The organism is Neisseria sp. DTU_2021_1001991_1_SI_NGA_ILE_055 (genome assembly GCF_032342915.1).
Taxonomy (GTDB): Bacteria; Pseudomonadota; Gammaproteobacteria; order Burkholderiales; family Neisseriaceae; genus Neisseria.
Genome location: NZ_CP135440.1, coordinates 1,384,117 through 1,441,295, shown reverse-complemented (window position 1 = coordinate 1,441,295; position 57,179 = coordinate 1,384,117). Strand labels below are relative to the sequence as shown.

Sequence of the window (57,179 nt, the reverse complement as noted above, 5' to 3'; positions counted from 1 at the left end):
GTCGCACCGGTATTGGTGGCGCGAACCATGTAGCGGCCCAGCTCCATTGCGCGTGCTTGGGACTGTTGAAGCTGCTGGTACATGGCATTGGATTTGCCGTACCACGCCATATTGCTGATGTTGGCAAGCAGGGTGGAGCGTTTGGCCGTTGCGATGAGTTCGTCGCCGAAACCGTCTTCATAGCAGATATTGAAGGCGACTTTTTGATCTTTCATTGTCAAAGGCGCTTGGTTGTCGCCGCCTTTTTGAAAGTCGGCCAAAGGCATATCCATCATTTTATAGAGGCGCTCGGTAATGATGGGCAATGGCTTGTATTCGCCAAATGGAACGAGGTGGTTCTTGGCGTAGTAGGGGATGGTATCGGAAGTGCTGTTGTGATAGTCGCTCAAATTGATGACGGCATTTTCGTAGCCGTTGCCGTCGGGCGTATATTGGCTGATGCCGATGGCCAATGCGCTGCCGTTGCTTTGCGCCTGTTCGGCGAATTGTTCCAAGATGCCTTCGGGCAGGTCCTGGCGCATCAGCGGCAGGGCGGTTTCAGGCAGGATGACGATGTCGGCACTGGTTTTGCTGATTTGTTCGTAGTATTTCTGAATGGTCGGAATGATTTGTTCTTCTTTCCATTTCAGATTTTGCTCGATATTGCCTTGAATCAGGGCGACGGTGCTGGTGCTGCCGTCGGGGCGGGTGTATTCGGTTTGTTGGGAAATGTAGCCGACGGAGCAGAGCGCAACGATAAGGAATAAGGGCAGCAGGCGGTGTTTCAGACGGCCGTGGTTGTCAATCAGCAACACCAGCCATGCGCTGAGGAAAGCGGTTGCCAGCGTAACCATATGAATGCCGCCTAACGGTGCGAAACCTGCCAACGGGCTGTCTTTGATGATTTGGGAATAGCCGATTGCGCCCCAGCCGAATCCGGTTAGGAAGCGTTCGCGGGCAAATTCTGCCAGCGTCCACAAAATCGGCAGCAGGAGGCCGGTTTTGGCCCAGCGAGCCAGGTTGCATTTTCTCCACACCCAAAAACAGATGGCCGGATAAAGCGCAAGAAATGCCGGCAGCAGGAAGGTGAGGGGGATGGCGTATGAATCCGGCAGCCCCGAAACATCATGCAGGGCAGTGTGTATCCAATAAAACTGCGCCGTATAACCGATTAATCCGAACAGATAGGCAGTCATGACGGCAAAGCGCGGACGCAATTCAATCAGGCGTATCAGCGCGCCGAACAATAGCGGCATCAGCCAGAAATGATAATACGGGGCGAAAGTGAACGGCGTCGCGGCGGCAATCAAGATGACCAGCGGCCAGTACAGCAGCGGGTGTTGCCAGTATTGTTCGAGTTTACGGAAAATATTCATGCTTTAAATGGTATTGAGGCCGTCTGAAAAGTTTTCAGACGGCAGGGAAACAAAATCAGTCTTTTTGAAATAGTTTCATTGCAGGCAGGACAATGGCGCAGGCCAATGCACCGGCGGCTACTCCGACCACCAGATTGGCGATATGTTCCATCATGCCGCTGTCCCAATGTTGTGCGTGGAGGAAATCGTGCAAAAAACCAAGGTTGTGGGCGATCAGTCCGCCGCCGACCAAGAACATCGCCAGCGTGCCGACAATGCTCAAGCCGCGCATAAACCAAGGCATAAATGAAATCAAACCGCGTCCGATGCCTTGCACGGCGGCACTTTTCTGGCGCATCAGCATCATACCGAGGTCGTCAAGTTTGACGATAATGCCGACCAAACCATAGACCAACACCGTCATGCCGATACCGATGGCGGCCATAACCAAAGAGCGCGTCATCAGGTCATATTTTTCGACAACGCCCAGTGCGATAATGATGATTTCGGCTGAGAGGATGAAATCTGTGCGGACCGCACCTTTAACTTTTGTTTTTTCGTCTGTAACTTCAGGCTCGGCATCGTGTCCGTCTTCGTGTTCATTGCGGTGCAGAAATTTGTGCAGCAGTTTTTCCACGCCTTCAAAACACAAATAAACACCGCCGATCATCAGCAAGGGCGTAATCAGTGCAGGCACGAAAGCGGAAAGCAACAGCGCAAGCGGCACCAGAATCAGCTTATTGACCAGAGAGCCTTTTGCCACCGCCCAAATAATCGGCAATTCGCGCTCGGCAGATACGCCGGTTACCTGATTGGCGTTGAGTGCCAAATCGTCGCCGACCACGCCGGCGGTTTTCTTGACGGCGACTTTGGTCATCATCGCTACATTGTCCAAAACGGCGGTAATGTCGTCCAAAAGCGTAAAGAGAGAGGCGAAGGCCATAATGTTGTCCGGATAAAATCAAATAAACGCGCGATTATATATGAAAATTCAGTTGCTTGAATGGTTTCAGACGGCCTTTGACGGAAATTAACCAAAGGCCGTCTGAAAATGCTATTTCGGCGTATAACGTCCTGCCATGGCTTTGTACACCATATTTTCGTATTTTAAAGCTTCATAGCGTTGGTTCAGCAGGTTTTGCGTCGAGCTGTATTCCGTATTCAAAGCCTCCAGCCAGTCTTTCAGTTCGTTTTTACCGTGTTGGTAGCGAACTTGATAGTAATGGCTGTTTTTCTTGTCCAACTGGTAACGCTGTTCCTGATTGGCAAGGCCGGCCTGCGCGTTTTTGTAGGCAAGGTAGTTGGTGTTGACTTCGTTGAGCGCGGTAGTCAGGGCTTTTTCAAAATTCAGCTTGGCGCTGTCCATCTCCGCTTGTACGGTTTTGTCTTTCCATTTCATGGTCTGCCAATTAAGGAAAGGCAGATTGATGGTGGCCGAACCACCCAACATGGGGATATTGAACGTGCTTTTTGCTTTGTCGGACGACGTACTCAAACTTGCGCCCAAAGTAATCGACGGATACCAACTGCGTTTTTGCGCGTTGACCGATTGTTGCGACGCTTGCAGGCGGTATTCGGCGGCGCGCAGGTCAGGGCGGTTGGCCAAAACGGTAATCGGTACGTCCAAGTTCACGCCTTTGACCGGCAACAGACGGAATTGTGCCGGATCGGCGGCCATGTTTTCAGACGGCCTTAAATTCAACAAATTACGCAAAACCTGTTTTTGCGTATCCAAATTGTTTTGCAAAGACAACAGACTGTTTTCTGCGTTCAACAATGACTGTTTGGCTTGCGTCGGCTGGCTTGAATCGGCTCGGCCGTAGCGGAACTTGGCATTCGCAATGCGGTTGATTTCCTGATATTGCTTCAGTGATTTTTGCGCCAACTCGATGGCTTCGTTCAGGTAGGCGATATTGAAATACGCATCGGCGACATTATTAATCAAAGTCAGGCGTGTGTTGGCCATGTCTTCATGCGTGGCTTGGTATTCCCATACCTGCGCATCGGCAGTGGCACTGAGTTTGCGCCACAAATCCAATTCGTAGCTCAAGCCAAGCTGGCTGCTGAAGGTATTGCCGTGGCTGCCGGTTTTCAGGTTTTTAGAAGCATTCGCACCCAACGAGCCGCTGAACGAAGGCACCAAATCCGCGCCCAAAATATTGGCTTGGTACAAAGCCTTGTTGACGCTGATGGCCGCCTGTTTCAAATCGACATTATTCGCCAACGCCTGCTCCATCAGCGCGTTGAGTTGCGGGCTTTGGTAGATTTCCCACCAGTTGCCGTTGACATCGTAGCGTTCGGCAGTTTCCGCTGCGCTCATGACTTGGCCGGTTGCTTCCAGCGTCAGGTTCGGATTCGCTTTAGGTGCGGCGCATGCACTTAGGGCAAGGGCAACAGCCAAGGATAAGGCAGCTTGGGAAAAAGGTTTCGTTTTCATAAAAAATCTTTCGGGGAACAGCATTTCAGACGGCCTTAAGATAATAGGCCGTCTGAAACATAATCAATCTTGAGCTAAGGCATCAATCGGATTGAGCTTGGAAGCTTTGTTGGCAGGCATAAAGCCGAACGCGACGCCGATGGCGGTGGAGCAGACAACTGCGCCGATGACGGAAGCCATGGAAATGCTCATCGGGAAATCGGTGACAAAATAGTTGAACACCAGGCTGATGCTTGCGGACAACAATACGCCTGACAGGCCGCCGATGATGCAGATTAAGACGGCTTCAATCAGAAACTGCTGCAAAATATTGTTGCGCCGCGCGCCGATTGCCATGCGCACGCCGATTTCTTTGGTGCGCTCGGTAACGGAGACCAACATGATGTTCATCACGCCGATGCCGCCGACCACCAAAGAGATGACCGCGATGGAAGAAATCAGTAGTGTCATGGTGCCGGTCGTGCTTTCAACCATTTCTTTGATGCTGTCGCTGTTGTTCATAAAGAAGTCTTCTGTACCGTGGCGTGCTTTCAGCAGCTCGGTCAGGCTTTTTTCGGCAACCTGTGTGTTGGCATCGTCTTTGATTTTGACAACGATGGAGTTGGTATAGCTCTCGCCGGTAATTTGGTGCATTACCGTTGTATAAGGCGACCAAAGCATCAGCGAGTCGGAATTGCCGAATGAGTTGTCATCCTTTTTCATGATGCCGATGACGGTGAGCGGGCGTTTTTTGAAGAGGATGGTTTTGCCTAAAGGATTGACGCCTTCTCCGAAGAGTTTGGTTTTGGTGTTTTGGTCGATGACGACGACTTGGGCATCGTTTTTTACATCGTCATCATCAAACAGACGGCCTTCTTCCAATTTCAAACCGCGCACGTCGAAATATTGTTCGCCTACGCCGTAAAGCGAGGCGGTCAGGTCGGTGTTGCGGTAGGTTAAGGTGCCGCCGGAGTTGGTTTGAGGGGTGGCAGAGGCGACGTAGCTTTGTTGGCTGATGGCTTTTGCGTCATTAATCGTCAGTGTTTTGATCCGTCCGCTGCGGCGGTCGCCAAAACCACGACCAGGGAAGATACTGATGGTATTTGTGCCCATCGAGTTGATGTCTTCCAAGATTTTTTGTTGCGAGCCATTACCCAAGGCCACTACCGATACCACCGAAGCGATACCGATGATAATCCCCAGCATGGTCAGCAGCGAACGCATTTTGTGCGCCATAATCGCCTGTACCGACATTTTGAATGCTTCCATAAATTGATCGTAATAAAACGACCAGGAAGCTTTTTCTTTAATTCGCTCCACTTTGCTGGGCGGAATATCGGGATTTTTAGACGTATCCGAAATAATCTGACCGTCGCGGATTTCGATGACGCGGTTTGCATTTGCCGCAATGCCCGGGTCGTGGGTAACCATAATCACGGTATGCCCGTCTTCATGCAACTTATGGATGATTTCCATCACATTTTTACCGCTGGCGGTATCCAATGCGCCGGTCGGTTCGTCGGCAAAGATGATTTCGCCGCCGTTCATCAACGCGCGGGCAATCGAAACACGTTGTTGCTGGCCGCCGGAAAGCTCGCTGGGTTTGTTGCCTTCTTTATTTTGCAAACCCAAATTGCCCAATAATTTTTCCGCACGTTCCGCGCGCTCTTTGCTGTCCATGCCCATATACACGGCAGGCAGGGCGACGTTGTCTCGGGCGGTCAGCGAGCTTAACAGGTTGTAACGCTGGAAAATAAAGCCGAAACGCTCACGGCGCAAAGCCGCCAGCTCATCCGGCTGCATTTGCGATGTTTCGATGCCGTCGATTTGATAAGAGCCGGAGGTGGCGGTATCCAGACAGCCCAAGATATTCATCAGCGTCGATTTGCCTGAGCCGGACTGGCCGATAATCGCCACAAAGTCGCCTTTCTCAATAGAAAGGCTGACATCTTTCAATACGTGTACACGGTTTTCACCGCTACCGAAAAAACGGTTGATATTCTTACATTCGATTAAACTCATAATCTTTCCGGGCGAAAAATAGACATACAGAAACCAAGGCCGTCTGAAACACAGCCAAACCTTTCAGACGGCCTTAATCAATCAGCGAGGAGGGCCGCCGCCCATCATCGCGCGTTCGCTGCTCTTATTCTTTTCATCTGCGCTCATTTCAGAAACGATCACTTTTTCGCCTTCTTTCAAGCCGCTTTTGATTTCGGTATTCATGCTGTCTTTCAAACCGACGGTCACTTCGCGTTCTACCGCTTTATTGTCTGCGCCCAAAATGCTGACATAGGATTTGCCGTTATGTTTTTTTACAGTCAGCGTCGGTACCAGTAAGACATTCTTCACGCCGTTGATTTCAATCGTGTTTTGAGTGGTCATGCCGATGGAAAGTTTGCCGTCGGAATTCGGCACTAAGGCGCGGGCATAGTAGTAAATCGCATTGGAAGTCGTGTCCGTGCTGCTGGTGTAGCTGCCCAAAGACATGGTGGTCAGGCCGGGGTCGACGCTGTCCAATTTTGCTTTAATCGGCGTGTCCGGCTCGGACAAAATAGTGAACGAAATATCCTGACCGGCTTTGACTTTCGTAATATCGCCTTCGGCAATCTGCATTTTGTTTAACATGGTTTCCAGATTGGCTAGCTGGATAATGGTGGGCGTAGATTGCGCCGCATTGACGGATTGGCCTTCTTCAACAGGAATGGCGACTACGGTGCCGTCCATGGTGGCGGTAATTCGCGTGTGGCCCAGTTCGGATTCGGCCGTATTGATGGAGATTTTGGATTGTTTGATGGAGGCCTTCAGTTCGGCGACATTGGCTTTGGCTGCGGCTAAAGAGTCTTGTGCAGATTCCAAATCTTCTTTGGAAGTGGCTTGTTCTTTCCATAAGGCAAGTTCGCGCTTATATTTTTTCTCCGCACTGGAAAGCGCGATTTCGGCAGAAACCAATTTTGCTTGATAAGTTTCCAGTTTGGATTTTTCGGTATTTAAGGTATTGAGCTGATTGGTTGAGTTGATTTCTGCAATCAGATCGCCTTTTTTCACTTGTTGGCCCAGTTTCACATACAGTTTTTTAATCTGGCCTGAAGCTTCCGCGCCTACGGATACTAAATTGGAAGGCGAGATTTCGCCGGTTGCCGATACGGTTTGACGGATATCGCCGCGTTTAACCACTTCTGTAATAAAAGAAGACTGAGGCTCAGGCTTCATCAAAGACCAGCCGCCGAAAGCCGCAGCCACGATAACAGCCGTACCGGCCGCCCACTTGAAAACTTTAGACATATAAAAGGAACCAATTCAATAAAATAACGTCGCAGACAAGCAACAAATGTATTGATAGAAACAAAAAAACAACTGGATTTTACTGTAAAGACTAAGGCCAACCAAGAGACAGTCGGCTTAAATTGAAGTTTAACTTATTGAAATAAAAAATAAAAGGATGAAAATATTTTTCAGAACTTGTACCTCGTTTACATAAATTCCCAAACTCCCTCCGAATCTGAACATTTAAGCTGCAAGAAAACGACTATAATATTCATGTCTTATTCCAATTATTAACGACACAAATAAAATGAAACACCAACAAGGCTTCACGCTTATCGAGCTGCTGATAGTCGTTTTGATTGCAGCCATTCTCGCTACCATCGCCTATCCGTCTTATCAAAACTACATCCGCCAAACGCGTCTCGCATCCGTCCGCACACAGATGCTGCATAACGCCCAACAACTCGAACGCTACTACACTCAAAAAAGAACATTTAAGGATTTTCCTCCTAAAAATTTACAGCAGAATGAATATTTCGATATTAATTTTTCCAAAGATACGGCTTCTATGCCTAATCCTTCCGATTCAGGTTATATTTTGAAGGCTGTGCCCAATAAAGAAACCAATGCCGATGAAACTTGTACCGTTTATTACAACGACAGCGGCATCATCTGGGCAAACAGCGATAAACAAAACTGCCCTGGTTATGAAATACCAAAATCGGAATAAATCGAAATATAAAAGGCCGTCTGAATTTCTGACGGCCTTTTTGATGGTTTGGCTGTATAAGCAGATTAGCCTCAACAGGGCAAAGATCAGTAATCCCGGCCCGATGTGAAGTCGATTTTAGCCTTTGCGGCGCGGTTCGTCGGGGCGGATGCGGGAAGCCAGTTGGTCGAGGATGCCGTTGACGAATTTATGGCCGTCGGTGCCGCCGAAAGTTTTGGTGACTTCAATGGCTTCGTTGATGATGACAGGATAGGGGGTTTCAGGCATGGTGCTCAGCTCATGGCAGGCAACCAGCAAAACGGCACGTTCGATAGGGCTGAGGTCTTTCTCGTCGCGGTCGAGCAGGGGGCTGATTTTTTCCATGTATTCTTCGGCATGGGTTTGTGCGCCGAAAAACAGTTTGTTGAACAGCTCTTCATCCATATTGGGCGCTTGGGACAGTTCGCGGATGTTTTTGGCGATTTCGGGAGCGGCAGTTTTGTTGATGCCTGCTTGATAAATAGCTTGTACGGCAAGCTCGCGTGCGCGGCGGCGTGGGCTTTTCATGGGTATTCCTTGTGAAGAGGGCCGAGGGTTGTCGGCTGAATATTGAATGATTCAGACGGCCTCAATGTCATGATTGAGAGGCCGTCTGAAAATATGCGGTATTCAATACGGGGAGAAGCTTATTCTTCGTCGTCTTCGTATTGTTCTGACAAAAGATGGTTGACCAAGTTGGCACATTCTACGGCAACTTTGGCGGCATCGGAGGCTTTTTCTTCGATGCGTGCAACGGCCTGTTCGTCGTTTTCAGTCGTCAGGATGGCGTTGGCGATAGGGATGTTGTAGTCAAGGGCAACGCGGCTGACGCCAGCGCCGGACTCATTGGATACCAATTCAAAGTGGTAGGTTTCGCCGCGAATGACAACGCCGATGGCAATCAGGGCATCGAATTGTTCGGATGAAGCGAGGTTCATCAGCGCGATAGGCACTTCAAGCGCGCCGGGAACAGTGGCAAGCGTGATGTTGTCTTCGGATACGCCCAATTCTTTTAGGGTGCGGCAGCATACTTTGACCATTTCGCTGCCGATTTCGTTGGTAAAGCGGGCTTGAACGATGCCGATGCGCAGGTTGGTGCCATCGAGGCGGGGTTCGATAATGTTCATGATGATTCCTTCAATATTTGTGAAATAGGGATTCTGCTCGGTTTCAGACGGCCTAGTTATAAAGGAGGCCGTCTGAAACGAAATTGGGATGGGTTATTCTTGCGGCTGCCAATCGGCAACGGCTTGGAACTCGCCGTCTTCGTTCAATTCCCACGCGCTGCCTTCTGACTGAGTCAGCAGGGGCGCGATGTCGGGATTGTCTGCGGTAATGGCGGAGAGGCTGACAATGCTGAAGTTGTCGGGATTGTCGGTGTATTCGTCGGTTTCGTCGCCGCTGAAAATACGCCAGCCGCTGTCGTTTTCAAATACGGGGGCTTCGCGGTAGAGGAAGCCGACGGGTTCGCCTTGTTCGGCGACGGTGTTGGTGACGATGCAGCGGTCGAGCGCTGCGGCCAATGCTTGGGCAAATTTGTTCATGGAGTTGGCAAAGAGATGATTTGGCATGATTTTACACGATTCGCCGCTTTTCCGCACGGATGTGTGCAGGGGCGGTTTGGTGGTACAATGTCGGTCGAGCGCCGTCAGGTTTGAACATGACGGCTTTTGATTGTTTATCGGCTTGAGGGACGCAAGAAACAATGAGCCAAAATAAAAAAGTTGCCGGTGTAGCCTTTTTATTTTGTTTCACTGCGGATGAGGCGTATTTTCGGGCTGTTTTTTGAAAGTATGGAATGAAACCTGATTTGCTCAAACAGCAGGCGCATCGAGCGATTCAAAAGCGTCTGGGCTATGAGTTCCGCAATATGGAGCTGCTTCAGCAGGCTTTGACCCACCGCAGCTACAATGCCAAACACAATGAGCGTTTTGAATTTGTCGGCGATTCGATTTTGAACTATTCCGTGGCGCGGATGTTGTTTGACGCGTTTCCGAAATTGTCGGAAGGCGAGTTGTCGCGGATGCGCGCGGCTTTGGTGAATGAAGGCGTGTTGGCTGAAATCGCGTTGGAAATGAATGTCGGCGACGGTTTGTATTTGGGTGCCGGCGAATTGAAGAGCGGCGGTTTCAGACGGCCTTCGATTTTGGCCGACGCGATGGAGGCGATGTTTGCAGCGGTCAGCTTTGACGCTGATTTTTCTGCGGCGGAAAAAGTGGTTCGCCATTTGTTTGCGGAACGCGTGAAACGTGCGGATTTGAATATCGGCAAAAAAGACAGTAAAACCGCTTTGCAGGAAGCCTTGCAGGCACGCCGCTTTGCCCTGCCGAAATATCGAATCGAAGAGCAGGCGGAGCAGACGGCCGATGCGATGTTTGTGATTTCCTGCGATTTGGGCGAACTCGGCTTTATCTGCAATGCACGCGGCAGCAGTCGGAAAGTGGCCGAGCAAAAAGCGGCATGTGAAGCCTTAGAATGGTTGGAACAGAAGTTTCCTTTGAAAAAATCTAAAAAATAATATTTCAGACGGCCTTTGAAAAAATGCAAAGGCCGTCTGAAACAATCAAGAAAGTCATATATAAATGGATGTAGAAACCTTTTTGCAAAACGAGTCGCAACACACGACGGATTATCGTTGCGGCTTTGTGGCCATCGTGGGTCGCCCGAATGTCGGCAAATCCACGCTGATGAACCATTTAATCGGTCAGAAAATCAGTATTACCAGTAAAAAAGCACAAACCACGCGCAACCGTGTAACCGGTATTTACACCGACGACACGGCGCAATTTGTGTTTGTCGATACCCCGGGTTTCCAAACCAATCACCGCAATGCCTTGAATGACCGTCTTAATCAAAACGTAACCGAAGCATTGAGCGGCGTGGATGTGGTGGTTTTTGTGGTGGAAGCCATGCGTTTTACCGATGCCGACCGCGTGGTGTTGAAACAGTTGCCTAAGCATACGCCCGTGGTATTGGTGGTCAATAAAATCGATAAAGATAAAGCCAAAGACAAATTTGCACTTGAAGCGTTTATCAATGAAGTGCGCCAAGAGTTTGAGTTTGCCGCCAGCGAGGCAGTCAGCGCAAAACATGGTTTGCGTATTGCCAATTTGCTGGAACTGCTCAAACCGTATCTGCCGGAAAGTATCCCAATGTATCCGGAAGATATGGTGACGGACAAATCCAGCCGATTCCTGGCGATGGAGATTGTGCGCGAAAAATTGTTCCGCTATTTGGGCGAAGAGTTGCCGTATGCGATGAATGTTGAAGTGGAGCAGTTTGAGGAAGAGGAAAGCGGACTGTTCCGCATTTATATCGCAGTGTTGGTCGATAAAGACAGCCAAAAGGCGATTCTGATTGGCAAGGGTGGGGAGAAATTGAAGAAAATTTCTACTGAAGCACGCCTTGATATGGAGAAATTGTTTGGTACCAAAGTCTTCTTGAAGATTTGGGTGAAAGTGAAATCCGGTTGGGCAGACGATATTCGTTTCCTGCGCGAATTGGGACTGTAATGTAATGTGTGTTTGAACAAAGGCCGTCTGAAAAATTTTCAGACGGCCTTTTGTTTGATTAAGCCAATAATTCAGCCAGGCGTTTGACAATTTCATCTGCAGCTTGGCGTTTGGATGTTTCCGGAAATGAGGTTTCGGCAAGGTCATCAATAATGGTGATTTGATTGGTTGGCTTGCCCATGGAAACGGAAACTTGGTTGGCCACCAGCATCGGTACGTTTTTACGTAAACGTTTTGCTCGTGCAAATTCCAAAACCTGATGGCTTTCGGCAGCAAAGCCGATGCAGAACGGCGGAGAAGGTAGGGCGGCAACGGATGCGAGAATATCCGGATTTTCCGTCAGTTCGATAACCGGAGGCTGATTGCCGTTTTTCTTCAGTTTCTCGTTGCTGCTGTTTTTGACTTTATAGTCTGCAACGGCTGCGACAGAGATAAAGACATCTTGTTCATGGATATGGCGGTGGACTGCCTGATACATGGCTTCTGCGCTGACAGCCTGTTCGGATTGAGCCAAGCCTGCGGGTAAGGCCGTCTGAATTTGACCGTAAATCAGCGTAACCTCCGCTCCGGCAGCACGGCACGCACGCGCTAGAGCCATGCCCATTTGTCCGCTGGAAATATTGGTAATGCCGCGGACAGGATCGATGGCTTCAAATGTTGCGCCGGCTGTAATCAGAACTTTTTTGCCGCTCAGCAGCTTGGGTGTCCATAAATCTTCTAGCAAATCTGCCAGATCGACCGCTTCGACCATTCTGCCCGTACCTGTTTCACCGCAAGCCTGTTCGCCACTGTTTGGGTAAAACACGGTAATGCCGTCTGAAGCCAGTTGCGCAATATTGCGCAGGTTGGCAGGGTTGTTCCACATTTCGACATTCATTGCAGGCGCAACAGCCAAAGGACATTTTCTGGCTGCGGCCAAAGTAGTCAGCAGGTTGTCGGCCAATCCGTTGGCAATTTTGGCAATCGTATTGGCAGTCGCAGGCGCAATAAGAAATGCGTCGGCTTCGCGCGTCAGATTGATGTGCGCCATGCCATTATTGGAAGCGCCTGAATAGGTATCCGATAACACGGGATTGCCGCTTAATGCTTGGAAAGTCAGCGGAGAGACAAATTCCGTTGCAGAATCCGTCATCACCACTGAAACAGAATGTCCTTGCTTTTTCAGCAATCTGACCAGTTCACACGATTTATATGCTGCAATACCGCCGGTGATACCGAGGAGAATGTGTTTGCTCATGATATTGGATGTTTAGTTAAGCTATTGTTTGAAATCAAATTCTCTCGATATTGATTTTTGCCAATCCTGCTTTAATGGCATTACCGTATCTTCTGGGTAAGGAAGCTGAAACAATTCCGTTTTTTACTTCAGTTACGTAACTGCATACCTTAAATTCAGGAACAACATTAAGCGAGTAATCCCGATTGACTAAAGGGGATACACGCGAATATAAAGTCCATCTCGCCAAGCTGTTATCTTCATAATCGGTTGTTGCGTTGAAGCTGGTTGCACCTTCGCAGAAAGCAATTTGATAATCTGGGTTGAATTCTCCGGGGATGTCATGCGGATCGCGGAAGTTGAACAGTCGGTCATGTGCAAAGAGATTTTGGCGTATATAGGCCCACAATTCTTTTTCTAAGAAATCCTGATCCGCGAAATGCCTTGAAGAATAGCCGCTATCAATAAAGTTTTGAATTCTTTCCTGCATATTAGGAACGGCACCGGCCTTGGCCCCCCACATGCCTGCAAGAATCAAAGCAGTATGCGAGCCCGAATCGCGTATGGTGTGGAATAGGGTGCCACTTTTTATCCATTCCGAAACAGAAGCTGCATCTCGATAACAAATAATAGAATCAGCATCGCGAAATATCACATATTCAGCTTCAGGATCATTTATCGCAAGAAAACGCCACATCGTTCCGGGCCAGTTGCGCAGTTGGGGATCAATATGGATAACCTCCGCACCATTTGCTTTAAACCGTTGGATGGCTTCGGCCGGAACAGAATCATCAACATAGAAACGGCATGTCCAGCCAGGGAAAAGAACAGGAGCAAGCTGGGTATTTAAGACGGCAGGCTCAATATATTTGGAACTATTACCAAATAAAGAAAACGAGATAATCCGTTTTCCATCTTTTGGCGCCGATGCAGGAATAATTTCATGCTGAAGGTCAGGTATGGCTTTATCTTTCAAGACCAAAGCCTGATGGCCATAAAATCCGGTTCTTTCCCAATTTCCCAAACCGCCGTATGCGTGTGCAAGTAAATCCAAAGCAGGGATATAGGCACTATCCAGCTCCAATGTTTTCATTTCGGCCTCAATGGCTTTTTCCCATTTCAATTGCTTTAGATAGACATAAGCAACTTTGTGATGAAATTCGACAGATTGTGGATTGAGAAGGCAAAGAATCTCCGCACGTTTAAGCGCTTCCTCGTAATTTTCCTCTTCGATAAAAGAGTGGTATGCCTGTTCAAATTTTTGTTGGATTTGTTGGTTGCTCATAATAGGACAGTTTTAAATTTATGATTGTTTTATTGAAGAAAGTGTAGATTGTAAGAGTAGATAGGACCAAAGCGCCAGCAATATTAAAGAGAAATAGTATCTGAATGTAGCAAATAAGAGCAAAGTTGTAGGGCTATTATCTTTGAAGATTCTGTACACCTAGTGAATATATAAAATTTGATAAATTTAAAATTATTTAAATACAGGCAGTTGCAGAAATTCTGCAATTTTTTTGAAATTGGGTGTTGACTGGTTTTGTTGGGAGGCGTATAGTTCGGTTCTTCGCTGCTGACGCGGTGAAGAAAACGAAGCAGACAGTATAACACAGTTGGTTGAAATTTTCGATAATTTTAGTTGACTTTTGAAAATTGTACTGTATAATTCGATTCGCTCTTTAAAAAACAGATTACCGATAAGTGTGAGTGCATTAGGCCTCACACTGTTTGAAAGACAGACAAGATGATGTTTTAGACATTGTCCTGTCGGTTTCTTTGAAGCAGACCAGAAGTTATAAGTTAGAGATTGAACATAAGAGTTTGATCCTGGCTCAGATTGAACGCTGGCGGCATGCTTTACACATGCAAGTCGGACGGCAGCACAGAGAAGCTTGCTTCTTGGGTGGCGAGTGGCGAACGGGTGAGTAACATATCGGAACGTACCGAGTAATGGGGGATAACTAATCGAAAGATTAGCTAATACCGCATATTCTCTGAGGAGGAAAGCAGGGGACCTTCGGGCCTTGCGTTATTCGAGCGGCCGATATCTGATTAGCTAGTTGGTGGGGTAAAGGCCTACCAAGGCGACGATCAGTAGCGGGTCTGAGAGGATGATCCGCCACACTGGGACTGAGACACGGCCCAGACTCCTACGGGAGGCAGCAGTGGGGAATTTTGGACAATGGGCGCAAGCCTGATCCAGCCATGCCGCGTGTCTGAAGAAGGCCTTCGGGTTGTAAAGGACTTTTGTCAGGGAAGAAAAGGCTGTTGCTAATACCGACAGCTGATGACGGTACCTGAAGAATAAGCACCGGCTAACTACGTGCCAGCAGCCGCGGTAATACGTAGGGTGCGAGCGTTAATCGGAATTACTGGGCGTAAAGCGAGCGCAGACGGTTACTTAAGCAGGATGTGAAATCCCCGGGCTCAACCTGGGAACTGCGTTCTGAACTGGGTGACTAGAGTGTGTCAGAGGGAGGTAGAATTCCACGTGTAGCAGTGAAATGCGTAGAGATGTGGAGGAATACCGATGGCGAAGGCAGCCTCCTGGGATAACACTGACGTTCATGCTCGAAAGCGTGGGTAGCAAACAGGATTAGATACCCTGGTAGTCCACGCCCTAAACGATGTCAATTAGCTGTTGGGCAACTTGATTGCTTAGTAGCGTAGCTAACGCGTGAAATTGACCGCCTGGGGAGTACGGTCGCAAGATTAAAACTCAAAGGAATTGACGGGGACCCGCACAAGCGGTGGATGATGTGGATTAATTCGATGCAACGCGAAGAACCTTACCTGGTCTTGACATGTACGGAATCCTCCAGAGACGGAGGAGTGCCTTCGGGAGCTGTAACACAGGTGCTGCATGGCTGTCGTCAGCTCGTGTCGTGAGATGTTGGGTTAAGTCCCGCAACGAGCGCAACCCTTGTCATTAGTTGCCATCATTAAGTTGGGCACTCTAATGAGACTGCCGGTGACAAGCCGGAGGAAGGTGGGGATGACGTCAAGTCCTCATGGCCCTTATGACCAGGGCTTCACACGTCATACAATGGTCGGTACAGAGGGTAGCCAAGCCGCGAGGCGGAGCCAATCTCACAAAACCGATCGTAGTCCGGATTGCACTCTGCAACTCGAGTGCATGAAGTCGGAATCGCTAGTAATCGCAGGTCAGCATACTGCGGTGAATACGTTCCCGGGTCTTGTACACACCGCCCGTCACACCATGGGAGTGGGGGATACCAGAAGTAGGTAGGGTAACCGCAAGGAGCCCGCTTACCACGGTATGCTTCATGACTGGGGTGAAGTCGTAACAAGGTAGCCGTAGGGGAACCTGCGGCTGGATCACCTCCTTTCTAGAGAAAGAAGAGGACTGATGCATTCACACTTATCGGTAAACTGTAAAAGATGCGGAAGAGAAAAGCTTGAGTGAAGACAAGATTCGCTTAAGAAGAGAATCCGGGTTTGTAGCTCAGCTGGTTAGAGCACACGCTTGATAAGCGTGGGGTCGGAGGTTCAAGTCCTCCCAGACCCACCAAGAACGGGGGCATAGCTCAGTTGGTAGAGCACCTGCTTTGCAAGCAGGGGGTCATCGGTTCGATCCCGTTTGCCTCCACCAAGCACTTTACAAATCAAAGGAAGCCTGCTATACTTAGCAGCTTATTTTGATTTGCGAAGTGAAATATCGACGCATCGATCTTTAACAAATTGGAAAGCCGAAATCAACAAACAAAGACAATGAGTTTGTTTTGATTTTTTATTCTTTGCAAAGGATAAAAAATCTCTCGCAAGAGAAAAGAAAACAAACACAGTATTTGGGTGATGATTGTATCGACTTAATCCTGAAACACAAAAGGCAGGATTAAGACACAACAAGCAGTAAGCTTTATCAAAGTAGGAATTTCAAGTTTGCTTCCCTAGTCAACGGGTAGGTAAACAAAGTCAGAGAGGTTCTTGAAATGATAGAGTCAAGTGAATAAGTGCATCAGGTGGATGCCTTGGCGATGATAGGCGACGAAGGACGTGTAAGCCTGCGAAAAGCGCGGGGGAGCTGGCAATAAAGCTATGATCCCGCGGTGTCCGAATGGGGAAACCCACCTCTTAGGAGGTATCCTTATCTGAATACATAGGATAAGCGAAGCGAACCCGGAGAACTGAACCATCTAAGTACCCGGAGGAAAAGAAATCAACCGAGATTCCGCAAGTAGTGGCGAGCGAACGCGGAGGAGCCTGTACGTGATAACTGTCGAGATAGAAGAACAAGCTGGGAAGCTTGACCATAGTGGGTGATAGTCCCGTATTCGAAATCTCAACAGTGGTACTAAGCGTACGAAAAGTAGGGCGGGACACGTGAAATCCTGTCTGAATATGGGGGGACCATCCTCCAAGGCTAAATACTCATCATCGACCGATAGTGAACCAGTACCGTGAGGGAAAGGCGAAAAGAACCCCGGGAGGGGAGTGAAATAGAACCTGAAACCTGATGCATACAAACAGTGGGAGCACCCTTGTGGTGTGACTGCGTACCTTTTGTATAATGGGTCAACGACTTACATTCAGTAGCGAGCTTAACCGAATAGGGGAGGCGTAGGGAAACCGAGTCTTAATAGGGCGAACAGTTGCTGGGTGTAGACCCGAAACCGAGTGATCTATCCATGGCCAGGTTGAAGGTGCCGTAACAGGTACTGGAGGACCGAACCCACGCATGTTGCAAAATGCGGGGATGAGCTGTGGATAGGGGTGAAAGGCTAAACAAACTCGGAGATAGCTGGTTCTCCCCGAAAACTATTTAGGTAGTGCCTCGAGCAAGACACTGATGGGGGTAAAGCACTGTTATGGCTAGGGGGTTATTGCAACTTACCAACCCATGGCAAACTAAGAATACCATCAAGTGGTTCCTCGGGAGACAGACAGCGGGTGCTAACGTCCGTTGTCAAGAGGGAAACAACCCAGACCGCCAGCTAAGGTCCCAAATGATAGATTAAGTGGTAAACGAAGTGGGAAGGCCCAGACAGCCAGGATGTTGGCTTAGAAGCAGCCATCATTTAAAGAAAGCGTAATAGCTCACTGGTCGAGTCGTCCTGCGCGGAAGATGTAACGGGGCTCAAATCTATAACCGAAGCTGCGGATGCCAGTTTACTGGCATGGTAGGGGAGCGTTCTGTAGGCCGATGAAGGTGCATTGTAAAGTGTGCTGGAGGTATCAGAAGTGCGAATGTTGACATGAGTAGCGATAAAGCGGGTGAAAAGCCCGCTCGCCGAAAGCCCAAGGTTTCCTACGCAACGTTCATCGGCGTAGGGTGAGTCGGCCCCTAAGGCGAGGCAGAAATGCGTAGTCGATGGGAAACAGGTTAATATTCCTGTACTTGATTCAAATGCGATGTGGGGACGGAGAAGGTTAGGTTAGCAAGCTGTTGGAATAGCTTGTTTAAGCCGGTAGGTGGAAGACTTAGGCAAATCCGGGTCTTCTTAACACCGAGAAGTGACGACGAGTGTCTACGGACATGAAGTAACCGATACCACGCTTCCAGGAAAAGCCACTAAGCTTCAGTTTGAATCGAACCGTACCGCAAACCGACACAGGTGGGCAGGATGAGAATTCTAAGGCGCTTGAGAGAACTCGGGAGAAGGAACTCGGCAAATTGATACCGTAACTTCGGGAGAAGGTATGCCCTCTAAGGTTAAGGACTTGCTCCGTAAGCCCTGGAGGGTCGCAGAGAATAGGTGGCTGCGACTGTTTATTAAAAACACAGCACTCTGCTAACACGAAAGTGGACGTATAGGGTGTGACGCCTGCCCGGTGCTGGAAGGTTAATTGAAGATGTGCAAGCATCGGATCGAAGCCCCAGTAAACGGCGGCCGTAACTATAACGGTCCTAAGGTAGCGAAATTCCTTGTCGGGTAAGTTCCGACCCGCACGAATGGCGTAACGATGGCCACACTGTCTCCTCCCGAGACTCAGCGAAGTTGAAGTGGTTGTGAAGATGCAATCTACCCGCTGCTAGACGGAAAGACCCCGTGAACCTTTACTGTAGCTTTGCATTGGACTTTGAAGTCACTTGTGTAGGATAGGTGGGAGGCTTTGAAGCAGAGACGCCAGTCTCTGTGGAGCCGTCCTTGAAATACCACCCTGGTGTCTTTGAGGTTCTAACCCAGACCCGTAATCCGGGTCGGGGACCGTGCATGGTAGGCAGTTTGACTGGGGCGGTCTCCTCCCAAAGAGTAACGGAGGAGTTCGAAGGTTACCTAGGTCCGGTCGGAAATCGGACTGATAGTGCAATGGCAAAAGGTAGCTTAACTGCGAGACCGACAAGTCGAGCAGGTGCGAAAGCAGGACATAGTGATCCGGTGGTTCTGTATGGAAGGGCCATCGCTCAACGGATAAAAGGTACTCCGGGGATAACAGGCTGATTCCGCCCAAGAGTTCATATCGACGGCGGAGTTTGGCACCTCGATGTCGGCTCATCACATCCTGGGGCTGTAGTCGGTCCCAAGGGTATGGCTGTTCGCCATTTAAAGTGGTACGTGAGCTGGGTTTAAAACGTCGTGAGACAGTTTGGTCCCTATCTGCAGTGGGCGTTGGAAGTTTGACGGGGGCTGCTCCTAGTACGAGAGGACCGGAGTGGACGAACCTCTGGTGTACCGGTTGTAACGCCAGTTGCATAGCCGGGTAGCTAAGTTCGGAAGAGATAAGCGCTGAAAGCATCTAAGCGCGAAACTCGCCTGAAGATGAGACTTCCCTTGTGGTTTAACCACACTAAAGAGTCGTTCGAGACCAGGACGTTGATAGGTGGGGTGTGGAAGCGCGGTAACGCGTGAAGCTAACCCATACTAATTGCTCGTGAGGCTTGACTCTATCATTTGAAGAACTTCAAATAATAAAAGCTTACTGACTGATTCAGTCATCACCGAATAATTGATTAAGGCTTTACCGATTTGTAACAGTTTAAGTTTGGCGGCCATAGCGAGTTGGTCCCACGCCTTCCCATCCCGAACAGGACCGTGAAACGACTCAGCGCCGATGATAGTGTGGTTCTTCCATGTGAAAGTAGGTCACCGCCAAACACCCATTCCGAAGCCCCCGACTGATGTCGGGGGCTTTTTATATGCCTGTCGTTTCTATCGGTTTGGCGGCAGAATTGGGATAACAGGTGTTGGGGTCAAACATTGGGATAGTGATGTACCGGTGTTTATGGAGTATTCGTGCATCTTGGCATTTGAATTAGAAATATTTATCCTGTTGTTATTCTTGCACAAAAGTACCGAAAGTTACGGTTAACCGTTTGGAATGTTTGAAATCGAACGGTATTTGCGTTAATATGTCGTATGCATTTATATGGAATGGGGCCGTGTTCTACTGTCGTGTGGCAGTGTCGGCGGGGTGGGGAAAACCGTCCTGCAGACGGCCCGGTTGATTCAATCTGACACGTTATAGGAAAACCCTGATGAAGAAATTTTTATTTGGTGTAGTTGCCGCCGTTTGTACGGCGTTCTCTTTGGCTGCCGTGAACGTCAATACGGCCTCTTCTGCGGAACTGGAGGCATTGCCGGGTATCGGCCCGGCTAAGGCGAAGGCGATTGTGGAATACCGTCAGAAGAACGGTGCGTTCAAATCGGTGGAGGAGCTGAAAAACGTGAAGGGCATCGGTGATGCGGTGCTGAACAAGTTGAAGGCGGAGGCGACGGTTTCTTCTGCCGCGCCTAAGGCCGCCCAACCTGCCGTGAAAAAATAAGCCGGACTCTGCCTGTATGCCGCCCTGCGGCCGAACCGTTTGCCGGTTGGGCCCCGGGGCGGCTTTGTTTGGGGCGGGAATAAAGCTTGAACCAGTGGGGGCTTTACATTGGGTTAAGGGACAAACGGATAGCCTCTTGTTGGATGGGGGATATAAAAGATAAAGGGAATAAAGATATGTACTTAAAAGCATTTGACGGAAAACGGAATGGAGCAACTGTGCAGAGGGGGTATTCTTTGGTACAGCTGTTGGTGGTGATGCTGCTGGTTTCGATCTTGGCGATGACGGCCTTTACGGCCTATCGGGAATCGGTCCGCTCGGCCAACCTGCGTGCGGCGCATGCCGCGCTGCTGGAAAATGCGCGCTTTATGGAGCAGTTCTACGCGAAAAAGGGCAGCTTTAAGCTGACGTCGACGAAGTGGCCGGAGTTGCCGGTGAAGGAGGCGGGCGGTTTCTGTATCAGGATGAGCGGCCAGGCTAAGGGGATTCTGGAGGGTAAGTTTACTTTGAAGGCGGTGGCGCTGGACAGGGAGGCGGAGCCGAGGGTGCTGCGCTTGAACGAGTCGCTGACGGCGGTGGTGTGCGGGAAGATGAAGGGGAAGGGCAGCTGTGCGGACGGCGAGGAGATATTTAGGGGCAATGATGCGGAGTGTAAGCCTTTTATGGGGTGACAATAGGGTGGAAAGGAGATAAGAAAGAAAAAAGGACGTGCTCGGGCACGTCCTTTGGTGAATGAAGAGGGATTATTCGCCCCAGCTAACCCAGCCCAACATCCAAGTAAGGAGAATCAGACCACCAAATACAATACGGTAGTAGGCAAAAGGAACATAGTTTTTACTGGAGACAAATTTCAGCAAAGCTTTTACTGCAAACAAACCGGCGATAAATGCTGCGATAAAACCGATGGCAATTTGTCCGACATCTTGCAAAGTAAAGAGTTTGTAGTTTTTTAAGATGTCGTAACCTGTTGCCGCAATCATCATCGGTACGGCCAGGAAGAAGGAGAATTCAGTAGCTGTTTTACGTTCCAGCCCCCACAACATACCGCCCATGATGGTACTCCCTGAACGTGACGTACCAGGGATAAGGGCACAAATTTGGGCGCATCCTACAACAAACGCGTCGATTGGACGCATATCATCTACATGATTGACTTTGGGTTTGGCTGTTGCTTGGCGTTTTTCAACCCATAAAATGAAGAAGCCACCTAATACCAGCATGGTAGCAACGGTAATCGGGTTGAAAAGATGCAATTTAATTTGTTTACTGAATAAGAGGCCAACAATCGCAGCAGGGATGAACGCGATAAATAAATTCAGCACAAAGCGATTGGCTGTTCGCTCTTTGCCTAGTCCTTTTATGATATGGGTAAATCGTTGGCGATATTCGAATACGACGGCTAATACGGCACCGAGCTGGATGGCGATTTCGAATACTTTTCCGTTGCTTTGGAAATTCATTAAGTCGCCGAATACAATCAAGTGACCGGTACTTGAAATGGGGAGGAACTCGGTTAAACCTTCGATAATACCGAGAATAAGTGCTTTAAATAAAATCAGGATGTCCATAAGTTTTCAGACGGCCTTGAGGCCGTCTTTCTTTTGTTGAATAGTTAAAGTGGTTTTGAGGATTGTTCGCGGCGGACTTTAATGATGAGCTCGTCTATGGTTTTCGTACCGGCTTTCCAGTCGCTACCGCTGAAATTGACTTTGTATTTACCACCGACAATGATAGTTGGTGTGTTTTCAATTCGATAAGTTTCCGTCAATTGCTGCATTTTTGCAGCAGCCGATGCGGCAGCAGGGTTGTTGTAGGCTTGAAGCAGTTTTTTACTGTCAAAACTTGTCTGTTTACCGACCCATGTGCGGAATACATTTGCATCAGCCAAGTTAATCTTCTGTTCGTAAACGGCTGTGAAGATGACTGGATTGGCCTGATATTTTAAACCTGAAAGATTGACGGCAGCGGCTACCTTGGCCAAGCCCAACATTTCAGGCATCCAAACGACGTGTTCTGTCCGTAAGGAAACATCTTTGGCGAAGGTTTTGCTGTGTTGCAACAAAACCGGATCGAGATGGTAACAATGGACGCAGAAGTAGCCGAAAAATTCTAGCACTTCAATTTTTCCGGCTTGCTGCTGCGGGATAGGGCGACTAAGAACGGTATAGTCCACGCCTTCGGTAGCAGCCTGCGCACTCAGGCTGAGCAGGCTCAGGCTGAGTGTGGCAATAGTTTGTTTCATACGCTGCTTCATCAGTGATTCCATTATTTGGTAGAACGAATCAAGCTGTTGATATTATGGCCTTGCAGGTTTTTTTGCAGTTTCACAGCGGCTTCCTGCGGCATGGTGTTACTTTGAACTCGATAAATAGTTTTGTCGCCGTTTTGCGATTCCACCACTTTGGAAGACACACCTAAAATAGCCAATTTTGCACGTTGTGAATCTGCGCTGGAGCGGTCTGCATATGAACCAAGTTGCAGGAAGGCTTTTTTACCGCTGTTGGCAGCTGCTTCGGCTTTTTCTGAAGATTGTTTGCCAGCGGCGTTGCTGCTTTCTTTTGTTGCAGCGGCATTTGCAGCTTTGCGTGCTTTTTCGATGCTGCCGCTGTTGAGGATTTGCTCAGGTGTCGGCTTGTTTTGTTTCTTGGCTTCGGCCGCTTTTTTCTCAGCCAATTTGCGCTCGGCACGCTCTTTTTGTTTGTCGGTCAGTTGGTCGGCCGCTTTTTTGTCTTTTGCAGTTTTATCGGCAGCTTCTTTTTCAGCTTTGGCTTTTTCTGCGCGTTTTTTTTCTAATTCGGCTTTTTTCTCGGCCAGTTTTTTCTTGGCGGCTTCTTTTTCTGCTTCCGCTTTTGAGGCTTTTTCTTTGGCTTCACGTTCGGCTTTGTCGGCGGCAGTTTTGTCTGCTCTTTCTTTGGCTTCACGTTCGGCTTTGTCGGCGGCGGCTTTTTCAGCTTTTTCTTTAGCTTCGCGTTCGGCTTTTTCTGCTTCAGCTTTATCCGCCTTTTCTTTGGCTTCGCGCTCGGCTTTTTCCTGAGCCTCTTTTTCTGCTTGTGCCGCTTTCTCTTCAGCTTCTTTGGCAGCCTTTTCAGCCGCTTCTTTTGCTTTGGCTTCTTTCTCCGCCGCTTCTTTTTCAGCCTTGGCTTTTTCTTCATCTGCTTGGGTAGATGAAGTGTCGGTAGCCGGGCGTTTCTCTGCTTTGTCTTGAGGTTTCAGGATTTCAGGTTCTTCGCTTTGTTTAGGCTGAGTCAGCTCTTTGAAAACGTTTTGGTTGCCTTGGTTCAAGAAGAACAAAATACCGGCAATAATACCTGTTGCCAGCATCAGGCCTAAAAAGAAACCAGCCAAGCCTTTGCCATATTGTGTAGATTTTTTCATGACTTACCTTGTAATAATGCGTTCAGACGGCCTGAAAGGAGACTGTCTGAGTTTGGATTCGATATTTTATCAATAACCGTTATAGACGGCAAAATCCTGATGCTTTGTTTACTCTAGTTTTACTTAAACATAAAGATTCAGGCCGTCTGAAAAGTTAAAGGGCGCGACGGAAGCCGATAGCTTTCATCACATGTGTTTTGCTGACTTCTTCGTCGCCTGCCAAATCGGCCAGCGTACGGGCGACGCGCATAATGCGGTGGAAACTTCGAGCGGAAAGGGACAGTTTTTCAAGCATGGTTCCCAAGGCTTCTTGCGCTTCTTTTTTGATACGGGCTTTGCCATCGAGCTCGCTGACACTCAGTTCGGCATTGACTTTGCCTTGTCGGCTGTATTGGATTTTGCGTGCGGCGGTAACGCGTTCCAATACGGTGGCACTGGATTCGCCTGCTTCTTGTTGCATTAACTCGGCAGCGGAAAGGCTGGGTACTTCGATGGTTAAATCAATACGGTCGAGCAATGGCCCTGAAATTCTGTTGCGGTAGCGGGCAACACTTTCAGGTGTGCAGCGGCAAGGTTTGGACGGATGACCGAGATAGCCGCAAGGGCAGGGGTTCATGGCAGCGACGAGCTGGAACTTGGCCGGATAAACGGCTTGGCGTGCAGCGCGAGAAATATGGATTTCGCCGTTTTCCAAAGGTTCGCGCAACACTTCTAATACTTTACGGTCAAACTCGGGCAATTCGTCTAAAAACAACACACCATGGTGCGCCAATGAAATTTCGCCCGGACGAGGGTCTGAACCGCCACCTACCATGGCGGCCGAGCTGGCACTGTGATGAGGGCTGCGGAAAGGGCGGTTGCTGTCGAGTTGCTGTTGATGGTTAGGCAGGAGCGAACGCAATGCCCAGACTTCGACCAATTCGTCTTCGGTCAAAGGCGGAAGGATACCGGGCAAACGTTGCGAAAGCATGGATTTGCCCGTTCCCGGAGGGCCCATCATCAGTAGGCTGTGTCCGCCTGCCGCGGCGATTTCCAAGGCGAGGCGGGCGGTATGTTGGCCTTTGACATCGGCTAAGTCGGGTATTTTACTTTGTTCAGACGGCCTTCGTGGCAGTTTGCATTCGGTTTGTGTCAACGGTTCGATACCGTTTAAATGGGCGGCCACTTCACCCAAAGAACGCGCGCCATAAACTGCAATGCCGCGCATGACGGCAGCCTGTTCGGCATTTTCTTGCGGCAAGACGAACGAACGGCCGGCCTGCATTCCCTGCCATGCCATGGCCAGTGCGCCGCGTACGGGACGTAGCAGCCCGGACAGCGCCAATTCTCCGGCAAACTCGTATTTCGCGAGCTTTTCAGGGTTGATTTGTCCCGATGCGGCAAGAATGCCTAAGGCAATCGGTAAATCGAAACGGCCGGATTCTTTGGGGAGGTCGGCCGGTGCGAGGTTGACAGTAATTTTCTTGGCGGGGAAGTCGAAGCCGCTTTGGATGATGGCAGCACGCACGCGGTCGCGGCTTTCTTTGACTTCAGTATCGGGCAAACCGACGATATTGAAATGTGGCAAGCCGTTGGCAAGGTGGGCTTCCACTTCGACCAACGGCGCGTTCATACCGCTTAAAGCGCGGCTGTAAATCAAAGCAAGCGACATGTTTCAGACGGCCTTATTCGGCGGCTTCGGTTTGTTGTGTGATTTCGGCAACTGCTTCTTCGGCAGCGGCTTCGGCAGCTTTCAAAGCAGCTTCTTCAGGCTCTTGGGCGGCTTCGAGTTTGGCCAAACGGGCTTCCAATTCGGCCAGCTTGGTACGGGTTTTAATCAAAACCTGTTGTTGGATGTCGAATTCTTCTCGGGTTACCAAATCCATGCGGTTGAACGCGCTGCCGAGCATGGCTTTGACGTTTTTTTCCATGTCTTTGGCAGGGCTGTTGGCGATGGTTTCGCTGATTTTTGAGCTGACTTCTTCAAAAAGTTGTTTGCCGAACATAATCCGTATCCTTTATTCAGAATGTATATAGAAATTCAAGTGGCTATTGTATAAGGAAAAAGGCCGTCTGAAAACGGGAATTTTGAGACGGCCTGTGCTTTCTATCGTAAATATTCCGTGTCTTTTAACGCTCAACACAGGCTTCAAAAACAGGCATCAGCCATGCGCCGCCCGTGAAGCCTTTGCAAGAACCGGTGGTGTATTCCTCACTGCGGACAAACGTTTTACCGTCCCATACCGCCGTATTGCCCGACCAGCAGTCGCCGATCCCTCGGCCTTTGAAGCTGCCGCTAAGGGTGGCTGTTTTCTCATCGAATCCGCCGTGCCCGCCGTATGTCATTGGTGGTAGCACTTGTTCGATTTTGGTTAATTTTTTGTCGGCAATGGCATAGTAGCCGCTGGTTTGATAGGCTCCGCCGATACAGACGGCCTCCACCAAAACTTGTTGTTTATTGAGCGGATAAATATTCAGGCTGCGGTTCCAACCCATTTGCTCTTTATTGTGCAGGGCGTAACAGTAATTATCGTCGCCTTCGGAAACGCGGTTGCTGTTGCGCAGCAGCTTCATGACGGCGCTGTGGCGCGGTGTGTCTTGTTCCAGTATATCGCCTGCTGTTTTCGGCACGGCAACGGCGCGGATGACGGGTTTGGGCTGCGGGCTGAGGACTGCCTGACTGCTGTTGCCTTTGCGTATCAGCGCGGAAGGCGTGTTCAGACGGCCTTGGAATTCGTCCGCTTTCAACATTGCCGCCGCCGCGCCTTTATCGGACAAATGCCATTCATATTTTCCAGAGCGGATGCTGATTTGGCTTTCTTTTTTCAACGCTTCGAGTAAGGCGTTGGTTTGCGCGCTACTCAATTTGCCTTGGCCTTTTTTATTGAACGCTAATTTGCCCAGTGATTTGCCGTTCAGCATCAATTCGCTGCGGGCCGCCACACGGGCGAGCTGACGCTCATCGTCATGAAATGGCAGCAGGGAAACTTCGCCGGCAACGGCGGAGTTCACCCCCGCTTTTCGGGTAAACAAGATGGAAACCGGCGTTTCTGTTTCATCCGCCTGATATCCGGCAAGACGGCAGGTACCGGTATTGTCGCAGGCAATGTCCCAGTCTTGGTAATTTTGATAAAAGCCTTGAGGCGGAGCAGCCAGTGCGGTGGCAGGTAAAACAGCCAGCAGCCATTTTTTCATGAGGTATTCTTTCAAATTTATTTATGTAGATTCACAAAGACAGCATAGCAATCCAAAGTTTGTTACGCTGTTTTGTGAAAATACGATGTGTCGTTCTGAATATTGAGATGTAAAAAAGGCCGTCTGAAACTCCCGTTCAGACGACCTCCATGCTTTTTTATACGCCTGCGGCTGCTTTCAATGCGGCTGCTTTGTCGGTGCGCTCCCAAGTAAATTCAGGCTCTTCACGGCCGAAGTGGCCGTAGGCGGCGGATTTGCTGTAAATCGGGCGCAGCAGGTCGAGCATTTGGACGATGCCTTTTGGACGCAGGTCGAAATGTTCGCGAACCAGGGCAATCAGTTTTTCTTCGCTGATTTTACCGGTGCCGAAAGTATCAATGGAAATCGAAGTTGGTTCGGCAACGCCGATGGCGTAGGAAACTTGGATTTGGCATTGGGTTGCCAAACCGGCGGCGACGATGTTTTTCGCAACATAGCGGCAGGCGTAGGCGGCGGAACGGTCCACTTTGGACGGGTCTTTGCCGGAGAATGCGCCACCGCCGTGCGGAGCCGCGCCGCCGTAGGTATCGACGATGATTTTACGGCCGGTCAGACCGCAGTCGCCTTGAGGGCCGCCGATAACGAAGCGGCCGGTCGGGTTGATCAAGTATTTGGTTTCGTCGGTCAGCAGTTCAGACGGCAGAACCGGTTTGATGATGTGTTCGATCACGGCGTTTTTCAGCTCTTCGTAGCCGATAGACGGGTCGTGCTGGGTGGACAGGACGACGGTGTCGATGCGTTTTACTTTGCCGGTTTCGCTATCGTAAACCACGGTCAGCTGCGCTTTGGCATCAGGACGCAGCCAAGGCAGGCGGCCGTCTTTGCGCAATTCGCTTTGACGCTGCATCAGGCGGTGGCTGTAATAGATGGCAAACGGCATCAGGGTAGGGGTTTCGTCACAGGCATAGCCGAACATCAAACCTTGGTCGCCTGCACCTTGATTCAGGTCGATGCCTTCGCCTTCGTTCACGCCTTGGGCGATGTCGGGAGACTGTTGGTCGTAGTACACGCCGACCGCGCAGCCGTTGGCGTCAAAGCCCAGCTCGGAGGAGTTGTAGCCGATGCGTTTGATGGTTTCGCGTGCGACTTTGATGTAGTCTACTTGGGCGGTGGTAGTGATTTCGCCTGCCAATACGCACAAGCCTGTGTTGACCAAGGTTTCAGCGGCGACACGCGCTTTTGGGTCTTGCGCCAAGATGGCATCCAAAATCGCATCGGACACTTGGTCGGCAACTTTATCCGGATGGCCTTCGGATACCGATTCGGAAGTAAACAGATATTCGCTCATTGCTATTCTTTCATTAAAAACAGGCTGCTGTGTTTTCAGACGGCCTTTTATTTCGGACAGCGGAAATCATAACAAAAACTCCGCTTTTTCTCTATACAAGTGAGAAACATTCGCACTTGCCTACTGTTTCGGAATCCTGTTGCGCGTTTCTTACAGGCAAAAAAATTCCCGCATTAAGCGGGTTTGGATTGCTCTGGCGAGCCACATCGGTTTTTCAACCGTCCACCTTACCTTTCCGTTTGAAAAGCAGGTTGGCATGGAATTCCCAACTCTTAATGCAGCGCGGATAGTAGCAGAAAAGCAGGTGTGCCGCAATATATTTGCCCGAAGTCTGTTTTGTTCAGACGGCCTGTTTCGTTTACAATCTGTCCACTTCATTTTGGTAAAACCTTATGCAAACGCTTGTTACCTTTGTTTTTAAATTTTTGGCCGCGCTGCCTTTGGCTTGGTTGCACAAATTAGGCAATCTGCTGGGCGGTTTGGGTTTCCGCGTGCTGTCGAAAGATCGCCGAAGGGTATTCGAAAACATGACACTTGCCGGTTTGAACCCGACGGACGAGGCGGTGAAAAAAGTTTTCCGTGAAACGGCAAAAGGCGGCTTGGAATTGCCGGTGGCGTTTTTCAGACGGCCTGAAGAAATTGAAAACCTGTTTGTCAGCGTCAACGGTTGGGAACATGTTCAGACGGCCTTGAGCGCGGGCGAAGGTTTGCTGTTTATCACGCCGCACATCGGCAGCTATGATTTGGCGGGCCGCTACATCAGCCAGCAGCTGCCGTTTCCGCTGACGGCGATGTACAAACCGCCGAAAATCAAGTCTTTTGATGCGGTGATGCAGGCAGGGCGCGTGCGCGGCAAGGGCAAGACTGCGCCGACCAGCATTCAGGGCGTCAAACAAATCATCAAGGCCCTGCGCGGCGGCGAAGCGACCATTGTGTTGCCGGACCATGTGCCGTCTCCGGAAGAAGGCGGCGACGGCGTGTGGGTGGACTTTTTCGGCAAACCTGCCTACACCATGACGTTGGCGGGCAAGCTGGCGCAAGTTAAAGGCGTGAAGGCTTTGTTTTTCTGCGGCGAGCGTCTGCCCAATGGTAAAGGCTTTGTCTTGCACATCGAGCCATTGCGCGGCGAGTTGAACGGCGATAAGGAGAACGATGCGCGCGTGATCAATGAAAATACCGAATATTGGATACGCCGTTTTCCGGAACAATATTTGTTTATGTACAACCGCTACAAACATCCCGAAGGCGCGCCTTTCCCGCCGCCGGAAGTATAGGCTTGCCGAATGTAAAAAACCTGCTTGGATTCAAGCAGGTTTTGTATTTGGTCGGAATGAGAGGATTCGAACCTCCGACCCCTTCGTCCCGAACGAAGTGCGCTACCGGGCTGCGCTACATTCCGAATGTGGGGAATTATAGGATAGGAGGAGCCGGTTTGTACAGGGGGTCGATAAATAATTAATAATTGGCCGCCGATGGATTTGTTTTGTTTTAGGCCGTCTGAAGCGATGTGTTTCAGACGGCCTGTGTTTTTGTTTGCTGCTTCTGCTGAAGCATTTGTCCTAATGGCATTATAATGTGGGCAATTGTTTTTTTAGATTGTCTGCTATGTTTTATCTTTATCAGTCTGACCGTTTGGAAGCGCTTGCCGAAATGTGCGCGCATATTCATCAGGCCTTGCCTTTGGATGCGGTATTGGCGCAGGAAGAAGTAGTGGTGCAGAGCCAGGGGATGCGGCGGTATCTGAATGTGTTTTTTGCGCGCAAACTCGGCGTGGCGGCGAATTTGAAGTTCAGCCTGCCGGCCGGTCTGGCGTGGCAGCTAATGCGCAAATTGGTTCCCGATGTGCCGCCGCTCAGCCCGTTTTCGCCTGAGGTCATGCGTTGGCGTTTGCTGGATTTGTTCCGCAGCGAAGCGTTTCAGACGGCCCCGGAATGCGAAAACGTGCGCTTGAAGCTGGAAAGTTATTTGCACAGCTCGGCATCGGCGGATTATCAGCTTGCCGGACAAATGGCGGATATTTTCGACCAATATTTGGTGTACCGGCCGGATTGGATTGATGCGTGGCAGGCCGGGAAGCTGCTGGGTTTGGGCGATGATGAGGATTGGCAGGCGCGGCTGTGGCGTTATTTGGACGATGGCAGCCAATCCGCGCCGCATCGCGTGGCCTTGTGGGAAAAGCTGTTGGCGCAGTTGGATAAATCGGTCTTACCGCAAAGGTTGTTTGTATTCGGCATTTCGACAATGGCACCGATGTATCTGCAACTGCTGCACCAAATTTCCAAGCATTGCGATGTTTTTGTGTTTGCGCTCAATCCGAGCAGCCAATATTGGGGCGAGGTCATCGACGAGGCGCAGATTTTGAAAAGGGGCGATGAGGCGGATTTGTCGCAGGCAGGGCATCCGCTGTTGGCTTCTTTGGGCAAGCAGGGGCGTGATTTCTTTGATTTTCTGTCGGAAGTGGAAACCGAGCAGGATATTCAGGTTTATGAAGAGGGAAAAGACGATACCTTGTTGCATTGCCTGCAAAACGATATCCAAAACTTAATCATGCCGTCTGAACGCTTATACCAACAGGAAGAAAGCGAAGCAGGCGCGCAGCCGGCTTGGGTTCAAGTCCACGATGCGGACGGCAATCCGGTGTGTGTCGAGCCGGACAAGCTGCTGAACGACGGCTCGGTCAAAATTGTTGCGGCGCACAGCCCTTTGCGCGAATTGCAGATTTTGAAAGAAGAGCTGTCGCTGGTGTTGCAAAATAATCCCGACTGGCAGCCGCACGATATTGCCGTTTTGACGCCGAACATCGAGCCCTACAGCCCATTTATCGAAGCTGTTTTTGGACAGGAGCAGGCCGGCAGCCAGGCTTTGCCGTATTCGATTTCGGATGTAAAACTCAGCCGCCGCCAACCCTTGCTGTATGCTTTGGCGCAAACTTTGGATTTGCTGGAAAGCCGGTTTGAAGTGGACAAGGTTTTACCTTTGCTGGAAAGCCGGTTGGTGCTGCAACGCTTCGGTTTGAGCGAGGAAGATGTGCCGCTGCTGCATGAGGCTGTTGCCGGATTGAATGTGCATTGGGGTTTGGACCAAACCATGCGCGAGGGCAAAGACAACCTCTTTACTTGGCAGCAGGCGGTAGAGCGTTTGGCCTTGGGCTGGATGCTGCCCGAAGGCGGCCACGGCATGTGGCAGGGCGTGAGCGCGTGGCATAGCAACGTCAACCAGTTGGACGTGTTCAGCGGTTTTGCCGAATTTATCCGTACTTTGGCCGATATGGCGGCGCAATGGCAAAAACCTGCCAATGTGGAAGGCTGGGTGCAGCGTTGCCGCGATTTGCTGGAGAAACTGTTTGCACCGGATACGGACGACCAATACGCCAAGCAGCAGTTTGAGCAGTCTTTGGCGAAATGGCAGGAAGAGGCGCAGTTGGCCGAATTTGACGGATTGTTGCCGTGTAAAACCGTTATCCGCCATATCCGCCGCTTTTTGGACAGCGAAAGCCAAGCCGGATTTTTGAGCGGCGGCATTACTTTTTGCAGTATGGTGCCGATGCGCAGCCTGCCGTTTAAAATGGTTTGCCTGCTGGGTTTGAATGACGGCGATTTTCCGCGCAATACCAAAGCGGCGGTGTTCGACCTGATTGCCAAACATCCGAAAAAAGGCGACCGCGCCCGCCGCGACGACGACCGTTATCTTTTCCTCGAAGCCTTAATCAGCGCGCGCGAAATGCTGTATTTGTCTTATATCGGCCGCGATATACGCAATGATGCCGAGTTTGCGCCGTCTTCGTTAATCAGCGAGCTGCTGGATACTATTGCCGCCATGACGGGGAAAAGTGGGCGCGAGTTGGCGGAGAAATGGGTGAAACATCATCCTTTGCAGGCGTTTTCACGCCGTTATTTCCAAAAGGACGCGCTTTCAGACGGCCTCTTCAGTACGCGCCAAGATTACGCCGATGCGCTGAACCAACCGCCAGTAGAAGCGCAGCCGTTTTTCCTTGAGGCTTTAAGTCAGGAAGAGCCGGGCAAAACCATTCAGCAGGGCGAGCTTATCAGTTTTTGGCGCAACCCTGTCAAAGTTTGGTTGAAGAGAAATTTAAGCTGGGATCAGCCGTATTTGGACGGCGCATGGGAATCTGCCGAACCGTTTGAGCCGCAACATGAAGGCCGGATTGCCGATGCCTATTTGGATACGCGGCGCAAAGGGGAAGATTTTGAAGATACGGCCATTCGGCTGAATGCAGAAAGCCTGATGCCGGTGGGCGAGTTGGGCGGCTTATGGCAGAAGCAGTATCAGATATCTGCGAAAAACGTAGATGCCGAGTTGATACGCAGCAACAAAAGGCCGTCTGAACCTTATGAATTACACTTTGACGACTTGGTTTTACAAGGCACCATCGGCAATCTTTACGAATGCGGACGCATTGTGTTCCAAAACCAAAAAGACAATGCGCCCAACCGCATTGCCCGTTTATTGGAGCATTTGATTTTTTGCGCCGTCGCCCCTCAATCCGTTGCCAACCGACAAACCTATATCATCAGCCTGGGACAGACCGAAACCTATGCCGCCATCGGGCAAGAGGCGGCGAGGGCACTTTTGAAAGAATGGTTGGTATATTTCCGAATCGGACAAAATACCCCCTTGCCGTTTTTTGCCAAAACCAGCCTTGCCGCTGCGGAGGAGTACAGCAAGAAAGAAGATTGGGATGCTGTCTTGAGAAAAGCCTATGAGATTTTTAACGGTAATAAAATGAACAAAGCGCAGAAAGAATATACCGAAGTGAAGCTGGTGTTTGGTCATTCGAACGAAGCGCCGCTTGAAGAGCCGCTATTTGAAAACCTTGTCGTCAATCTGCTTGTTCCGCTTTTGAACAACGCGGCAGGGAAAAACAATGCAACAGAACAGGAGTAAAGCATGGCCACTTATACAGAATATTTGGATTTTGATACCGAAGAAGACAAATTGAAACAGCAGCAGCTCTATCAGGCGACCGAGCTATCGGCGCAAACGGCAGCAGAGGTTAAAAAGATCAGTCGTCCGCAAAACTGGCTGCTTGCCGCTGCGCCATATTGCCCCGATTGCCGCGTGTTTGTGCCGTTTATTCAAAAAATGGCGGAGTTGAACCCCAATATCCGCGTCAACTATATTGCCCGCAACGATTTTGACGACAGCAGCCGTTTTGAGAATCCTCGCCAACAGGAAATCGTCCGCGCCAATCAAAAAATTCCTGCGCTGTTCCTGATGGGTCATGAAGAGGCCGGGCCTGTGTTTAACGAGTTTCCGCAAGTGGTGTTAAATCAAATTGCGGCAGATGAAACCCGTCGCACGGAATTGCGCGATGCGTACCGTGCCGGCGAGTTTAATGCCGATATTGAGGCTCAGCTTGTAGCGGCCTTGGCATGGGCAGAGCAGCGTTGTTGAGCAAATATTGCCGGTGTGTGAAGCCATGTTTTGAACCGCTTTGATATTTTGCTTTTTCATAAAAAGGCCGTCTGAAAAAATTTCAGACGGCCTTTTTTCATGCTTAACGCTTGATTAAATTTCGATTTTATTCGGCGTAAAGGTTTGCCATTTGTTGCAGGCCGGGCAGTGCCAGAAGAAGACTTGGGATTTGAAGTGGCAGTTGCGGCAGCGGTACATGACACTTTTTTGCAGCTGGCGGCCGATGATGGAACGAATCATATCGGTGTCGGCTTTCCACTCCGGATTCATACTGCTAAGTTTCAAACCAAGCAGGCGGTACACGCCGTTGAGGTCGGGTTTTTGGCGGACGAGTTCGACAGCGATTTGCGCCGCTTCGGTTTCGCCTTTGAGCAGCAGGGCTTTCTCGTAAATGACGTTGATCAGGTCAAGATCGGGAAAGGTCTGCATATAGCCGATGAGGCGGTTGAGGCCTTCTTCCTGTTTGCCTTGCGCGGCATAGGCTTCATAGAGTTTCTCGCCGACCATGCTCAAATAGGCGTGGTTTTGCTGCTCGATGGCGGAATACGCTTCCACGGCGGCAGGGAAGTTGCCCTGACGGTATTCGATGTCGCCGAGAATGATGTTGGCGCGCGTACATTTTTTGTTGGCTTCGAGCGCTTTGCCGATGTTGTAGCGGGCGGCGTCGAAGTTGGATTTAAACAGCGCGGCTTGGGCGATTTCGCAATAGAACTGGGCGATTTCAAACTGGTAGGTTTGTTCGTCATGGCTTAAGAGCTGTGCCATCTCGATGGCTTTTTCCCAGTCGCGGTCTTGCTGGTAAATACTCAAAAGGTGTTGGCGGGCTTCGCGTGCCATATCGCCTTCCTGCAAACCTAAAAAGATTTGTTCGGCACGGTCCACCAAGCCTGCGCTTTGGTAGTTTTGCGCCAATTCAAAAAGCACGCGTGCGCGTTTTTCGTTGACGGTGTCGGGCGAATCGAGCAGGGCGCGGTGCATATTGATGGCTTTGTCGTTTTCGCCGCGTTGGCGGTAGAGCTTGCCTAAGGTCAGGTTCAAGTCGTATGACTGCGGCTGCTGGTCGATGACTTCCGCCAATTCGCGCGCGGCGCGGCCGCTGTTGCGGTCAACGAGGGCGTCAAGGCTTTTGTAAAAGCCGGCCGGTATGCTTTTGGCCTGTTTCAGGACGGTCTTCATATCGACGCGCGCGGCAAACCAGCCCATAGCGAAGAAAACGGGGAGGAGGACGATGGGCAGTAAGATGACCCACAATTCGTTGTCCATGGTATTCCTTTATTGATTGGTGGCGTTACGCTTTGGGAGCGGTTTCGGAAGCTGTTGCCGGTGTTTCGGTTTTGACCGGAGTCAGGTCTTTTTCGGAAAGGTGGGCGTATTTTTTCACTTCGGCACGCAGGCGGTTGTTTTCGCTGCGCAGGGTCAGCAGACGGCCGAAGAGGGCAAACATACCGAACACGATGCCGATAATAAAGGCGCCGAAAAGCACGACAATCAGCGGCAGATTGACGTTTTGGCCGGGCAGGTAGAAGAAGGATACGGTGTGGGTATTGGTGATGGCCAGCAGGAGGAAAACAAGAAGAATCAGGATTTTGATGATGGTATAGATGAGTTTCATGGGTTGCTCCGGGTGGGCCGCGGTTGGTGCAGGCCGTCTGAAAAATGGTATCAGTTTAAACGATTTGCCGGATTTCGGATAGGACGGTATGTTTCAGACGGCATGGGAAGAGTGCCTTTAATGCTGACGGGTACTTGTCAAACCCATATTGAAAGGCGTATTGTTCAGTCTTTAGTTATTATCTTACAAATCAGAATAAGAAAGGCAATCATCATGAGCAGACCAGTCCCAGCCGTATTCGGCAGCGTTTTCCACGCTGAAATGCCCGTTATCGCTTATCGTGAAGGTAAATGGCAACCGGTAGAATGGCAATCTTCCAAAGACCTGACACTCGCCCCGGGCGCACACGCCCTGCATTACGGCAGCGAATGTTTTGAAGGTTTGAAGGCATTCCGTCAGGCAAACGGCAAAATCGTGATGTTCCGCCCGACCGCCAACATCGCGCGTATGCAGCAAAGCGCAGATATTCTGCACCTGCCGCGTCCTGAAACAGAGGCTTATTTGAATGCTTTGATCGAATTGGTCAAACGCTCCGCCGAGGAAATCCCTGACGCGCCTGCCGCTTTGTACCTGCGTCCGACTTTGATCGGTACCGACCCTGTGATCGGTAAAGCCGGTTCTCCTTCCGAAACAGCCTTGCTGTACATTCTGGCTTCTCCTGTCGGCGACTATTTCAAAGCCGGTTCGCCCGTTAAAATCTTGGTGGAAACCGAACACATCCGTTGCGCCCCGCACATGGGCCGCGTGAAATGCGGCGGCAACTACGCTTCCGCCATGCCTTGGGTATTGAAAGCCAAAGCAGAGCACGGGGCAAACCAAGTATTGTTCTGTCCGAATGGCGACGTTCAGGAAACCGGCGCGTCTAACTTTATCCTGATTAACGGTGATGAAATCATTACCAAACCGTTGACCGACGAATTCTTGCACGGCGTTACCCGCGATTCCGTACTGACTGTTGCCAAAGATTTGGGCTACACCGTTACCGAGCGCAACTTTACCGTTGATGAGCTGAAAGCAGCTGTGGAAAATGGCGCAGAGGCAATTCTGACTGGTACGGCTGCGGTCATTTCTCCGGTAACTTCTTTCGTGATTGATGGCAAAGAAATCGAAGTGAAGAGCCAAGAGCGCGGTTACGCAATCCGTAAGGCGATTACCGATATTCAATACGGTTTGACAGAAGACAAACACGGCTGGTTGGTCGAAGTTTGTTAAGTAGCACGCAGTTAATATAAAAGGCCGTCTGAAATATTTTTTCAGACGGCCTTTTTTTATTGGTTTTTTGATGGGGAAAACGATAATAAAATGCTAAATTTTTTAAACAAACGGTAGTATTTTAAGATAATCGGTATATAATGCGCAGTCATGTTGTAAAAATACACATTGAAAATATCGAATTTTATTGATTTTTCGATGAAGTTAAAAACAATTATAGATATTTATTTCGTATATTTTGTAAATTTAGTTAAATTTGGAATGCTAAAGGCATATTGTGTTAGAATTTCCCTCCTTTTGGGCTTCGCGGAATTAACTCTGTCACGCCAAAAAGGAAAACAATACAAGATAAAACCATTTTTATTTTGCTATAAAAATCAAAAATAACTTAACTTTGGATGAACTAATCAATTAAAAAGGGACTCTGATACATTTCCGTCAAAAATAACCGGACACATGGTACGCGGACAGATTGCCTATAAAAGTCATCCAAGGGTTCTGTCTAAACACCATTACCGTTTCCAATCAGAAAACCGGCAGAAGGGGAAACGCTGCCGAGTTTCTCAAAGTGGCCAGCTTCGGTTTGGCCTTTATACAGGCAATTGCTGTTACGACAGAATCCGTCTTACCTCTTTAATCAATCGACTTTTTTGTCGCACGCTTGTGCGGTGGGAAAGGCGATATTCGATACAAGGAAATACGCTGATTATGTCACATAAACTTGCTCCTCTTGGCCGTACCCACATTCGTCACGGCTCATCCACACCTGAAGCAAATTCCAAATCATCTTCTCCTCTAAAAGAATGGATACACACCCACAATTGGGGGGATATGCCGTCGGTTTCTCCTGAGCTTAAGCAATTAAGCGGTAAAAATACGGTAACGAGAGAAGTAGTGCATGTGGCGGAGGCAGCAAGATTTGACAGTTCTTCATCATCTTCAGACGGCCTTGTGACCAAAATGCATGTTGCACGGGCCAGCGTTGCTTCTGTAAGCAGCGTTTCCAGTAAACATACCATTGCGCCTAAAGTGGCGAGCAAACACGTTGTTTCAAAAGAGCCGGTAAACAAGCCGGTTAATCAATCGATGGAAAAAGTCCTGGCTGAAAGGCAAAAAGTTTACGAAGAAGCCAAAGCAAAAAAAATAGCCGAGGCTGCCGCCGCCAAAGCAAAGGCTGTCGAGCGCGCAAAAGAAGCGCATAAAGCGGCAGTCGAAAAAGCGGTTGCAGAGCGTAAAGCCAAACTCGAAGCCGCACGCAAAGAAAAAGAGGCGGAAGACAGAGTTGCCGAAGAAAAAGAAACCGTTGAGATTGTCCATAAAAAGAATCTGAAGGATTCAGACGGCCATGACAAAATAGCGGGCGTTTCTTCCGGTAAAAAAGCAATCAATAGCCACGACGGCCACCTCAGTTCGGGTAAAGAAAACAAAATTGACGATCATGCCGAAAGCAGGGCCGGTGTATCTGGAAAATACCGCGTATATCAATCTAAAGAGTACGGTAATTATGTTCGCGTGAATGATTTTGGTGCCGATGCACAGGGTAAAAAAGATAGTCTTCAGGCATTTAAAGCGGCTTTAGAAGCGGCTCATAAAGAAAAAGCCATGGTCTTCTTGGATGGTACTTACTATATTTCCAACCAGATTGTGATGGATAAAACCGTTTCCGGCGCACGCGGTTTGTTTGGTTCGGGGATGGGTAAAACCAAAGTAACGTTTGATAAGGCGCAGACGGGCGTGTTCAATCCGGACACCAACCATGACGATATCCGCGAATTTGCCGGTATCTTGATCGATGGGCAAAACAATAAAACCATTGCCGATTTGTCAGTTCAATATACCAACCCTGATTTTTACCGCAAAGGCTTAAGCTATTTTGGCAAGGTAAACGGTATTTTGGTCAACGATGCGGACAATACTTTAATCAGTAAAGTAGAGGTTTCCGGTGCCAACCGCGCTGGTGTGATGTTTACCTCGACCGCTTCTTTGGAAACGGAAAAAGGCCATAAGCTGACCTTTAAAGAGCGCGTGCAAAGCGGCGAAATTGATGAAAAATACGAAGCGCTGCCTTTGGGTGAGAACAACCGTATTGTCGATTCGTATCTACACCACAACCGCGTTGCCGGTGCGCTGATCGGTTTCCAACAAAACTTTATCGGCGAGGGCAACCGTTTGGATTGGAACGGCCACGAAGCGGACGGCGGTACCGGCTACGGTATGGCTGTGGCTGCGGGCAGCTACAATTACGGCATCACATACCGTAAAAACACAACCGACCACAACTACCGCAAGGGTTTGGATGTGCATGATGGCACAGGCATTGTCATTGAAAACAATGTGTTAACGGGTGATAGGCTGTATGGTATTGTCGCCTACAACCGCCAGTTTTCTATGGATAAGGTCAAAATTACCGGCAATACCATTATTCAAGATCCGAGCTTCCGTTTGAATGTTGATGATGACTTGGGCAAGTACTACCACATGTATTCAGGTATTCAGGTTCAAACCAATACCCAATACAGAGATTTGCACTCGGCTGACAAAGGCTATTTTGATATCAGCGATAATGTCATTAAAAATCTGACGGTTTATCAAAATAATATTCAGACCTACGCGATTGAGTTCCGTAACCATGAAAGCAAAATGGATTACACACTCAATATGGCAAACAACAAGATCAGCGGCGAATCCACTAAATATCTGATTGCCGTCATCAACGATACCTACGACCGTGTTTTATCTAAAAACGGCATGGGTAGCGGTACCATTACCATCAGCGGCAATGATGCCGATATCGGCAAGATTATGAAAGGCGCGGTACCGGTTTATGTGGAAGAACACCATGGCAATGTCGCTATGCATGGGGCGGTAACGATTCACAACAACAAAATTTCCGTGCGTGAAGAATCTGCCGGCTACGTCGAATTTGCTTATTTAAAGAGCAATGCCAAAGAGTACAACATCACCAATAACACATTGAAACTTGGCGGTGATTTGAATGATGCTTTGATAGACGTACACAGTACCAACCCTAAGGGTAAAGCATCTTTAAATGTGGCCAACAATAAAATCATGACGGACATTAAAGGTGAACTATATGATTCATGGCTGCGCTTTGAGAATGACATCAACACGTATTCTGAAGGCAATAGCCATAACGGCGCGGCACTGAAAAAAGTGAATACGACCGGCAGTAAAGTGACATTGAGTGATGTTCTGTCGGAAGCCAACCATATTGTCGAAACGACTAAAGAGACTGTGTATCACCATACTCAGAACGTGTATACATCAGGAGTGGAAGAACATCATACAACGACAGGGATTTTGTAAGCTGTTGAAGTCGTAATCTTTATGTTTTAAATATCGATAAATAAAAAAAGGCCGTCTGAAAATTTTCAGACGGCCTTTTATCTAACTCACATTATTTAGCCAGTTCGGCACGCAATTTGTGGGTTACGTTCATCATCACTTGGAGTTGTTCCAGAGTTTCTTTCCAGCCACGTGTTTTCAGGCCGCAGTCTGGGTTAACCCACAGACGTTCAACCGGTACAACCTCGATGGCTTTGCGCAACAGATGCTCAACTTCAGCTTCAGTCGGTACACGTGGGCTGTGGATGTCGTAAACACCTGGGCCGATGTCGTTCGGGTATTTGAACTCGCCGAATGCAGTCAAGAGCTCCATGTCGGAACGTGAAGTTTCGATGGTAATGACGTCAGCGTCCATAGCGGCGATGGCAGGCAGGATGTCGTTGAACTCAGAGTAGCACATATGAGTGTGGATTTGAGTGCTATCTTCGCAACCGGTAGAGGACAGGCGGAAAGATTCGCCGGCCCAGTTCAGGTAGGCATCCCAATCGGCACGTTTCAAAGGCAGACCTTCGCGGATGGCAGGTTCGTCAATTTGGATGACTTTGATGCCGGCTTTTTCCAGATCCAATACTTCGTCGTTCAGAGCCAGTGCGATTTGTTTGCACACAGTAGAGCGAGGAATATCGTTGCGCACGAAAGACCATTGCAGAATGGTTACAGGGCCGGTCAACATACCTTTCATCGGGCGTTTGGTCAGACTTTGAGCGTAAGTAGACCAAGCGACAGTCATGGCTTCAGGACGGCTTACGTCACCGAAGATGATAGGTGGTTTAACGCAGCGTGAGCCGTAGCTTTGTACCCAGCCGTATTGGGTGAATGCAAAACCGCTCAACAGTTCGCCGAAGTATTCAACCATGTCGTTACGCTCGGCTTCGCCGTGTACCAGTACGTCCAAGTCCAGTTTTTCTTGCTCTTCAACTACCAAGGCGATTTCTTTTTTCATCGCGGCTTCGTAATCGGCGGCAGACAGTTCGCCTTTTTTGAAGGCTGCACGTGCTTGGCGGATTTCGGTAGTTTGTGGGAAAGAACCGATGTTGGTAGTCGGCAGCAGAGGCAGGTTCAACCATGCTTGTTGCGCTTTGATACGGTCGGCAAATGGAGATTTGCGTTGGTCCGCGTTGGTAGGCAAATCGGCCAGGCGTTTGGCAACGTCTGCACGGTGGATTTCGCTGCTGTTGGCACGGGAGTCGGCAGCAGCTTGGCTGGCGGCCAGTTCTTCGGCAACAGAATCACGACCTTCGTTCAATGCGGCTTTCAGAACGCGCAATTCTTGGGTTTTTTGCAGGGTGAATGCCAACCAAGAGTACAGGTCAGGTTTGTTGGCTTTCAGTTTTTCTTCAACTGACAAGTCAAATGGAGTGTGCAGCAGAGAGCAAGAGCTGGAAATCCACAAACGGTCGCCCAGTTTGGCTTGCAGAGGCTCAACAGTTTCCAAAACTTTGTTCAGGTTGGCGCGCCAAATGTTGCGGCCGTCGATAACGCCGGCAGACAGAACTTTGTCGTAGTCGGCAAATGCGTCCAGTTGCTCGGGAGCGCGTACCAAGTCGATGTGCAGGCCGTCAACAGGTAAGGATTTCAGCAAGGCAGCGTGTTCTGCAACAGAACCGAAGTAAGTGCTCAACAGGATTTTGGCGTTTACTTTGCTCAAAGTGGCGTAAACGTCTTTGTAGGCTTCCACCCATTCTTTAGGCAGGTCGACAGCCAAAGCAGGTTCGTCGATTTGAATCCATTCGGCACCGGCTTCAACCAAAGCGTTCAGGATTTCAACGTAAACAGGCAACAGTTTAGGCAACAGGCTCAGACGGTCGAATTCGACAGCGCCTTTTTCTTTACCTACCCACAGGAAAGTCAATGGGCCGACGATGGTCGGTTTGGCTTTCAGGCCCAAAGCTTGGGCTTCTTGCAGTTGTTGAACGTAGTGTTTAGCGTTGGCTTTGAATTCGGTATCGGCGTGGAATTCAGGCACCAAGTAGTGGTAGTTGGTGTCGAACCATTTGGTCATTTCGATAGCGAATTGGTCTTTGTTACCACGCGCCAGTTGGAAGAATTGTTCCAAAGACAGGTTTTGGCTGTCGAAGCCGAAGCGGGCAGGGATGGCACCGGTGGCAACTTGCAGGTCGAGGATGTGATCGTAGAAAGTGAAATCGCCTACGGCAACGTAATCAGCGTTGGCAGCAGCTTGGTGTTTCCAGTTTTTCTCGCGCAAGTCTTTAGCAACAGCCAGCAATTCTTGCTCGCTGATTTCTTTGCGCCAGTATTTTTCTTGTGCGAATTTCAATTCGCGGAAGGCACCGACGCGCGGGAAGCCTGAAAAATGCAATGTTGTCATGTTAACTCTCCTAGTTGGAATTTTGAATCAGGCCGGTATGGCCTGAATGTTCGATATTGTAAATCAGAATGGGGAGGCCGTCTGTTTTATTAACGCGGACGCACGCCCAAAATATGGCAGATGGCGTAAGTCAGTTCGCTGCGGTTGAGGGTGTAGAAGTGGAAGTCTTTGACACCTTCGCGCGAGAGGACTTTGACCATGTCGATGGCGATGCTGGCGGCAACAAGGTTGCGCGTGCCTTGGTCGTCATCCAAACCTTCGTACATTTTAGACAGCCAGCTTGGGATTTTGACGTTGGTCACTTGGGCCATTTTGGTCAATTGTTTGAAATTGGTTACGGGCAGGATGCCGGGAACGATTTCAACGTCAATGCCCATCATCACGCAACGGTCGCGGAAGCGCAGATAGCTTTCCACGTCAAAGAAGAATTGGGTAATAACGTGGTTTGCACCCGCATCGATTTTGCGTTTCAGATTGATTAAGTCGGCTTGTGCGGATTTGGCTTCCGGGTGCACTTCTGGATAGGCCGCTACGGAAATGTCAAAGTCGGCAACGGAGCGCAACAGCTTGACCAAATCTTCGGCATAGAAAGGTTTTTTCTCGTAGCCGGGCGGCTCGTCGCCACGCAAGGCGACAATGCGGCGGATACCGCTGTCCCAATAATCTTTGGCGATTTGGCGCAACTCGTCAGGACTGGCATCGATACCGGTCAGGTGGGGGGCTGCATCAAGGCCGGTTTCTTGTTTGATGCGTTTGACGATACTGTGTGTGCGGTCGCGTTCGCCGGAGTTTGCACCGTAGGTTACGGAAACAAATTTCGGATGCAAAGTTTGCAGGCGATGGATGGAATCCCACAGCATGGTTTCCATTTGTTCGTTTTTCGGCGGGAAAAATTCGAATGAAACATTGATGTCGCCTTTCAAATCAGAAAGGCTGTTGTTTAAAGCAGCGATTTCTCGAGCATGATTCATGGTTATGCACCTTCTGCATATCTTTTATTTGTTGTCAGACTGCATAATAAATTTGAGGTTGGTATGAGTCAATTTCGAAATTTTCTGAAATTGTATGAATAGATTTAATAAAGACCTCAGGCCGTCTGAAAAACAGCCTGAGGTCTTGTTTGATGAAAAGGGAAAAGGTTATTCCGCTTCATCTATCCAGGCTTGTTGCACGGCTTCGAGAATGCGTTCGCCGCAACGCGCCGGATCATCTTCAAATTCAGGCAGTGCCATAATCAAATCACGCAGTTGGGTAAAACGCACGGTTTTCGGGTCGATGCTGTCGCCGTGTAAATCGTAGAGTTCTTCGGCGATGCGTTGAGTATCTGTCCATTTCATGATGTGTTCCTTTATTGGGTTTCGACTATTGCCAATTATTTTAATCAAGAAGAAGTCGGACTGCCAGATTGTTTTACGGAAGATGGGCAGATAAATGATGGCGCTATTTTTTAACAAAATAGCATAGTTGCGTTAAAATACGGCAAGACACTTAAAATTCACGGCATATTCCCTTTGAATCTGCCGTTTTATACTTTCTATTCCGTTTTGAATGATTTGGTTTCCATGCAAAATTTACATTTTGCTATGCAACCAAATTTTTTGGAACGGCTCTTAAGACAATCCATCGCTTAAAAATAAAAGGAAAAAAGATGAATAACGCACTCAACGCCAAGCTATCCAAACTGATTTACGCGCTTGCTTCAGATGATCCGGAGTATCTATCTAAAGCAGGCGCATTTGACCGTTTGCTGTTGTTGGTTCGCGAACTTTATCGGATACTGGATGAGACAGAAGGTTTGAAACAGCTGGTGTTCCGTCTGTATTACGGCAAGCACTATGGCTTAATTAAACTGGATGCAGCTTCGCCCAATGATGATGCAGGCACATTAAGGTTGAAACGTTGGATGGTTTATTCGCGTATCGCCGAGCGTATCGAAAATTGCGGCAAGCATTTGTCGGTCGTGCTTGAAGATGCGGTGTTGGAAAATGGCGCGGACAAATCGCGTTATATAGAGGAAGCCAATGCCATTATCGAGCGTTTCGGTTTGGTAAGAGATGAGGCTGCACTTTCGGCCATCGAGGCAGAGGAAGCATTGAAGGCAGAGGCCGAACTGCCGACAGTAAACAAATCTAAAAACGCGGCTCCCCGTTATAACGGCAATTTGCATCAAATCAGAATGCAAGAAAAAATTGAAAATTACTCCGCTACGCAGAAAGTGGCCTCCATGCAGATTTCGCGTATGCGTTTTATTTTTCCTCATATCAAATAGGTTGCCGCATAAGCAACAGGCCGTCTGAAAACCATGAATTTGTGGTTTCAGACGGCCTTTTCATTCAATCTTGTTTTAGTGGTCTTCACGTGCATGGTTGATCGTATATTTAGGAATTTCTACGACCAAATCTTCATCGGCAACAACTGCCTGACAGCTTAAGCGTGAATCGGCTTCCAAGCCCCATGCCTGGTCGAGCAGGTCTTCTTCCAGCTCGCTCGGCTCTTCTAAGCTGTCAAAACCTTTGCGGATGATGACGTGACAGGTTGTGCAGGCACAGGATTTTTCACAGGCGTGGTCGACTTCGATATCGTGGTCGAGCAGTACGTCAAGGACGGTTTGACCTTCCGGTGCGTCTTCGATAACCGCGCCTTCGGGGCATAATGTCGCGTGTGGGAGTACGGTAATTTTTGGCATTTTTATTGTCTCGGTTGTTTAAGAGTGGTTGTGGTTAAAGTGGTTTCAGACGGCCTTGGGTATTCAATATTCAGGCCGTCTGAAAAATGGGTTTATAACATGATGCCTTTACTTCTTAAATTTTCCAGACATTCGTCCAAGTAAGCATCATCATGTTCGGCATAAATCGGCGAAGTAGCTGTTTCAGCCGCGTGCGAATGGTATGGGGCAACGGTTTTGCCGCGATATAGCGGGTCTTTCCATAAAGCATCGGGTTTGTAACCGCGCTTTTCCATCTCTTCCATAATCAACGCGTGATACAGGTAGAGTTTGTAGGGTGAGTGGGTAAAAACGTAATTAACCGTCGCATGCGGCCTGCCCCAGCCCGCCCCGCGTAAAGCAGCGCATTCGCGGTGTTGCCCCAAAAGCTGGGCACGGGGGAGTAGGGAGATAAGGGTTTGGTGCCAGAGTCGCATAGAAGTAATCAGGTCGTTTGGGATATTAGATTTTCAGACGGCCTTTTGATTCAAGGCCGTCTGAAACCATTTGCCGTCAAATATTATCAACGCTTTGCCCTGTCAACGCGCGTTGGATGTTGCGGTTCATGCGTTTGGCGGCGAAGTTGTCGGTGCTGTGGCTGAGTTTGGCGACGGCGGTGCGGATGTCTTCGGCTTTGCCGTCTTTCAGACGGCCTTGCAAGTTGGCGATGTCTTGTTGAATCTGTTGCAATTCTTCGGCATCCAGCAAATCGCTATCCAATTCAAGGGCGGCGTTGACGGCGTCGGTCAGGCTTTCGGCTTCGACCACGGCTTCGGCGCGTGCGCGTGCCGCCATGTCTTCGGCGGCGTTACTCATGCTGTCTTTGAGCATTTGGGTAATGGTGTCGTCGTCCAAGCCGTAGGAAGGTTTGACTTCGATTTGCGCCTGTACGCCGGTGCTTTGTTCTTGGGCGGAAACGGACAGCAAGCCGTCGGCGTCAACTTGGAAGGTAACGCGGATGCGCGCCGCGCCTGCGGTCATGGGCGGAATGCCGCGCAGGGTGAATTTGGCAAGGCTGCGGCAGTCGGAAACGAGTTCACGCTCGCCTTGTACGACGTGTATCGTCATGGCGGTTTGACCGTCTTTGAAGGTGGTAAAGTCCTGCGCGCGCGCGGTGGGAATGGTGGAATTGCGCGGGATGATTTTTTCGGCAAGGCCGCCGTAGGTTTCCAAACCGAGCGACAGGGGGGTAACGTCCAGCAGCAGCCATTCGCCGTCGGTTTTGTTGCCGGCAAGGACGTTCGCCTGTATGGCGGCGCCGAGCGCGACAACTTCATCGGGGTTGAGGTTGTTCAACGGGGTTTGTCCGAAGAAGGTGGCGACCGCTTGTTGAACGTGCAGCATACGGGTGGAACCGCCGACCATAATCACGCCTTTGATGTCGGCTTTGGTCACGCCCGCGTCTTTCAGTGCCTGTTTGACCGGCTCTATGGTTTTTTGCACCAGATTTTGTGTCAGATTGTGAAATTCTTGGCGGGTAATGACAGTATGAACTTTATGGCCGTCTGAAAGTGTGGTTTCGATGACGGCTTCGGTTTGAGTGGTCAGTTTTTCTTTGGCGGCACGGACAAGGGAAAGCAGAAGCTGGCTGTCTTGTTCGTTGAGTTTGGAAAGGTCGTTTTGTTCCAGCAGGTGGCAGAACAAGCGGTGGTCGAAGTCGTCACCGCCCAATGCGCTGTTGCCGCCGGTGGCTTTAACTTCAAACAGACCTTTGGTCAGTTGCAATACGGATACGTCGAACGTACCGCCGCCCAAGTCGTAAACGACAAACGTGCCTTCTGAGGCGTTATCCAGCCCGTAGGCGATTGCGGCGGCGGTCGGCTCGTTGAGGAGGCGCAAGACATTCAAGCCTGCCAAACGCGCGGCATCTTTGGTGGCTTGGCGTTGGGCATCGTCAAAATAAGCGGGTACGGTAATGACGGCGCCGACCAAATCGCCGCCTAAAGTTTCTTCGGCACGCGATTTGAGGGCTTTGAGGATTTCTGCCGATACTTCGATAGGCGTTTTTGCACCTTGACGGGTGTTTAATTCAACCACGCGCTCATTGGGGGTAAATTGATAAGGCAGGTATTGCGCATCTTGTGTAAGGTCTGTAAGGGTGCGGCCGATCAGGCGTTTGGCGGAGCTGACGGTATTTAGCGGATCGGTTTTTTGGGCAGAAAGGGCGTTTTTGCCGACTTCGACTCCGCCATCCAAATAACGGACAACCGAAGGCAGGGTGGTACGGCCGTCTGAATCGGGCAGGCAGACTGCGCTGCCGCTGCGTACGGTGGCCACCAAGCTGTTGGTTGTACCTAAATCAATGCCTACGGCGAGGCGGTGTTGATGGGGGGCGGCGGACATGCCGGGTTCGGAAATCTGCAAAAGAGCCATGATTGTGTGCCTTCTGATGCTGTATTTATTAGGATGGGGCAGATTTTAGCAGATTTTTGGCAGATAGTTGAGTGGTTTGCTAGGAAATAACCCTAAGGCCTAATGTTGTTTTTTAATTGAAAAGAAAGTGGATTTTGAATCCGGACTTGTATTTTTTAAGAAATGCGGATAAAATTCAGCCTCTTTGCCTTGCCTTTTACTTCGCATGGTGAAAGGCTGTTTTTAATCATCCATAAGGAGATAACATGCGTCATTACGAGATCGTGTTTATCGTTCATCCTGATCAAAGCGAGCAAGTGCCTGCTATGGTTGAGCGTTACAAAACCATGATTACTGAAGCCAACGGTAAAATCCACCGTTTGGAAGACTGGGGCCGTCGTCAATTGGCTTACCCAATCAACAAAATCCACAAAGCACACTATGTTTTGATGAATATCGAAACTACTCCTGAAGTGGTTGAAGAGTTGGAAACTGCTTTCCGCTTCAATGATGCCGTACTGCGTCACCTGACCATCAAAACAAAACACGCTGTAACTGAAGCTTCCCCAATGCTGGGCGGCGAAAAAGCAAAAAACTTGCTGAACGGTGCGGCTGAAGAAGTTGCAGCAGCTGAATAAGATTGAATAATCTGATTAAGCTTACCGCCCGTATCTTACAGGTTCAGCCTTTGAGATATACGCCGGCAGGAATTCCTGTATTAGATGTTGTGTTGCAACATGAATCTTGGCAGGAAGAAAACGGACAGAAATGTCTGGTCAAATTTGAAATTCCCGCGCGGATTTTAGGTAAGCAGGCTGAGGAATGGCAGTATCGGCAAGATGCCGTCATCGAGTTGGAAGGTTTTTTGGCGCAACGCAGCCAACGCTTCCCCAAGCCGGTACTACGCATACAGAACATTAAAGAATATAAAGGTTAAACGACAATGGCTCGTCAATCATTCAAACGTAGAAAATTCTGCCGCTTTACGGCTGAAAAAATCCAAGAAGTTGATTACAAACAAGTTGATTTGTTGAAAGACTTCATCTCTGAAAACGGCAAAATCATCCCTGCCCGCATTACTGGTACTAAAGCACACTACCAACGTCAGTTGGCTACTGCTGTGAAACGTGCCCGTTTCCTGGCTCTGTTGCCTTACACCGATCAACACAAATAATTTTGGAGTTTAAATCATGCAAATTATTCTGTTAGAAAAAATCGGCGGTCTGGGTAACTTGGGTGATATCGTTACCGTTAAAAACGGTTACGCACGCAACTTCCTGATCCCTGCCGGTAAAGCAAAACGTGCAACCGAAGCCAACATGAAAGAATTCGAAGCACGCCGCGCTGAATTGGAAGCCAAACAAGCTGAGATCTTGGCTGATGCTAAAGCACGTCAAGAAAAACTGGAAGGCCAAACCATTACTGTTGCTCAAAAAGCCGGTGTTGATGGTCGTCTGTTCGGTTCTGTTACCAATGCTGACATCGCTGAAGCGATTGTTGCTACCGGTATCCAAGCTGCTAAAGCAAACGTACGTCTGCCTAACGGTCCTTTGAAAGCTGTTGGCGAATACGAAGTTGAAGTGGCTCTGCACACTGACGCTGTTGCTAAAATTACCGTTGCTGTTGTTGCAGCCGCTGAGTAATTGATTCATTCAAGGCCGTCTGAAAATCAAGGGTTTCCTTGAATTTCAGACGGCCTTGTTTATCTGCTTGAGCCGAAGTAAGTAAATATCGATTTGTCTATATTTTTTAAGTCTGTCTAGAAATATAGCGGAAGAGATAATGTATTGGCCGAATATTCATTCGTGTTCGGGTTTGTCGTATTATTTAGTAAAGAGATTATTTATGAATAAAATCAAAATCTTTGGGATAGGTCTGACTGCTTTGGCTTTAGCTTCATGCGGCACTCCGCAAAAGCCTGCTGTTGATACGGCAAAACCTGTCGAGCCTGTTTCCTCTGCAAAACGACCTGTATTTGATGCTGCGGCTGAATCTGTTGCCAGCAGCGGTTTTAATGAAAACATCAATGTTCAGCAGTTTATCCAATATGAAGTGAAAAACCGTCGTTTCAGTGCGGAAGAATTGCGTAACTTCTTCAATGGCGTGGTGTATAAAGGCAATATTATTACCATTATGTACCGCCCAAGCACTTCGCGTCCTTGGTATGAATTCCGTACTGGTAACTCCGGTGCGGCCAAATTTAACGGCGGCAGACAATTCTATGCGGCAAACCGTGCCGTAATTGATGATGTGGCACGCAAATACGGCGTACCTGCCGAATTGATCGTGGCGATTCTCGGTATTGAAACCAATTATGGCAAAAATACGGGTAGCTTCCGCGTTGCCGATGCTTTGAGTACATTGGCCTTTGATTATCCACGCCGTGCCGAATTTTTCCAAAACGAATTGAGCGAACTTTTGCTGATGGCAAAAGAAGAAAAAGAAAATATCTTTGACTTCAAAGGCAGCTATGCCGGCGCGATGGGCATGCCGCAATTTATGCCTTCCAGCTACCGTAAATGGGCGGTGGACTATGATGGTGACGGGCATCGCGATATTTGGAATAATGTCGGCGATGTGGCGGCTTCTGTCGCCAATTATATGAAACAGCATGGTTGGCAGACCGGCGGTAAGATGGTTGTGCCGGTCAGTCTGACGATTACGCCGCACTTGCAGGCGATTATCGATGAGAAAACTGCTTTGACACGCACTGTCGCAGATTTCAAAGCCTTGGGTGTCGTGCCTCAAGCTGCTGTTGCCGATAATGAAAAAGCTGTGTTGTATGCTTTGGAAACCAGCCCTGGCGTATTTGAATACTATTTGGGCCTGAATAACTTCTACACTGTATGGCAATACAACCACAGCCGCATGTATGTAACAGCGGTACGCGATATTGCGAATGCAATCAATAACAATGGCTTGTAAGCCATAAGAAAACCACCCTTCGGGGTGGTTTTTAGATATTGAGGATTTGTAAGGGAGTTAAGCCATCAGTCTGATTTTCATGGCGTAACGTTTTTTACTGTGCCCTGAAACAAATTGTCCGCCTCGGGCAGGGGATAAAAATGCATTGCCTTCTGCGGTTGGCTCTGCACAAGTATATTGGCCGTTTCGATCGCTCCAGAGTGCGTACACAGGCAGATTGTGGGTACGGATATCCAGTTTCAAGCCGTCAAATGCAACGTGTGCATCTTGGTCGGAGGAAACAAATTCGGTATGGGAGATATAGTCGGCATCGTATGGTGCGCCGTTGAAATCAAATTGTGTGCCGGCAGCGGTAAAGTAGGGGTGGAATCCTGGAGAAGTGCGGACGGGTGATTCGCCGTAATTGCAGACGGTCAGGATGGCGATGGCTTCATTTTCATTAGGCAGGCTGTAATCGAGCAACCATTCGACGTGTTCATAGCCTTTTTCTGTGCTGATTAATTTCAAGCCGATATCTGATTCATTTTGATGGCGGATTTCCCAGTCTGATGTTCTGCCGAAACCATGTTGGGCCAGATGATTTTTGCTGTCTGGTCCGAATTGGGGTAAGCAAACGTGCATACCACCGCGTAATTTTGTGTCATCGCCCACTTGAACGCTGGTTTTCGGAAATAAGACTTCCCGTCCTTTTAAAATCAGGGAATCAATATATCCGCCCATTGTATTGACTTGCATAGTGGCTGATTGGTTGCGTAGTATGATTTCAGACATGATGATTTGAGCTTCAAATTGTTTATTATTTATGTAGCATTCTAACATTGCAATGACATGCTGTCGCCGTCGGCTTGATAGAAAATCCTTAATAAAAATCAAAAAAATGCTAGAATATATGCCATTTTCTGAGGCCGTCTGAAAAGCGGATAATTCTTTTCAGACGGCCTTCCGATTTATTTCCCGTAGAGAAACAACATGGCTTATCAAGTTCTTGCACGAAAATGGCGTCCGAAAACCTTTGCCGACTTGGTCGGTCAGGAACACGTCGTCAAAGCCCTGCGCAACGCGCTGGACGAAGGCCGTCTACACCATGCCTATCTGCTGACAGGAACGCGCGGCGTGGGTAAGACCACGATTGCCAGGATTTTGGCCAAGAGTTTGAACTGTGAAAATGCCGTGCATGGCGAGCCATGCGGTCAGTGTGAAAGCTGTACGCAAATCGACAGCGGCCGTTATGTGGATTTATTGGAAATCGACGCGGCATCGAATACCGGTATCGACAATATCCGCGAAGTGTTGGAAAACGCGCAATACGCGCCGACTGCGGGTAAATACAAAGTCTATATCATCGACGAAGTGCATATGCTTTCCAAAAGCGCGTTCAATGCCATGCTGAAGACTTTGGAAGAACCGCCTGAACACGTCAAATTTATTTTAGCGACCACCGATCCGCACAAAGTCCCCATTACTGTATTGAGCCGCTGTTTGCAGTTTGTTTTGCGCAACATGACAACCCAGCAGGTTGCCGAGCATTTGGCACATGTTTTGGACCGTGAAAACGTTCCTTATCAGCCGCAGGCCTTACAGCTTTTAGGACGCGCCGCCGCCGGCTCGATGCGCGATGCGTTGAGCCTTTTGGATCAGGCGATTGCCATGGGTTCGGGTAAAGTGGCCGAACAAGATGTCCGCCAGATGATCGGAGCGGTCGATAAACAATATTTGTTTGAATTGCTTGAAGGAATCATTAATCAAAACGGTGAGGCCGTGCTGGAAAAAGCTCAGGAAATGTCCGCTAGAGCGATTGGTTTTGATAGCGCATTGGCAGAATTAGCCATGCTGTTGCAGCGTTTGGCTTTGATTCAAACAGTTCCTTCCACCTTGGCGAATGACGACCCTGAACGTGAAACCTTGCTTCGTTTAAGTCAGGCCTTGAGTGGCGAGCAGATTCAGCTTTATTATCAATGTGCTATTCATGGCAAACAGGATTTGCCGCTGGCTCCGGACGAATATGCCGGTTTTGTCATGACGCTTTTGCGTATGCTTGCATTTGCGCCGTTGGCCGCTTCAAGTTGCGGTACGCAAAGTCAGATTGAACACACGGATTTGCATTCCGATCATCAGAAAGCTGAGGCTGAAAAAAAGCCTTTTCAGCTGCCGAAATCTGAACCGATAGCAGCACCGGCGGTTGAGAAAGAGGCTGTTTCTGCCAAGCAGGATACCGTTGAAAGGCCGTCTGAAGAAACTGTTCAGCCTGTTCAGCAACAACAGACGGATGTACCGCCTTGGGAGGAAATGCCGAGCCAAGTATCGGCTGAGCCGCCTCAAACTCAAACGGTACAGATACAAGAAGCAGCGGAGCCATTGCCTGTGGCAAAAGTTCAGACGGCCCCTGAACCGGAAGCATATCCGCACATGGATGAGGAAATTCCACCTCCGTATTTTGATGAAGCATATGCATATGAAGATTCGCATCGTGCTGATGTGATGGAAGTACCGCAGCCGGTTGCGTCTGCTGAGCCTGAAGAAGAGGAGGGGGATGAAGAAGAGCTTCAGTTTGCTCCTTTGCCTGAGTTTAAAACAGAGAATTGGCACAGCATTATCGAACGCTTCGCCCGTAAATTAGGCGCGGCGCAGATGTTGGCGCAAAATGCGGCATGGACGAATTATGATGCGGAAGCAGGATTAATTATGCTGTCGTTGACGGATGAGGCCAAAGCTACTGCCAATAAAGAGCGCTTGGATAAAATCTGCCAGACGTTGAGCGAAGCCTATCATCTTGGCAATTTAAGATTGCAAACCGAGCCTTGGCAGGATGATAAAGGCTGGGAAACGCCGGTGATGCGCCGTAAGCGTATTCAAGAAGAAGGGCGGCAGCAGGCGCAAGATTTGCTGGAAGCGGATACGACGGCGCAGAAAATCTTGCAAACCTTTGAAGCGCAATGGCTGCCGGATTCTTTAGAGTTGGCAGGACATTCTTAACATACTGATATACAAGGCCGTCTGAAAGGCAATAGCATTTTCAGACGGCATGAGTGAAACCCATTTATTCAAACCCATAGGAGTAAAACATGTTCGGAAAAGCCGGATTAGGCGGCCTGATGAAACAGGCCCAACAAATGCAGGAAAACATGAAAAAGGCACAAGCCAAGCTGGCTGAAACCGAAGTTGAAGGTGAGGCAGGCAATGGTTTGGTGAAAGTCGTGATGACCTGTTCCCACGTTGTCCGCAAACTTGAAATCAGCCCTGATTTGATTCAAGAGGCCGCTGATGACAAAGAAATGCTGGAAGATTTGGTATTGGCCGCCATCAATGCCGCTTCTGAAAAAGCTGAAGAAACGACCAACAAAACCATGGGTGCATTTACCCAAGGCCTGCCAGCAGGCATGGGCGACTTCTTCCGCTAAACTTGCGCCACAAAGCAAACAAAGGTCGTCTGAAACGCAAAAAATCAGTTTCAGACGGCCTTCGTATTATCTGTTTTGCAGATTGAAAAGTTATTCCGCCGCAGGCATATTGAGTGTTTATTGCATTCAAATCCGCTCAATCAATATTAAAAACCAACCAATACACTAAACAAAATGAAACCGTCCCTTCCCATCCGCTCACTTCTTTTAAGCTGTATGTTCGCCGCAGCAAGCGCAAACAGCCTTGCCGCCGAAACCGTCATTACTTCTCCGGATAAGCAGTTCAGCGTCAGAAAAATCTGCAACCATAAAACCCAAGAATGCTCTTTCTTTGCAGGCAAAAAAGCTATCGAAAAAAATCTCCCTGAAGACAGGATAAGCCATAAATGGCTTGGCAATACTTTCGCATTAAGAATCAGCTTCGGGTCGTATGATTCCTACACCACCTTCGCCGACCGCACCCATAAGCCGCATACGCTTTCCTCCGTCATCGCCACCGATAGCAAAACGCAATGCGCCGTGACCGCAGATAATAAAGGCGTTTCTTTCTATTCGTTATTTCATGAAAAACCGGTCAAATTCATTGCCGCAAACGACAAAAAATTCGGCTTTCCCCAAGATGTTGCCACGCTGGAATCCGTTGTCAAAGCAGAATTCAAAGGCAAGAAAGTCCACATGACGTATATGAACAAAGCCGAACGCAATGTCTCGGTCGTTTTGGACAATCCGTGTGTGAAATGATGTGTCAAGTTTAAGGCCGTCTGAAAAGACGCTGTCCATTTCAAAACGAAACAGCCCGAAACCTGACTGAAAAAGGTTTCGGGCTGTTTGCACTTGTTCGCCAGACGAAGCGGGTAAGGCGTAAGGCGTGCCAGTTTGGGGGATAGAGACCTTTGCAAAGGTTTCATGAGGGTTCAGGGCTTTTTTGGAAAAGAACAATCGTTCCTTATTGATGTAAAAAAGCCTGAACAGAAGTTCAGGCTTTTAAAATTTGGCTCCCCGACCTGGGCTCGAACCAGGGACCTGCGGATTAACAGTCCGTCGCTCTACCGACTGAGCTATCGGGGAATGGGGCGTATTATAATGGCTGGAAAAAATGTGTCAATCCATATTTTCAAGAAAATGGTACAAAATATTTCAAATGTTTGAATGTTAAAAATATTTTGTAATCAAGTTTCACAGGCTTCCAGCCGTTTCAGACGGCCTTTAGTATTTGGCGTTAACCAATTTGCCGTTTTGGAATACTTGTTGCTGCATCACGGTGCCGTTGTAAGCGTAAGTGGTCAGCGAGCCGTTACTTGGCGTGGCACGGAACTGCATCAGTTGGTTGCGGCTGAGGACGTAGGGGTCCGTGCGTTTTTGGCTGTTGTCGCTGTAAAAGTCTTGCACGACATATTCGTTGTTGCGTTTGCTGATCAGTTGGCGATGGAAGCCACCTTTGACTGCGCTGTTGCTGGGTGTGCCGTGTGCATCAAAATAGGTCACGATTTGTTCTTCTGAGATACGGATGCCGTCTGAATCCGTGCCTTTGGTGGTTTTGGTTTTGTCCAAGCCGACAGGGATGTTGATGGACGTACCCAAGCCGACATGGCGGCCGATGCTGGTGCCGACGCCTAAACCGACGGAAACGCCGGGCGTGCCGACTGTACATGCGCTGAGTGAAGCGGCCAAAAGGGCTGGTAAGAGAACTTTTTTCATAATGTGTATCCTTGTAATAAGAAATGTTTGTAATGTGGGAAGTATAGTATTTTTGCGGGGTGGCTGGTGTTAGTATTGGTAAAAGGGCGCAAGGCCGTCTGAAAAACAAGATAGAAACGGATATATCATTCTGGTGTAGAATGTGCCGGAATAATGATTTAATAAGAATGTGAATGAATAATGAAAACTTTAAAATTTACGAAGATGCACGGCTTGGGCAATGATTTTATGGTGGTCAATGCCATCGAGCAGGACTTTGATCCGTTGGCTGCGCCGCTTGCCCAATGGGCAGACCGCTATCGCGGCGTGGGGTTCGATCAGTTTTTGGTGGTGGAGAAGCCTTTTTCTGATGCGGTCGATTTTCGGTATCGTATTTTCAATGCGGATGGTCGGGAAGTAGAGCAGTGCGGCAATGGTGCGCGTTGTTTTGCGCGTTTTGTCACGGATAAGGGTTTGACGGATAAAACGGAAATTTTGGTCGAAACGGCCAAAGGGATTATTGTGCCGAAGCTGTTGGATAACGGTTTGGTTACCGTCAACATGGGTAAACCGCGTTTTATGCCGTCTGAAATTCCGTTTGTGCCTGCGCATGGTGAAAATGAAGATGCGTTGACACATATTGTCTTGGTCGGTTTGGAATCTGTACCGGTAAGCTGCGTGAATATGGGTAATCCTCATGCGGTGATTTTGGTTGACGATGTTGAGGCTGCGCCGGTGGAGCATTGGGGCAGTGCCATTGAATCGCACGAGCAGTTTCCTGAACGGGTCAATGTCGGTTTTATGCAGGTTGAAGATGAGTTGTCCGTCCGGTTGCGTGTGTTTGAGCGCGGGGTGGGGGAAACTCAGGCTTGTGGCACTGGAGCGTGTGCGGCCGTGGTGGCAGGCGTGCGCAATGGCTTGTTGAAAGCGGGTGCGCCTGTGCGTGTTACTCTGCCTGGGGGCGAACTGTTTATCAGTTGGGAAGAAGGGGGTGATGTGCAAATGACCGGCCCTGCTGAAACCGTTTTCGAAGGCGAGTTGCAGTATTCATGATGGTTTCTTTGGATTTTTGGTTTGCCATTGCGTATGCTGCGGTATCGTTGGCGTTTATTTTTCGTGCGCAGCGGTTTCAATGGTTTTGGGCTGCGGTGCTGTTGTGGCTGGGGATTTCGGCACTGGGCGCGCGCTTGTTGCCCGGAATGTGGGGCTTTACGCATACAGGCCCTTTGTTCATCCCTCATTTTTACCTGACCGCCGCCAGTGTTTTTTTCTTTATTGACGATTGCGGTAAAACGGAAGACGGAAAGTTTTGGTCGGCAGGCGAATATGCCGGTTTAACCTTATTTGCCGTTTCCAATGTCGTCATGACTTTGGCTTTTGTTTTCTTGGCTGTCGCGGTTTATTTCATCTTGCCGCTGGCAGGCTCGGTTTTTGCATGGGCGGCCTTGCTGAAAATTTATGCTTTGAAACCCATTTATTGGTTTGCATTACAGGGCGTCCTGATGCTGGTGTTTTATCTGCACAGAGTGGTTGTTTGCAAGCAGTCTGCCTCTCTTTTCAGTATGCGGCAGATGTGGGCAGGCTGGACGGTTGCCGTCGTGATGCAGGCTGTGGTTGCCGTTGCATTGATTTTTGAGCGCAGTGGATATTGACCGCGCTTGAACCAAAAGTTATAAAGAAAGAAATTTTCGATATTGGTTTTTCAGACGGCCTGAGTTTAATATGCAGGCTGTATTACATCTAAATCAGGAGCAGGAAATGAAAATTGCAAATAATATTACCGAGCTGATCGGCAACACACCTCTGGTGAAACTGAACCGCCTGACCGAAGGTTTAAAAGCGCAAATCGCCGTTAAACTTGAATTCTTTAATCCGGGCAGCAGTGTGAAAGACCGTATTGCCGAATCTATGATTGAAGCGGCCGAGAAAGCCGGTAAAATCAATAAAGATACCGTTATCGTCGAGGCAACCAGCGGCAATACCGGTATCGGTTTGGCTATGGTGTGTGCGGCCCGGGGTTATAAATTGGCCATCACTATGCCTGAAAGCATGAGTAAAGAACGCAAAATGTTG

49 protein-coding genes, 4 tRNA genes, 3 rRNA genes and 1 riboswitch (2 of these 57 only partly in view) are annotated in these 57,179 nt (G+C 49.1%); of the genes, 27 read left to right on the top strand and 29 right to left on the bottom strand.

The features are described from left to right. The 5 genes from lnt to RRV97_RS06720 all read right to left on the bottom strand — a co-directional run. Window positions 1-1,355, bottom strand: partial view of an apolipoprotein N-acyltransferase gene (lnt, locus tag RRV97_RS06740; RefSeq protein ID WP_315611083.1) — the 5' portion only. The gene continues 193 nt to the left of window position 1, outside the view; the window shows 1,355 of its 1,548 coding nt (coding positions 1-1,355); it begins with the start codon at window positions 1,353-1,355; its stop codon lies off the left edge, out of view. Window positions 1,356-1,410: 55 nt separating this feature from the next. Beyond that, the gene (locus tag RRV97_RS06735; RefSeq protein WP_315611082.1) at window positions 1,411-2,277 is read right to left on the bottom strand and encodes a DUF808 domain-containing protein; all 867 of its coding nucleotides are present in this window, start codon (window positions 2,275-2,277) and stop codon (window positions 1,411-1,413) included. 111 nt (window positions 2,278-2,388) lie between these two features. Then, window positions 2,389-3,771, bottom strand: coding sequence for a TolC family protein (locus RRV97_RS06730; RefSeq protein WP_315611081.1), 1,383 nt, complete (start codon window positions 3,769-3,771; stop codon window positions 2,389-2,391). 63 nt (window positions 3,772-3,834) lie between these two features. After that, on the bottom strand, window positions 3,835-5,772 hold the full coding sequence (locus RRV97_RS06725) for a MacB family efflux pump subunit (protein WP_315611080.1): 1,938 nt from the start codon (window positions 5,770-5,772) through the stop codon (window positions 3,835-3,837). Between the two features lie 81 nt (window positions 5,773-5,853). Then, the gene (locus RRV97_RS06720; protein WP_315611079.1) at window positions 5,854-7,035 is read right to left on the bottom strand and encodes an efflux RND transporter periplasmic adaptor subunit; all 1,182 of its coding nucleotides are present in this window, start codon (window positions 7,033-7,035) and stop codon (window positions 5,854-5,856) included. A gap of 289 nt (window positions 7,036-7,324) precedes the next feature. Between RRV97_RS06720 and RRV97_RS06715 the strand changes: the two genes are divergently transcribed. Continuing rightward, the gene (locus RRV97_RS06715; RefSeq protein ID WP_315611078.1) at window positions 7,325-7,747 is read left to right on the top strand and encodes a type IV pilin protein; all 423 of its coding nucleotides are present in this window, start codon (window positions 7,325-7,327) and stop codon (window positions 7,745-7,747) included. Between the two features lie 117 nt (window positions 7,748-7,864). Here RRV97_RS06715 and nusB read toward each other — a convergent pair whose 3' ends face one another. From nusB to RRV97_RS06700, 3 genes are all read right to left on the bottom strand, one after another. Continuing rightward, complete coding sequence (gene nusB / locus RRV97_RS06710) at window positions 7,865-8,293, bottom strand: transcription antitermination factor NusB (protein ID WP_004519698.1); 429 nt, start codon at window positions 8,291-8,293, stop codon at window positions 7,865-7,867. Window positions 8,294-8,412: 119 nt separating this feature from the next. Beyond that, entirely contained in the window at window positions 8,413-8,892 is a 480-nt protein-coding gene (gene ribH / locus RRV97_RS06705; protein WP_036493252.1) for a 6,7-dimethyl-8-ribityllumazine synthase, read from the bottom strand. A gap of 93 nt (window positions 8,893-8,985) precedes the next feature. Then, the gene (locus RRV97_RS06700; protein WP_315612244.1) at window positions 8,986-9,309 is read right to left on the bottom strand and encodes a DUF2185 domain-containing protein; all 324 of its coding nucleotides are present in this window, start codon (window positions 9,307-9,309) and stop codon (window positions 8,986-8,988) included. Between the two features lie 254 nt (window positions 9,310-9,563). Here RRV97_RS06700 and rnc point away from each other — a divergent pair, with 254 nt between their 5' ends. Together rnc and era are read left to right on the top strand one after the other, a co-directional pair. Then, on the top strand, window positions 9,564-10,283 hold the full coding sequence (gene rnc / locus RRV97_RS06695; RefSeq protein WP_003748556.1) for a ribonuclease III: 720 nt from the start codon (window positions 9,564-9,566) through the stop codon (window positions 10,281-10,283). A gap of 64 nt (window positions 10,284-10,347) precedes the next feature. Continuing rightward, a complete protein-coding gene (gene era, locus RRV97_RS06690) occupies window positions 10,348-11,277 on the top strand; it encodes a GTPase Era (RefSeq protein WP_315611077.1) in 930 nt (309 codons plus the stop codon). 58 nt (window positions 11,278-11,335) lie between these two features. Here era and coaBC read toward each other — a convergent pair whose 3' ends face one another. Next, a complete protein-coding gene (coaBC, locus tag RRV97_RS06685) occupies window positions 11,336-12,514 on the bottom strand; it encodes a bifunctional phosphopantothenoylcysteine decarboxylase/phosphopantothenate--cysteine ligase CoaBC (protein WP_315611076.1) in 1,179 nt (392 codons plus the stop codon). Between the two features lie 34 nt (window positions 12,515-12,548). Further along, window positions 12,549-13,778 carry a hypothetical protein gene (locus tag RRV97_RS06680; protein ID WP_315611075.1) on the bottom strand — a complete coding sequence of 410 codons (1,230 nt, stop codon included), beginning with the start codon at window positions 13,776-13,778 and terminating at the stop codon, window positions 12,549-12,551. A gap of 524 nt (window positions 13,779-14,302) precedes the next feature. Here RRV97_RS06680 and RRV97_RS06675 point away from each other — a divergent pair. The 7 genes from RRV97_RS06675 to RRV97_RS06645 all read left to right on the top strand — a co-directional run bounded on the left by RRV97_RS06675 (window position 14,303) and on the right by RRV97_RS06645 (window position 20,890). After that, window positions 14,303-15,843 (top strand): 16S ribosomal RNA (locus tag RRV97_RS06675). 105 nt (window positions 15,844-15,948) lie between these two features. After that, window positions 15,949-16,025, top strand: a tRNA-Ile gene (locus RRV97_RS06670). A gap of 5 nt (window positions 16,026-16,030) precedes the next feature. Then, window positions 16,031-16,106: transfer RNA gene (locus RRV97_RS06665), tRNA-Ala, on the top strand. A 347-nt stretch (window positions 16,107-16,453) separates the two neighbouring features. Then, a 23S ribosomal RNA gene (locus tag RRV97_RS06660) occupies window positions 16,454-19,342 on the top strand. Window positions 19,343-19,437: 95 nt separating this feature from the next. Further along, window positions 19,438-19,551, top strand: a 5S ribosomal RNA gene (gene rrf / locus RRV97_RS06655). The 16S, 23S and 5S rRNA genes sit together here with 2 tRNA genes alongside, the layout of an rRNA operon. A 380-nt stretch (window positions 19,552-19,931) precedes the next feature. Continuing rightward, a complete protein-coding gene (locus tag RRV97_RS06650; protein ID WP_049323884.1) occupies window positions 19,932-20,219 on the top strand; it encodes a ComEA family DNA-binding protein in 288 nt (95 codons plus the stop codon). Between the two features lie 176 nt (window positions 20,220-20,395). Beyond that, complete coding sequence (locus RRV97_RS06645) at window positions 20,396-20,890, top strand: type IV pilin protein (protein ID WP_315611073.1); 495 nt, start codon at window positions 20,396-20,398, stop codon at window positions 20,888-20,890. A gap of 72 nt (window positions 20,891-20,962) precedes the next feature. On the opposite strand, the gene RRV97_RS06640 is transcribed toward RRV97_RS06645, so the two are convergent. From RRV97_RS06640 to metK, 7 genes are all read right to left on the bottom strand, one after another. After that, window positions 20,963-21,787 (bottom strand): undecaprenyl-diphosphate phosphatase, encoded by an 825-nt coding sequence (locus RRV97_RS06640; RefSeq protein ID WP_315611072.1) that lies wholly within the window; start codon window positions 21,785-21,787, stop codon window positions 20,963-20,965. A 44-nt stretch (window positions 21,788-21,831) separates the two neighbouring features. After that, the gene (locus RRV97_RS06635) at window positions 21,832-22,473 is read right to left on the bottom strand and encodes a thiol:disulfide interchange protein DsbA/DsbL (protein ID WP_315611071.1); all 642 of its coding nucleotides are present in this window, start codon (window positions 22,471-22,473) and stop codon (window positions 21,832-21,834) included. 11 nt (window positions 22,474-22,484) lie between these two features. Beyond that, on the bottom strand, window positions 22,485-23,594 hold the full coding sequence (locus tag RRV97_RS06630) for an SPOR domain-containing protein (RefSeq protein WP_315611070.1): 1,110 nt from the start codon (window positions 23,592-23,594) through the stop codon (window positions 22,485-22,487). A gap of 154 nt (window positions 23,595-23,748) precedes the next feature. Then, a complete protein-coding gene (locus RRV97_RS06625) occupies window positions 23,749-25,245 on the bottom strand; it encodes a YifB family Mg chelatase-like AAA ATPase (protein ID WP_315611069.1) in 1,497 nt (498 codons plus the stop codon). Window positions 25,246-25,258: 13 nt separating this feature from the next. Next, the gene (locus RRV97_RS06620) at window positions 25,259-25,579 is read right to left on the bottom strand and encodes an accessory factor UbiK family protein (RefSeq protein WP_070823276.1); all 321 of its coding nucleotides are present in this window, start codon (window positions 25,577-25,579) and stop codon (window positions 25,259-25,261) included. 124 nt (window positions 25,580-25,703) lie between these two features. Next, complete coding sequence (locus RRV97_RS06615) at window positions 25,704-26,768, bottom strand: DUF1176 domain-containing protein (RefSeq protein ID WP_315611068.1); 1,065 nt, start codon at window positions 26,766-26,768, stop codon at window positions 25,704-25,706. Between the two features lie 157 nt (window positions 26,769-26,925). Next, on the bottom strand, window positions 26,926-28,095 hold the full coding sequence (gene metK / locus RRV97_RS06610; protein WP_049351011.1) for a methionine adenosyltransferase: 1,170 nt from the start codon (window positions 28,093-28,095) through the stop codon (window positions 26,926-26,928). A 173-nt stretch (window positions 28,096-28,268) separates the two neighbouring features. Continuing rightward, a riboswitch (SAM-I-IV-variant riboswitch) is annotated at window positions 28,269-28,379 on the bottom strand. Between the two features lie 108 nt (window positions 28,380-28,487). On the opposite strand from metK, the gene RRV97_RS06605 reads away from it, so the two are divergent. Next, window positions 28,488-29,369 carry a lysophospholipid acyltransferase family protein gene (locus RRV97_RS06605; protein ID WP_315611067.1) on the top strand — a complete coding sequence of 294 codons (882 nt, stop codon included), beginning with the start codon at window positions 28,488-28,490 and terminating at the stop codon, window positions 29,367-29,369. A 48-nt stretch (window positions 29,370-29,417) separates the two neighbouring features. On the opposite strand, the gene RRV97_RS06600 is transcribed toward RRV97_RS06605, so the two are convergent. Further along, window positions 29,418-29,494: transfer RNA gene (locus RRV97_RS06600), tRNA-Pro, on the bottom strand. Window positions 29,495-29,700: 206 nt separating this feature from the next. On the opposite strand from RRV97_RS06600, the gene recC reads away from it, so the two are divergent. Then, window positions 29,701-33,000, top strand: a complete 3,300-nt coding sequence (recC, locus tag RRV97_RS06595; protein ID WP_315611066.1) for an exodeoxyribonuclease V subunit gamma — start codon at window positions 29,701-29,703, stop codon at window positions 32,998-33,000. 3 nt (window positions 33,001-33,003) lie between these two features. Continuing rightward, window positions 33,004-33,510, top strand: a complete 507-nt coding sequence (locus RRV97_RS06590; RefSeq protein ID WP_315611065.1) for a thioredoxin family protein — start codon at window positions 33,004-33,006, stop codon at window positions 33,508-33,510. Window positions 33,511-33,624: 114 nt separating this feature from the next. Here the strand turns inward: RRV97_RS06590 and lapB are convergent, their stop codons facing one another. Beyond that, window positions 33,625-34,794, bottom strand: coding sequence for a lipopolysaccharide assembly protein LapB (gene lapB, locus RRV97_RS06585; protein WP_003684462.1), 1,170 nt, complete (start codon window positions 34,792-34,794; stop codon window positions 33,625-33,627). Window positions 34,795-34,819: 25 nt separating this feature from the next. Continuing rightward, complete coding sequence (locus RRV97_RS06580; RefSeq protein WP_036490154.1) at window positions 34,820-35,143, bottom strand: lipopolysaccharide assembly LapA domain-containing protein; 324 nt, start codon at window positions 35,141-35,143, stop codon at window positions 34,820-34,822. Between the two features lie 213 nt (window positions 35,144-35,356). On the opposite strand from RRV97_RS06580, the gene ilvE reads away from it, so the two are divergent. Next, on the top strand, window positions 35,357-36,355 hold the full coding sequence (ilvE, locus tag RRV97_RS06575) for a branched-chain-amino-acid transaminase (RefSeq protein WP_101755255.1): 999 nt from the start codon (window positions 35,357-35,359) through the stop codon (window positions 36,353-36,355). Window positions 36,356-37,441: 1,086 nt separating this feature from the next. Beyond that, window positions 37,442-39,682 carry a right-handed parallel beta-helix repeat-containing protein gene (locus tag RRV97_RS06570; RefSeq protein WP_315612243.1) on the top strand — a complete coding sequence of 747 codons (2,241 nt, stop codon included), beginning with the start codon at window positions 37,442-37,444 and terminating at the stop codon, window positions 39,680-39,682. 91 nt (window positions 39,683-39,773) lie between these two features. On the opposite strand, the gene metE is transcribed toward RRV97_RS06570, so the two are convergent. The 3 genes from metE to iscX all read right to left on the bottom strand — a co-directional run bounded on the left by metE (window position 39,774) and on the right by iscX (window position 43,387). Continuing rightward, window positions 39,774-42,050 carry a 5-methyltetrahydropteroyltriglutamate--homocysteine S-methyltransferase gene (gene metE / locus RRV97_RS06565; RefSeq protein WP_315611064.1) on the bottom strand — a complete coding sequence of 759 codons (2,277 nt, stop codon included), beginning with the start codon at window positions 42,048-42,050 and terminating at the stop codon, window positions 39,774-39,776. Window positions 42,051-42,139: 89 nt separating this feature from the next. Further along, window positions 42,140-43,021, bottom strand: coding sequence for a methylenetetrahydrofolate reductase (gene metF, locus RRV97_RS06560; RefSeq protein ID WP_049323818.1), 882 nt, complete (start codon window positions 43,019-43,021; stop codon window positions 42,140-42,142). Window positions 43,022-43,189: 168 nt separating this feature from the next. Beyond that, complete coding sequence (iscX, locus tag RRV97_RS06555; RefSeq protein ID WP_315611063.1) at window positions 43,190-43,387, bottom strand: Fe-S cluster assembly protein IscX; 198 nt, start codon at window positions 43,385-43,387, stop codon at window positions 43,190-43,192. A gap of 311 nt (window positions 43,388-43,698) precedes the next feature. Between iscX and RRV97_RS06550 the strand changes: the two genes are divergently transcribed. Continuing rightward, window positions 43,699-44,319 (top strand): hypothetical protein, encoded by a 621-nt coding sequence (locus RRV97_RS06550; RefSeq protein WP_315611062.1) that lies wholly within the window; start codon window positions 43,699-43,701, stop codon window positions 44,317-44,319. 75 nt (window positions 44,320-44,394) lie between these two features. Here the strand turns inward: RRV97_RS06550 and fdx are convergent, their stop codons facing one another. From fdx to hscA, 3 genes are all read right to left on the bottom strand, one after another. Further along, a complete protein-coding gene (fdx, locus tag RRV97_RS06545) occupies window positions 44,395-44,736 on the bottom strand; it encodes an ISC system 2Fe-2S type ferredoxin (RefSeq protein ID WP_003745561.1) in 342 nt (113 codons plus the stop codon). A 92-nt stretch (window positions 44,737-44,828) separates the two neighbouring features. After that, window positions 44,829-45,191, bottom strand: a complete 363-nt coding sequence (locus RRV97_RS06540) for a TIGR02328 family protein (RefSeq protein ID WP_315611061.1) — start codon at window positions 45,189-45,191, stop codon at window positions 44,829-44,831. 76 nt (window positions 45,192-45,267) lie between these two features. After that, a complete protein-coding gene (hscA, locus tag RRV97_RS06535; protein WP_315611060.1) occupies window positions 45,268-47,127 on the bottom strand; it encodes a Fe-S protein assembly chaperone HscA in 1,860 nt (619 codons plus the stop codon). Window positions 47,128-47,372: 245 nt separating this feature from the next. On the opposite strand from hscA, the gene rpsF reads away from it, so the two are divergent. From rpsF to mltB, 5 genes are all read left to right on the top strand, one after another. Next, on the top strand, window positions 47,373-47,744 hold the full coding sequence (gene rpsF, locus RRV97_RS06530; protein WP_004519252.1) for a 30S ribosomal protein S6: 372 nt from the start codon (window positions 47,373-47,375) through the stop codon (window positions 47,742-47,744). Further along, a complete protein-coding gene (gene priB, locus RRV97_RS06525) occupies window positions 47,741-48,043 on the top strand; it encodes a primosomal replication protein N (protein WP_315612242.1) in 303 nt (100 codons plus the stop codon). Before rpsF ends, priB begins: the two co-directional genes overlap by 4 nt. A gap of 6 nt (window positions 48,044-48,049) precedes the next feature. Further along, on the top strand, window positions 48,050-48,280 hold the full coding sequence (rpsR, locus tag RRV97_RS06520; RefSeq protein WP_003678863.1) for a 30S ribosomal protein S18: 231 nt from the start codon (window positions 48,050-48,052) through the stop codon (window positions 48,278-48,280). 16 nt (window positions 48,281-48,296) lie between these two features. After that, window positions 48,297-48,749: a 50S ribosomal protein L9 gene (gene rplI / locus RRV97_RS06515; RefSeq protein ID WP_036490126.1), complete on the top strand. Its 453-nt coding sequence runs from the start codon at window positions 48,297-48,299 to the stop codon at window positions 48,747-48,749. A gap of 202 nt (window positions 48,750-48,951) precedes the next feature. Continuing rightward, a complete protein-coding gene (gene mltB, locus RRV97_RS06510) occupies window positions 48,952-50,031 on the top strand; it encodes a lytic murein transglycosylase B (protein WP_315611059.1) in 1,080 nt (359 codons plus the stop codon). 57 nt (window positions 50,032-50,088) lie between these two features. Here mltB and RRV97_RS06505 read toward each other — a convergent pair whose 3' ends face one another. Continuing rightward, complete coding sequence (locus RRV97_RS06505; protein WP_049323827.1) at window positions 50,089-50,802, bottom strand: aldose epimerase; 714 nt, start codon at window positions 50,800-50,802, stop codon at window positions 50,089-50,091. 198 nt (window positions 50,803-51,000) lie between these two features. Here RRV97_RS06505 and dnaX point away from each other — a divergent pair, with 198 nt between their 5' ends. From dnaX to RRV97_RS06490, 3 genes are all read left to right on the top strand, one after another. Next, a complete protein-coding gene (gene dnaX / locus RRV97_RS06500; protein WP_315611058.1) occupies window positions 51,001-53,004 on the top strand; it encodes a DNA polymerase III subunit gamma/tau in 2,004 nt (667 codons plus the stop codon). A gap of 89 nt (window positions 53,005-53,093) precedes the next feature. Beyond that, the gene (locus RRV97_RS06495) at window positions 53,094-53,429 is read left to right on the top strand and encodes a YbaB/EbfC family nucleoid-associated protein (protein ID WP_003678854.1); all 336 of its coding nucleotides are present in this window, start codon (window positions 53,094-53,096) and stop codon (window positions 53,427-53,429) included. Window positions 53,430-53,603: 174 nt separating this feature from the next. Next, window positions 53,604-54,170 carry a hypothetical protein gene (locus RRV97_RS06490; RefSeq protein WP_315611057.1) on the top strand — a complete coding sequence of 189 codons (567 nt, stop codon included), beginning with the start codon at window positions 53,604-53,606 and terminating at the stop codon, window positions 54,168-54,170. A gap of 251 nt (window positions 54,171-54,421) precedes the next feature. Here the strand turns inward: RRV97_RS06490 and RRV97_RS06485 are convergent. Beyond that, window positions 54,422-54,497: transfer RNA gene (locus tag RRV97_RS06485), tRNA-Asn, on the bottom strand. A 138-nt stretch (window positions 54,498-54,635) separates the two neighbouring features. Beyond that, window positions 54,636-55,127, bottom strand: coding sequence for a hypothetical protein (locus RRV97_RS06480; protein ID WP_003678851.1), 492 nt, complete (start codon window positions 55,125-55,127; stop codon window positions 54,636-54,638). Between the two features lie 180 nt (window positions 55,128-55,307). Between RRV97_RS06480 and dapF the strand changes: the two genes are divergently transcribed. The 3 genes from dapF to cysK form a co-directional block, all read left to right on the top strand. Continuing rightward, window positions 55,308-56,159 carry a diaminopimelate epimerase gene (gene dapF / locus RRV97_RS06475; protein ID WP_315611056.1) on the top strand — a complete coding sequence of 284 codons (852 nt, stop codon included), beginning with the start codon at window positions 55,308-55,310 and terminating at the stop codon, window positions 56,157-56,159. After that, a complete protein-coding gene (locus RRV97_RS06470; RefSeq protein ID WP_315611055.1) occupies window positions 56,156-56,758 on the top strand; it encodes a hypothetical protein in 603 nt (200 codons plus the stop codon). The genes dapF and RRV97_RS06470 overlap by 4 nt, the downstream gene beginning before the upstream one ends. A gap of 106 nt (window positions 56,759-56,864) precedes the next feature. Further along, on the top strand, window positions 56,865-57,179 hold the start of the coding sequence (cysK, locus tag RRV97_RS06465) for a cysteine synthase A (protein ID WP_315611054.1). Its footprint extends 618 nt past the window's final position; only the first 315 of its 933 coding nucleotides appear in the window; the start codon lies at window positions 56,865-56,867; the stop codon falls past the right edge of the window.

Excerpts from the sequence above, each read along its gene's own strand:
- RRV97_RS06735 (WP_315611082.1), bottom strand. The coding sequence starts at position 2,277 with ATGGCCTTCGCCTCTCTCTTTACGCTTTTGGACGACATTACCGCCGTT.
- RRV97_RS06730 (WP_315611081.1), bottom strand. The coding sequence starts at position 3,771 with ATGAAAACGAAACCTTTTTCCCAAGCTGCCTTATCCTTGGCTGTTGCC.
- RRV97_RS06725 (WP_315611080.1), bottom strand. The coding sequence starts at position 5,772 with ATGAGTTTAATCGAATGTAAGAATATCAACCGTTTTTTCGGTAGCGGT.
- RRV97_RS06720 (WP_315611079.1), bottom strand. The coding sequence starts at position 7,035 with ATGTCTAAAGTTTTCAAGTGGGCGGCCGGTACGGCTGTTATCGTGGCT.
- RRV97_RS06715 (WP_315611078.1), top strand. The coding sequence starts at position 7,325 with ATGAAACACCAACAAGGCTTCACGCTTATCGAGCTGCTGATAGTCGTT.
- nusB (WP_004519698.1), bottom strand. The coding sequence starts at position 8,293 with ATGAAAAGCCCACGCCGCCGCGCACGCGAGCTTGCCGTACAAGCTATT.
- ribH (WP_036493252.1), bottom strand. The coding sequence starts at position 8,892 with ATGAACATTATCGAACCCCGCCTCGATGGCACCAACCTGCGCATCGGC.
- RRV97_RS06700 (WP_315612244.1), bottom strand. The coding sequence starts at position 9,309 with ATGAACAAATTTGCCCAAGCATTGGCCGCAGCGCTCGACCGCTGCATC.
- rnc (WP_003748556.1), top strand. The coding sequence starts at position 9,564 with ATGAAACCTGATTTGCTCAAACAGCAGGCGCATCGAGCGATTCAAAAG.
- era (WP_315611077.1), top strand. The coding sequence starts at position 10,348 with ATGGATGTAGAAACCTTTTTGCAAAACGAGTCGCAACACACGACGGAT.
- coaBC (WP_315611076.1), bottom strand. The coding sequence starts at position 12,514 with ATGAGCAAACACATTCTCCTCGGTATCACCGGCGGTATTGCAGCATAT.
- RRV97_RS06680 (WP_315611075.1), bottom strand. The coding sequence starts at position 13,778 with ATGAGCAACCAACAAATCCAACAAAAATTTGAACAGGCATACCACTCT.
- RRV97_RS06650 (WP_049323884.1), top strand. The coding sequence starts at position 19,932 with ATGAAGAAATTTTTATTTGGTGTAGTTGCCGCCGTTTGTACGGCGTTC.
- RRV97_RS06645 (WP_315611073.1), top strand. The coding sequence starts at position 20,396 with ATGTACTTAAAAGCATTTGACGGAAAACGGAATGGAGCAACTGTGCAG.
- RRV97_RS06640 (WP_315611072.1), bottom strand. The coding sequence starts at position 21,787 with ATGGACATCCTGATTTTATTTAAAGCACTTATTCTCGGTATTATCGAA.
- RRV97_RS06635 (WP_315611071.1), bottom strand. The coding sequence starts at position 22,473 with ATGAAGCAGCGTATGAAACAAACTATTGCCACACTCAGCCTGAGCCTG.
- RRV97_RS06630 (WP_315611070.1), bottom strand. The coding sequence starts at position 23,594 with ATGAAAAAATCTACACAATATGGCAAAGGCTTGGCTGGTTTCTTTTTA.
- RRV97_RS06625 (WP_315611069.1), bottom strand. The coding sequence starts at position 25,245 with ATGTCGCTTGCTTTGATTTACAGCCGCGCTTTAAGCGGTATGAACGCG.
- RRV97_RS06620 (WP_070823276.1), bottom strand. The coding sequence starts at position 25,579 with ATGTTCGGCAAACAACTTTTTGAAGAAGTCAGCTCAAAAATCAGCGAA.
- RRV97_RS06615 (WP_315611068.1), bottom strand. The coding sequence starts at position 26,768 with ATGAAAAAATGGCTGCTGGCTGTTTTACCTGCCACCGCACTGGCTGCT.
- metK (WP_049351011.1), bottom strand. The coding sequence starts at position 28,095 with ATGAGCGAATATCTGTTTACTTCCGAATCGGTATCCGAAGGCCATCCG.
- RRV97_RS06605 (WP_315611067.1), top strand. The coding sequence starts at position 28,488 with ATGCAAACGCTTGTTACCTTTGTTTTTAAATTTTTGGCCGCGCTGCCT.
- recC (WP_315611066.1), top strand. The coding sequence starts at position 29,701 with ATGTTTTATCTTTATCAGTCTGACCGTTTGGAAGCGCTTGCCGAAATG.
- RRV97_RS06590 (WP_315611065.1), top strand. The coding sequence starts at position 33,004 with ATGGCCACTTATACAGAATATTTGGATTTTGATACCGAAGAAGACAAA.
- lapB (WP_003684462.1), bottom strand. The coding sequence starts at position 34,794 with ATGGACAACGAATTGTGGGTCATCTTACTGCCCATCGTCCTCCTCCCC.
- RRV97_RS06580 (WP_036490154.1), bottom strand. The coding sequence starts at position 35,143 with ATGAAACTCATCTATACCATCATCAAAATCCTGATTCTTCTTGTTTTC.
- ilvE (WP_101755255.1), top strand. The coding sequence starts at position 35,357 with ATGAGCAGACCAGTCCCAGCCGTATTCGGCAGCGTTTTCCACGCTGAA.
- RRV97_RS06570 (WP_315612243.1), top strand. The coding sequence starts at position 37,442 with ATGGAAAAAGTCCTGGCTGAAAGGCAAAAAGTTTACGAAGAAGCCAAA.
- metE (WP_315611064.1), bottom strand. The coding sequence starts at position 42,050 with ATGACAACATTGCATTTTTCAGGCTTCCCGCGCGTCGGTGCCTTCCGC.
- metF (WP_049323818.1), bottom strand. The coding sequence starts at position 43,021 with ATGAATCATGCTCGAGAAATCGCTGCTTTAAACAACAGCCTTTCTGAT.
- iscX (WP_315611063.1), bottom strand. The coding sequence starts at position 43,387 with ATGAAATGGACAGATACTCAACGCATCGCCGAAGAACTCTACGATTTA.
- RRV97_RS06550 (WP_315611062.1), top strand. The coding sequence starts at position 43,699 with ATGAATAACGCACTCAACGCCAAGCTATCCAAACTGATTTACGCGCTT.
- fdx (WP_003745561.1), bottom strand. The coding sequence starts at position 44,736 with ATGCCAAAAATTACCGTACTCCCACACGCGACATTATGCCCCGAAGGC.
- RRV97_RS06540 (WP_315611061.1), bottom strand. The coding sequence starts at position 45,191 with ATGCGACTCTGGCACCAAACCCTTATCTCCCTACTCCCCCGTGCCCAG.
- hscA (WP_315611060.1), bottom strand. The coding sequence starts at position 47,127 with ATGGCTCTTTTGCAGATTTCCGAACCCGGCATGTCCGCCGCCCCCCAT.
- rpsF (WP_004519252.1), top strand. The coding sequence starts at position 47,373 with ATGCGTCATTACGAGATCGTGTTTATCGTTCATCCTGATCAAAGCGAG.
- rpsR (WP_003678863.1), top strand. The coding sequence starts at position 48,050 with ATGGCTCGTCAATCATTCAAACGTAGAAAATTCTGCCGCTTTACGGCT.
- rplI (WP_036490126.1), top strand. The coding sequence starts at position 48,297 with ATGCAAATTATTCTGTTAGAAAAAATCGGCGGTCTGGGTAACTTGGGT.
- mltB (WP_315611059.1), top strand. The coding sequence starts at position 48,952 with ATGAATAAAATCAAAATCTTTGGGATAGGTCTGACTGCTTTGGCTTTA.
- RRV97_RS06505 (WP_049323827.1), bottom strand. The coding sequence starts at position 50,802 with ATGTCTGAAATCATACTACGCAACCAATCAGCCACTATGCAAGTCAAT.
- dnaX (WP_315611058.1), top strand. The coding sequence starts at position 51,001 with ATGGCTTATCAAGTTCTTGCACGAAAATGGCGTCCGAAAACCTTTGCC.
- RRV97_RS06495 (WP_003678854.1), top strand. The coding sequence starts at position 53,094 with ATGTTCGGAAAAGCCGGATTAGGCGGCCTGATGAAACAGGCCCAACAA.
- RRV97_RS06490 (WP_315611057.1), top strand. The coding sequence starts at position 53,604 with ATGAAACCGTCCCTTCCCATCCGCTCACTTCTTTTAAGCTGTATGTTC.
- RRV97_RS06480 (WP_003678851.1), bottom strand. The coding sequence starts at position 55,127 with ATGAAAAAAGTTCTCTTACCAGCCCTTTTGGCCGCTTCACTCAGCGCA.
- dapF (WP_315611056.1), top strand. The coding sequence starts at position 55,308 with ATGAAAACTTTAAAATTTACGAAGATGCACGGCTTGGGCAATGATTTT.
- RRV97_RS06470 (WP_315611055.1), top strand. The coding sequence starts at position 56,156 with ATGATGGTTTCTTTGGATTTTTGGTTTGCCATTGCGTATGCTGCGGTA.